Origin of the sequence: Lysinibacillus irui (genome assembly GCF_028877475.1) — a bacterium.
GTDB classification, from domain to species: Bacteria; Bacillota; Bacilli; order Bacillales_A; family Planococcaceae; genus Lysinibacillus; species Lysinibacillus irui.
The window spans coordinates 2882597-2940267 of sequence record NZ_CP113527.1; the positions used below are offsets into that span (position 1 = coordinate 2882597).

Annotated in this window: 61 protein-coding genes (1 of these 61 cut by a window edge); 23 read left to right on the plus strand and 38 right to left on the minus strand. The window is 37.1% G+C overall.

Going from position 1 to position 57671, the window contains the following annotated elements; translation table 11 throughout:
• Positions 1-66 precede the first annotated feature (66 nt).
• The 5 genes from phoU to OU989_RS14600 all read right to left on the minus strand — a co-directional run bounded on the left by phoU (position 67) and on the right by OU989_RS14600 (position 4452).
• Complete coding sequence (gene phoU / locus OU989_RS14580; RefSeq protein WP_274793741.1) at positions 67-726, minus strand: phosphate signaling complex protein PhoU; 660 nt, start codon at positions 724-726, stop codon at positions 67-69.
• 13 nt (positions 727-739) lie between these two features.
• On the minus strand, positions 740-1573 hold the full coding sequence (pstB, locus tag OU989_RS14585) for a phosphate ABC transporter ATP-binding protein PstB (protein ID WP_274793742.1): 834 nt from the start codon (positions 1571-1573) through the stop codon (positions 740-742).
• Positions 1574-1585: 12 nt separating this feature from the next.
• The gene (pstA, locus tag OU989_RS14590; protein WP_274793743.1) at positions 1586-2464 is read right to left on the minus strand and encodes a phosphate ABC transporter permease PstA; all 879 of its coding nucleotides are present in this window, start codon (positions 2462-2464) and stop codon (positions 1586-1588) included.
• 1 nt (position 2465) lies between these two features.
• The gene (gene pstC / locus OU989_RS14595) at positions 2466-3413 is read right to left on the minus strand and encodes a phosphate ABC transporter permease subunit PstC (protein WP_274793744.1); all 948 of its coding nucleotides are present in this window, start codon (positions 3411-3413) and stop codon (positions 2466-2468) included.
• A 64-nt stretch (positions 3414-3477) separates the two neighbouring features.
• The gene (locus OU989_RS14600) at positions 3478-4452 is read right to left on the minus strand and encodes a PstS family phosphate ABC transporter substrate-binding protein (protein WP_274793745.1); all 975 of its coding nucleotides are present in this window, start codon (positions 4450-4452) and stop codon (positions 3478-3480) included.
• A gap of 333 nt (positions 4453-4785) precedes the next feature.
• Between OU989_RS14600 and OU989_RS14605 the strand changes: the two genes are divergently transcribed.
• Entirely contained in the window at positions 4786-4977 is a 192-nt protein-coding gene (locus OU989_RS14605; RefSeq protein WP_274793746.1) for a hypothetical protein, read from the plus strand.
• Positions 4978-5032: 55 nt separating this feature from the next.
• Here OU989_RS14605 and OU989_RS14610 read toward each other — a convergent pair whose 3' ends face one another.
• The 4 genes from OU989_RS14610 to OU989_RS14625 form a co-directional block, all read right to left on the minus strand.
• Positions 5033-7237: a peptidoglycan D,D-transpeptidase FtsI family protein gene (locus OU989_RS14610; protein WP_274793747.1), complete on the minus strand. Its 2205-nt coding sequence runs from the start codon at positions 7235-7237 to the stop codon at positions 5033-5035.
• A gap of 284 nt (positions 7238-7521) precedes the next feature.
• On the minus strand, positions 7522-8127 hold the full coding sequence (locus OU989_RS14615) for a superoxide dismutase (protein ID WP_016995356.1): 606 nt from the start codon (positions 8125-8127) through the stop codon (positions 7522-7524).
• 174 nt (positions 8128-8301) lie between these two features.
• On the minus strand, positions 8302-8781 hold the full coding sequence (locus OU989_RS14620) for a DUF456 domain-containing protein (RefSeq protein ID WP_274793748.1): 480 nt from the start codon (positions 8779-8781) through the stop codon (positions 8302-8304).
• A 67-nt stretch (positions 8782-8848) separates the two neighbouring features.
• Positions 8849-10480 carry a Na/Pi cotransporter family protein gene (locus OU989_RS14625; protein ID WP_274793749.1) on the minus strand — a complete coding sequence of 544 codons (1632 nt, stop codon included), beginning with the start codon at positions 10478-10480 and terminating at the stop codon, positions 8849-8851.
• A gap of 191 nt (positions 10481-10671) precedes the next feature.
• Here OU989_RS14625 and OU989_RS14630 point away from each other — a divergent pair, with 191 nt between their 5' ends.
• The 4 genes from OU989_RS14630 to OU989_RS14645 all read left to right on the plus strand — a co-directional run bounded on the left by OU989_RS14630 (position 10672) and on the right by OU989_RS14645 (position 13384).
• The gene (locus OU989_RS14630; protein WP_274793750.1) at positions 10672-11190 is read left to right on the plus strand and encodes a DUF1189 family protein; all 519 of its coding nucleotides are present in this window, start codon (positions 10672-10674) and stop codon (positions 11188-11190) included.
• Between the two features lie 52 nt (positions 11191-11242).
• On the plus strand, positions 11243-11587 hold the full coding sequence (locus OU989_RS14635; protein ID WP_274793751.1) for a hypothetical protein: 345 nt from the start codon (positions 11243-11245) through the stop codon (positions 11585-11587).
• Between the two features lie 96 nt (positions 11588-11683).
• Positions 11684-12799, plus strand: a complete 1116-nt coding sequence (ispG, locus tag OU989_RS14640) for a flavodoxin-dependent (E)-4-hydroxy-3-methylbut-2-enyl-diphosphate synthase (RefSeq protein ID WP_274793752.1) — start codon at positions 11684-11686, stop codon at positions 12797-12799.
• Between the two features lie 12 nt (positions 12800-12811).
• Positions 12812-13384: a 5' nucleotidase, NT5C type gene (locus OU989_RS14645; protein ID WP_274793753.1), complete on the plus strand. Its 573-nt coding sequence runs from the start codon at positions 12812-12814 to the stop codon at positions 13382-13384.
• 124 nt (positions 13385-13508) lie between these two features.
• Here OU989_RS14645 and OU989_RS14650 read toward each other — a convergent pair whose 3' ends face one another.
• Positions 13509-13637 carry a hypothetical protein gene (locus tag OU989_RS14650; protein WP_274793754.1) on the minus strand — a complete coding sequence of 43 codons (129 nt, stop codon included), beginning with the start codon at positions 13635-13637 and terminating at the stop codon, positions 13509-13511.
• Positions 13638-13836: 199 nt separating this feature from the next.
• Between OU989_RS14650 and OU989_RS14655 the strand changes: the two genes are divergently transcribed.
• The 6 genes from OU989_RS14655 (at position 13837) to OU989_RS14680 (ending at position 18363) form a co-directional block, all read left to right on the plus strand.
• On the plus strand, positions 13837-14322 hold the full coding sequence (locus OU989_RS14655) for a hypothetical protein (protein WP_274797352.1): 486 nt from the start codon (positions 13837-13839) through the stop codon (positions 14320-14322).
• Between the two features lie 218 nt (positions 14323-14540).
• The gene (locus OU989_RS14660) at positions 14541-14882 is read left to right on the plus strand and encodes a MerR family transcriptional regulator (RefSeq protein ID WP_396631790.1); all 342 of its coding nucleotides are present in this window, start codon (positions 14541-14543) and stop codon (positions 14880-14882) included.
• Positions 14883-14914: 32 nt separating this feature from the next.
• Positions 14915-16249 carry a hemolysin family protein gene (locus tag OU989_RS14665; RefSeq protein WP_274793755.1) on the plus strand — a complete coding sequence of 445 codons (1335 nt, stop codon included), beginning with the start codon at positions 14915-14917 and terminating at the stop codon, positions 16247-16249.
• 103 nt (positions 16250-16352) lie between these two features.
• A complete protein-coding gene (locus OU989_RS14670) occupies positions 16353-16757 on the plus strand; it encodes a hypothetical protein (RefSeq protein WP_274793756.1) in 405 nt (134 codons plus the stop codon).
• 141 nt (positions 16758-16898) lie between these two features.
• Positions 16899-17348: a helix-turn-helix domain-containing protein gene (locus tag OU989_RS14675; RefSeq protein WP_274793757.1), complete on the plus strand. Its 450-nt coding sequence runs from the start codon at positions 16899-16901 to the stop codon at positions 17346-17348.
• Between the two features lie 280 nt (positions 17349-17628).
• The gene (locus OU989_RS14680) at positions 17629-18363 is read left to right on the plus strand and encodes a metallophosphoesterase (RefSeq protein ID WP_274793758.1); all 735 of its coding nucleotides are present in this window, start codon (positions 17629-17631) and stop codon (positions 18361-18363) included.
• Between the two features lie 54 nt (positions 18364-18417).
• Here OU989_RS14680 and cyoE read toward each other — a convergent pair whose 3' ends face one another.
• From cyoE to OU989_RS14705, 5 genes are all read right to left on the minus strand, one after another.
• Positions 18418-19359 (minus strand): heme o synthase, encoded by a 942-nt coding sequence (gene cyoE / locus OU989_RS14685; RefSeq protein WP_274793759.1) that lies wholly within the window; start codon positions 19357-19359, stop codon positions 18418-18420.
• Positions 19360-19673: 314 nt separating this feature from the next.
• Positions 19674-20327: an alpha/beta hydrolase gene (locus tag OU989_RS14690; RefSeq protein WP_274793760.1), complete on the minus strand. Its 654-nt coding sequence runs from the start codon at positions 20325-20327 to the stop codon at positions 19674-19676.
• 38 nt (positions 20328-20365) lie between these two features.
• Complete coding sequence (locus OU989_RS14695) at positions 20366-20923, minus strand: hypothetical protein (RefSeq protein WP_274793761.1); 558 nt, start codon at positions 20921-20923, stop codon at positions 20366-20368.
• A 136-nt stretch (positions 20924-21059) separates the two neighbouring features.
• Positions 21060-21761: a tetratricopeptide repeat protein gene (locus OU989_RS14700; protein ID WP_274793762.1), complete on the minus strand. Its 702-nt coding sequence runs from the start codon at positions 21759-21761 to the stop codon at positions 21060-21062.
• A gap of 97 nt (positions 21762-21858) precedes the next feature.
• Positions 21859-22338, minus strand: coding sequence for a thioredoxin family protein (locus tag OU989_RS14705; RefSeq protein WP_274793763.1), 480 nt, complete (start codon positions 22336-22338; stop codon positions 21859-21861).
• A 194-nt stretch (positions 22339-22532) separates the two neighbouring features.
• Here OU989_RS14705 and OU989_RS14710 point away from each other — a divergent pair, with 194 nt between their 5' ends.
• Both OU989_RS14710 and OU989_RS14715 read left to right on the plus strand, forming a co-directional pair.
• The gene (locus OU989_RS14710) at positions 22533-24827 is read left to right on the plus strand and encodes a YhgE/Pip domain-containing protein (protein WP_274793764.1); all 2295 of its coding nucleotides are present in this window, start codon (positions 22533-22535) and stop codon (positions 24825-24827) included.
• 80 nt (positions 24828-24907) lie between these two features.
• A complete protein-coding gene (locus OU989_RS14715; protein WP_274793765.1) occupies positions 24908-25414 on the plus strand; it encodes a PCYCGC motif-containing (lipo)protein in 507 nt (168 codons plus the stop codon).
• A 437-nt stretch (positions 25415-25851) separates the two neighbouring features.
• On the opposite strand, the gene OU989_RS14720 is transcribed toward OU989_RS14715, so the two are convergent.
• On the minus strand, positions 25852-26388 hold the full coding sequence (locus tag OU989_RS14720) for a hydrolase (protein ID WP_274793766.1): 537 nt from the start codon (positions 26386-26388) through the stop codon (positions 25852-25854).
• A gap of 372 nt (positions 26389-26760) precedes the next feature.
• Between OU989_RS14720 and serC the strand changes: the two genes are divergently transcribed.
• Complete coding sequence (gene serC / locus OU989_RS14725) at positions 26761-27849, plus strand: 3-phosphoserine/phosphohydroxythreonine transaminase (RefSeq protein ID WP_274793767.1); 1089 nt, start codon at positions 26761-26763, stop codon at positions 27847-27849.
• A gap of 269 nt (positions 27850-28118) precedes the next feature.
• Entirely contained in the window at positions 28119-28478 is a 360-nt protein-coding gene (locus OU989_RS14730) for a hypothetical protein (protein WP_274793768.1), read from the plus strand.
• 59 nt (positions 28479-28537) lie between these two features.
• On the opposite strand, the gene OU989_RS14735 is transcribed toward OU989_RS14730, so the two are convergent.
• Genes OU989_RS14735 through OU989_RS14745 form a run of 3 tightly spaced genes read right to left on the minus strand, consistent with a single transcriptional unit; the run spans position 28538 to position 30593 of the window.
• Complete coding sequence (locus OU989_RS14735) at positions 28538-28972, minus strand: Fur family transcriptional regulator (protein WP_274793769.1); 435 nt, start codon at positions 28970-28972, stop codon at positions 28538-28540.
• Positions 28972-29832, minus strand: coding sequence for a metal ABC transporter permease (locus tag OU989_RS14740; RefSeq protein WP_274793770.1), 861 nt, complete (start codon positions 29830-29832; stop codon positions 28972-28974). The genes OU989_RS14735 and OU989_RS14740 overlap by 1 nt, the downstream gene beginning before the upstream one ends.
• 14 nt (positions 29833-29846) lie before the next feature.
• Entirely contained in the window at positions 29847-30593 is a 747-nt protein-coding gene (locus OU989_RS14745; RefSeq protein WP_274793771.1) for a metal ABC transporter ATP-binding protein, read from the minus strand.
• Positions 30594-30760: 167 nt separating this feature from the next.
• Here OU989_RS14745 and OU989_RS14750 point away from each other — a divergent pair, with 167 nt between their 5' ends.
• Positions 30761-30997: a Nif11 family protein gene (locus OU989_RS14750; RefSeq protein WP_274793772.1), complete on the plus strand. Its 237-nt coding sequence runs from the start codon at positions 30761-30763 to the stop codon at positions 30995-30997.
• A gap of 51 nt (positions 30998-31048) precedes the next feature.
• On the opposite strand, the gene OU989_RS14755 is transcribed toward OU989_RS14750, so the two are convergent.
• Positions 31049-31942 (minus strand): deoxyribonuclease IV, encoded by an 894-nt coding sequence (locus OU989_RS14755; RefSeq protein ID WP_274793773.1) that lies wholly within the window; start codon positions 31940-31942, stop codon positions 31049-31051.
• Positions 31943-31954: 12 nt separating this feature from the next.
• Entirely contained in the window at positions 31955-33256 is a 1302-nt protein-coding gene (locus tag OU989_RS14760) for a DEAD/DEAH box helicase (RefSeq protein WP_274797354.1), read from the minus strand.
• A 398-nt stretch (positions 33257-33654) separates the two neighbouring features.
• Between OU989_RS14760 and vrrA the strand changes: the two genes are divergently transcribed.
• Positions 33655-34146, plus strand: coding sequence for a VrrA/YqfQ family protein (gene vrrA, locus OU989_RS14765; protein WP_274793774.1), 492 nt, complete (start codon positions 33655-33657; stop codon positions 34144-34146).
• A gap of 73 nt (positions 34147-34219) precedes the next feature.
• Positions 34220-35188: a 4-hydroxy-3-methylbut-2-enyl diphosphate reductase gene (locus OU989_RS14770; protein WP_274793775.1), complete on the plus strand. Its 969-nt coding sequence runs from the start codon at positions 34220-34222 to the stop codon at positions 35186-35188.
• A 46-nt stretch (positions 35189-35234) separates the two neighbouring features.
• On the opposite strand, the gene OU989_RS14775 is transcribed toward OU989_RS14770, so the two are convergent.
• Both OU989_RS14775 and OU989_RS14780 read right to left on the minus strand, forming a co-directional pair.
• Positions 35235-35936 (minus strand): response regulator, encoded by a 702-nt coding sequence (locus OU989_RS14775; protein WP_274793776.1) that lies wholly within the window; start codon positions 35934-35936, stop codon positions 35235-35237.
• Positions 35937-35951: 15 nt separating this feature from the next.
• Positions 35952-37532 (minus strand): ATP-binding protein, encoded by a 1581-nt coding sequence (locus OU989_RS14780; RefSeq protein ID WP_431812197.1) that lies wholly within the window; start codon positions 37530-37532, stop codon positions 35952-35954.
• Positions 37533-37644: 112 nt separating this feature from the next.
• On the opposite strand from OU989_RS14780, the gene OU989_RS14785 reads away from it, so the two are divergent.
• From OU989_RS14785 to OU989_RS14795, 3 genes are all read left to right on the plus strand, one after another.
• Positions 37645-38694 (plus strand): TRAP transporter substrate-binding protein, encoded by a 1050-nt coding sequence (locus OU989_RS14785; protein WP_274793777.1) that lies wholly within the window; start codon positions 37645-37647, stop codon positions 38692-38694.
• A gap of 263 nt (positions 38695-38957) precedes the next feature.
• Positions 38958-40217, plus strand: coding sequence for a dicarboxylate/amino acid:cation symporter (locus OU989_RS14790; RefSeq protein WP_274793778.1), 1260 nt, complete (start codon positions 38958-38960; stop codon positions 40215-40217).
• Between the two features lie 195 nt (positions 40218-40412).
• On the plus strand, positions 40413-40949 hold the full coding sequence (locus OU989_RS14795) for a tubby C-terminal domain-like protein (protein ID WP_274793779.1): 537 nt from the start codon (positions 40413-40415) through the stop codon (positions 40947-40949).
• A gap of 76 nt (positions 40950-41025) precedes the next feature.
• On the opposite strand, the gene OU989_RS14800 is transcribed toward OU989_RS14795, so the two are convergent.
• Positions 41026-41652: a hypothetical protein gene (locus OU989_RS14800; RefSeq protein WP_274793780.1), complete on the minus strand. Its 627-nt coding sequence runs from the start codon at positions 41650-41652 to the stop codon at positions 41026-41028.
• A gap of 259 nt (positions 41653-41911) precedes the next feature.
• On the opposite strand from OU989_RS14800, the gene OU989_RS14805 reads away from it, so the two are divergent.
• A complete protein-coding gene (locus OU989_RS14805) occupies positions 41912-42091 on the plus strand; it encodes a hypothetical protein (protein WP_274793781.1) in 180 nt (59 codons plus the stop codon).
• Positions 42092-42170: 79 nt separating this feature from the next.
• Here the strand turns inward: OU989_RS14805 and OU989_RS14810 are convergent, their stop codons facing one another.
• The 11 genes from OU989_RS14810 to OU989_RS14860 form a co-directional block, all read right to left on the minus strand.
• Positions 42171-42710, minus strand: coding sequence for an NADPH-dependent FMN reductase (locus OU989_RS14810; protein WP_274793782.1), 540 nt, complete (start codon positions 42708-42710; stop codon positions 42171-42173).
• 201 nt (positions 42711-42911) lie between these two features.
• Positions 42912-43160 (minus strand): DUF2164 domain-containing protein, encoded by a 249-nt coding sequence (locus tag OU989_RS14815; protein WP_274793783.1) that lies wholly within the window; start codon positions 43158-43160, stop codon positions 42912-42914.
• A 120-nt stretch (positions 43161-43280) separates the two neighbouring features.
• Positions 43281-43502: a hypothetical protein gene (locus tag OU989_RS14820; RefSeq protein ID WP_274793784.1), complete on the minus strand. Its 222-nt coding sequence runs from the start codon at positions 43500-43502 to the stop codon at positions 43281-43283.
• 14 nt (positions 43503-43516) lie between these two features.
• Complete coding sequence (locus OU989_RS14825; protein ID WP_274793785.1) at positions 43517-44638, minus strand: Nif3-like dinuclear metal center hexameric protein; 1122 nt, start codon at positions 44636-44638, stop codon at positions 43517-43519.
• 1 nt (position 44639) lies between these two features.
• A complete protein-coding gene (locus OU989_RS14830) occupies positions 44640-45332 on the minus strand; it encodes a tRNA (adenine(22)-N(1))-methyltransferase (protein ID WP_274793786.1) in 693 nt (230 codons plus the stop codon).
• Between the two features lie 194 nt (positions 45333-45526).
• Positions 45527-45889: a cytochrome c550 gene (cccA, locus tag OU989_RS14835; RefSeq protein ID WP_274793787.1), complete on the minus strand. Its 363-nt coding sequence runs from the start codon at positions 45887-45889 to the stop codon at positions 45527-45529.
• 423 nt (positions 45890-46312) lie between these two features.
• A complete protein-coding gene (locus OU989_RS14840) occupies positions 46313-46879 on the minus strand; it encodes a hypothetical protein (RefSeq protein ID WP_274793788.1) in 567 nt (188 codons plus the stop codon).
• A 231-nt stretch (positions 46880-47110) separates the two neighbouring features.
• Positions 47111-48238 (minus strand): RNA polymerase sigma factor RpoD, encoded by a 1128-nt coding sequence (gene rpoD, locus OU989_RS14845; protein ID WP_004227165.1) that lies wholly within the window; start codon positions 48236-48238, stop codon positions 47111-47113.
• A 32-nt stretch (positions 48239-48270) separates the two neighbouring features.
• Entirely contained in the window at positions 48271-50103 is a 1833-nt protein-coding gene (gene dnaG, locus OU989_RS14850) for a DNA primase (RefSeq protein WP_274793789.1), read from the minus strand.
• A 206-nt stretch (positions 50104-50309) separates the two neighbouring features.
• Positions 50310-51122 carry a pyruvate, water dikinase regulatory protein gene (locus OU989_RS14855; RefSeq protein WP_274793790.1) on the minus strand — a complete coding sequence of 271 codons (813 nt, stop codon included), beginning with the start codon at positions 51120-51122 and terminating at the stop codon, positions 50310-50312.
• Between the two features lie 17 nt (positions 51123-51139).
• Positions 51140-51772, minus strand: a complete 633-nt coding sequence (locus OU989_RS14860; protein WP_274793791.1) for a transcriptional regulator CcpN — start codon at positions 51770-51772, stop codon at positions 51140-51142.
• Positions 51773-52199: 427 nt separating this feature from the next.
• Between OU989_RS14860 and OU989_RS14865 the strand changes: the two genes are divergently transcribed.
• On the plus strand, positions 52200-53585 hold the full coding sequence (locus OU989_RS14865) for a glycine--tRNA ligase (RefSeq protein ID WP_274793792.1): 1386 nt from the start codon (positions 52200-52202) through the stop codon (positions 53583-53585).
• A gap of 49 nt (positions 53586-53634) precedes the next feature.
• Here OU989_RS14865 and OU989_RS14870 read toward each other — a convergent pair whose 3' ends face one another.
• The 3 genes from OU989_RS14870 to era all read right to left on the minus strand — a co-directional run.
• Positions 53635-55353: an HD-GYP domain-containing protein gene (locus OU989_RS14870; RefSeq protein WP_274793793.1), complete on the minus strand. Its 1719-nt coding sequence runs from the start codon at positions 55351-55353 to the stop codon at positions 53635-53637.
• 877 nt (positions 55354-56230) lie between these two features.
• Entirely contained in the window at positions 56231-57016 is a 786-nt protein-coding gene (gene recO / locus OU989_RS14875; protein WP_274793794.1) for a DNA repair protein RecO, read from the minus strand.
• Positions 57017-57103: 87 nt separating this feature from the next.
• On the minus strand, positions 57104-57671 hold the 3' portion of the coding sequence (era, locus tag OU989_RS14880; RefSeq protein WP_274793795.1) for a GTPase Era. Its footprint extends 350 nt past the window's final position; only the last 568 of its 918 coding nucleotides appear in the window; the start codon falls outside the window, past its right edge; it ends in the stop codon at positions 57104-57106.

Genomic DNA, 57671 nt, shown 5'->3' on the forward strand with positions numbered 1-57671 from the left:
TGGTTGCTCCTACAAGTGAACTTTTGTCCAAATAAAAAGAAGAGCTTTATTAGCAGCTCTTCCCCCTTAATTATTTAATTCATAATGTTTGCCTTTGACTAAGTAAAATAGATGTTCGGCAATATTTGTGGCATGGTCAGCCGAACGTTCTAAATAGCGGCAGATAAATGTGAGATGTGTAATTTGAGAAATATGTGCCGGATTTTCTACACCAGCGCGAAGTAAAAGTGTAACCGTTGCACCATATAAATCATCCACATAGTCATCTAATTCAGCAATTTCTTTAGCACGCACTGTATCTTCTTCTGTAAAGGCCTTCATGATACTCTCTAACATTTCTACTGTTTTATTACACATTGTTTGCAAATTAGTCATCGGAAATACTATAGGTTCTTTGCCAATTCGAATGGCTTCTTTAGCGATGTTGACTGCATAATCGCCCACTCTTTCCATATCGGATGCGGCTTTTACAAGGACCATTAAACGGCGTAAATCTGTTGCCACTGGTTGTTGCTTAGCAATCATTAAAATAACATGATCATTTATCGCTTCTTCAAGACGATTAATCACTAAATCATCTTCTAAAATTTTTAAGGCTTTTTCTAAATCCTGCTCTACTAAAGCTTCAAACGCTGTTTTTAATGCTAGGATACTACTGTTGGCAAGGGCCACAAATTGTCCCTGCACTTCTTTCAGCTCTTGTTCAAAACGCTCACGTACTACCATCTATTGCTCCTCCTTAGCCGAAACGTCCTGAAATATAGTCTTCCGTACGTTGATCTGCTGGTGTTTGGAAGATGATATCCGTTTTATCGTATTCTACTACTTCTCCGCTAAGGAAGAATGCTGTACGATCGGAAATACGTGCAGCTTGTTGCATGTTATGTGTCACGATAACAATTGAATAATCCTGCTTCAGCTCTTGCACAAGCTCTTCTACTTTTAATGTAGAGATTGGGTCTAATGCGGATGTTGGTTCATCCATTAAGATGACATCTGGTTCAATCGCTAAGCAACGAGCAATACAAATACGTTGTTGCTGACCACCTGATAAGCCATAAGCATTTTGATTTAAACGATCTTTTACTTCATCCCAAATTGCTGCGCCACGTAGCGACTTCTCAACAATTTCATCCAGAATTTTTTTATTCTTAATACCGTGGATTCTTGGTCCATACGCAATGTTATCATAAATAGATTTTGGAAACGGATTAGGTTTTTGGAACACCATTCCTACACGTGTTCTTAATTCCTCAACCGTATAATTTTTATCTAAAATATTACGTTCACGATATAAAATTTCACCAGATGTACGAACACTTGGTACAAGCTCGACCATTCTGTTTAACGTTTTCAGATACGTCGATTTACCACAGCCAGAAGGCCCAATAATCGCCGTTACTTCATTTTCATAGATGCTTAAATTAATATCCTTCAAGCCATGATGATCGCCATACCATAAATTTAAATCACGTGTATCATAGACAATATTTTTGGCCACTTCCGCAGCAGGCTTAGTTGTCGCTCGAATCGGTTTAACAATAGTTTTTTCATCTTTTAAATCTAGAACCATAAGGTCACCTCATTAATAACGTTTTTGGAATTTATTTCGAATAAAGATGGCAATTGAATTCATCAATAGCAGGACAGTCATGAGCACTAAAATACCTGCGGCTGCCACATACTGAAAGGCTTCTTGTGGTCTTTTTGCCCAATCATAGATTTGCATTGGTAAGGCTGTAAATTGACTCAATAAACCGTTCGGTAAAAACTGAAGGATAACTGGAATCCCGATAACAACAAGTGGTGCTGTTTCTCCAATGGCACGAGACATTGCTAAAATACTGCCTGTCAGAATACCTGGAATTGCAGCAGGTAGCACAACACGTAAAATCGTTTGCCATTTTGTTGCACCCATACCATATGAAGCTTCTCGTTGCTCATTCGGTACAGCACGAATGGCTTCCTGTGCAGCCACAATGATAACAGGTAAGATTAATAAACTCATTGTTAACCCAGCAGCTAAAATACTTTTACCTAGACCCATCATACGTACAAAAATTGTTAACCCTAGTAAACCAAAAACAATGGAAGGTACACCTGCTAAATTCGATATATTCATTCGAATAAAGTCGTTGATTCTATTTTTCTTTGCATACTCTTCTAAATAAATTGCAGTACCTACACCTAAAATAATCGATACAGGTGCAACAACTGCCATTAACCAAAGCGAACCTATTAAAGCTGCCTTGATCCCTGCCTTATCTGCAAACCTCGATGCAAAATTCGTTAAGAAATCAATATTTAAGTAATCAATTCCTTGTGTCACGATACGATATAACAAAATGGCTAATGTCACAAGCGCAAACGTAGTAGCTAAGAAAAATAATGCTTTCCAAACTTTATTGAATGTAATACGCTTTGACATTCGTTTCATGACGACTGTATCATCCATATAACGCATGCTAGTAAACCTCCCTGAAGCGTTTAGAAATATAGTGAGCAAGTAAATTCATTAATAGCGTAAAGATAAATAATGTAAATCCTACTGAATAAATAGAGTAGTAAATAGTTGTACCATAGCCTGCATCACCAGTTGAAACTTGTACAATATATGCAGTCATCGTTTGAATGGAATCCGTTACATTGAGATCAAATTTCGGTGTAGAACCACCCGCAAGAGATACGATCATCGTTTCTCCAATTGCCCGGGAAATAGCTAATACAACTGAAGCTACAATTCCAGATAGTGCTGCTGGTAATACGACTTTGATTGCTACCTCAAATTTTGTTGCTCCTAGGGCTAAAGCTCCCTCACGCATACTATTTGGTACAGAAGACATCGCATCCTCTGAAAGAGATGTAATCATTGGTAAAATCATGATCCCTACAACAATTCCTGGGCTTAAAGCATTAAATAATTTTAGTCCAGGTACAATTTCCTGTAATAGAGGTGTGACAAACGTTAAAGCAAAGAAACCATATACAATCGTTGGTACACCTGCTAATACTTCTAAAATAGGTTTCACAATTCTTCTCGTTTTCTCACTTGCATATTCACTTAAATAAATAGCTGAAGCAATTCCAAATGGCACGGCTACTACAACTGCAATAAGTGTCACTTTTAATGTTCCTGCGATTAACGGCAAAATCCCAAACAACGGTTCATTCCCTGAAAACGGTAACCATTTTGTACCAAAAAGGAAGTCCGTAATCGACACACGTTTAAAGAATTCAAACGTTTCAAAAATAAGGGTGAAAACAATGCCAAATGTCGTCAAAATAGAGATAATAGCTGCAGAAAATAATAGAGTTGGCATTGCTTTTTCCACTATTTTCTTTGTTTTTTGATTGCGCGAATTTGCAATTAATTGCTGAACAGATGATGTCTTATTTTCCTTTTGAGAAACCATTGGGAACTCCTTTCAAATAAGCGAGGGAAAGAGCATACATCTCTTCCCCTCTATGCATGTCTACTTATTTTAAGCCTTCTAACGTTTTTAGGCCTTCAGTATATTTTTCTTCTGGTAAACGCACATAGCCTACTGCTTCAGCCATATCACCTGCGTTTTCAAGTGTAAATTTAATGAAGTCATATGCTGCTTCATTGTCTTTCATCGCACTATTTTTCACATATGTGAATAATGGGCGTGAAAGTGGTGTATATTCTCCACCTTCAATTGTTTCATTAGTTGGCTCTACGCCATTTACTTTGACAATGTTTAATTTATCTTTGTTTTCTAGATAGTAGGCATAGCCGAAGAAGCCAATTGCGTTTTTGTCACCAGCCACACCTTGCACTAGCATATTATCATCCTCTGATAATGTTGCTGAGCTTACTAGATCTGCTCCATCTAAAATGACTTCATCAAAGTAGTCGTATGTGCCTGAATCAGTTCCTGGTGAATAGTAAACGATTTTTTCATCTGGCCAAGATGGATCAATATCAGACCATTTTTTCTCTTTACCATCTTCAATCCAAATTTTTTGTAGTTGTTCTACCGTTAAATCCTTCGCCCAATCATTCTCTGGATTCACAACTACTGATAAACCGTCATATGCTAAAGCTAGCTCAGTAAAATCAATGCCCGCTTCTTCTAACTTAGCTTTCTCTTCATCTTTTATATTACGAGATGCATTTGAAAAGTCTGTTTCACCCGCGATGAATTTTTCAAAACCACCACCAGTACCAGAAACCCCCACTGATACTTTGACATCTGGTTGTGTACCTGCATACTCTTCAACAACTGCTTCAATAATTGGCGCAACTGTTGATGAGCCATCTCCAGCTACAGAGCCTTGTAGCTTTTCATCAGCAGCTTCTTGTCCTGAACTTGCTGGTGCGTTTGTTTCTGCATTGTTTCCATTTTGTGCAGAATCGCTACCACATGCACCTAGCATTAATGCAGAACCCATTACTGCTGTCATCGTTAAGTACTTCCACTTTTTCATCTCATTTGCCTCCGTCATGAACTGTTTTATAGTTATTTGTCTTACAATCTTTACTATAATGACTGATTGTTGAAGTCGTATAAACTGTTCGTAAAAGAGATGTAAAGGAATGTAATGCTTTGTAAACGATTGTAAAGATACATTTACAATTGAGGAAACTTGCTTCCTATAGGAAAGGTGTTATAATAGAAAATTGTGTCAAGAAGTATAATATATAGATTGAGGAAGACTCCTCTATAAGGGAGACTTTAGTGCAAGCATCTGAGGAATATCACAGAAAAATGATAATCATTATACAGAGCAGTATTGGATAAGGAGAGTTTGACCTTTGTCATGAAACATGCAAAAGTACAAAATGCCGATTATTTTAAAACATATTTGTCATTAATAATGGAACATCGGGAATTTACACTTCAAGAAGCCATTGAATTTATGATAGCTTCTTATTTCTATCACAATATAGAGCTTTATGGGAAAAAGCCTAAAGAGCAGTTTGAATTAGCTATTCAGCAATTATCTGCCTAACTTTTTCTTTCTATAATAGAAAAACCGCCAGGCACTTAAATGCCTAGCGGTTTATTTATTGTTGCTCATCTTCACCAATCTTTTCCTCTGTAATGGCAGGTAAAATTGGCTGTTTTACATTACTATCTGTCACTTTTTCTGCTTGATATTTGGCTTTTAATTCAAAGTATTTATCTAATGAACGTCTAGCAATTACGTTATTTTGATAGTAGTGTGGGGCTAAATTTGTATTAACCCATGGGATAACAACTGCATAGGCAATTTCAGGGTTTTCATATGGTGCAAAACCAACATGTGTTAAGTTGATCGTGTTTGTACCAAAGTATTCACGTAGTGGACCATAGTATACTACCTCTGCAGTACCAGTTTTCCCAGCAGCTGTATATGGAGTATCCGCAAATTGAGCTCTTGCTGTACCTTGATTACCAGTATACACACGACGTAACCCTTGTTTTACATAATCGATTTCCTCTTTTGGATTATCAATTTGATTCAAAATGGTTGGTCCTATTTCTGTTACTAACTGTCCAAATTGTTTACCATCTTGTGATGGATCACGAACCTCTTTCACAACATGTGGCTGAATACGATAGCCACCATTGGCAACTGTTGAAATATATTGTGCTAATTGCAGAGTTGTATAAGTGTCATACTGTCCGATGGCCAAGTCAAGTGTTTTACCCCCCATCGTTGGACCTGATGGACCACGAACCCCACTAAATTCATTTGGTAAGTCAATACCTGTTTTTACACCTAATCCAAATTGCGCATAGTTATTACGCATTTTTGGGAATGTATCATCCTTTAAACGTAAAGGCATGCCATAACTGTACGGTGTTCCATTAATTAACAGCGCAATCTTAAACATAAAAGAGTTGGAAGAACGTTCTAATGCTAACAAGTCATTCATCGGGATATATCCACCCCTGTTAAAAATAGAAGTTTTCGGGTCCGTGCCAGCTAATATAATCGGCTCATCTCCCATAGAAGTACCCATCGAAATAACGCCCTGATTATAGCCAGTAAGAACGGTCGCTGCTTTAACAGCTGAACCTGCCTCATAAGCTGTTGTAAATGATCCATATGCATAGTCAACAACTTCATTTTCCCCTGTCTCGGGATTCTTTTCTATTTTCTTACCAACCATAGATAAGATGTCCCCTGTATTCGGGTCCATCATAATTAAAAAGGCTCGATCTAATAAGTACGATCCAGGAAGTGCCTTTAAATTAAGCAGCTCTTCTTCTACAATCTTATCCGTGGCAGCTTGCAACTCACTATCTAATGATAGGATTAAATCTTTACCAGGCTCCCCTTCATAAGTGGTAACTGTATCGACTACCTGTCCTTTTTTATTGGTAATATTTTTGACGACTGTTTTTTGACCTTGTAGTAATTCTTCATATTGTGCTTCAATATAACTTTCTCCCACACGGTCATTACGTGAATAGTCACGTGCTAAATAATAATTGAGCTTCTCTTTCGGTATCCCTTTTGTTGGAACCGTTGTACGTCCAAGAATAGATAAAGATGATAACTTTACACGTTTCCAGTCTGTTGTTGTGTTAACACCTGGCAGTTCAGTTAAACGCTCAGATACACGTGCAAATTCTTCTGCTGATACATTTTCACTTTTAATAATTTGAGGAGATAAATTATAGCCAGACACCATTTCTCGATAAATAGCTAATACTTCTAAATCTTCCTCTGTTAATTGTAAAAGCTCTTCATTCGTAATACGTTCTCGTACCAGTTTATCAATCTCTGCATTGATTTGACTTGTTGTAATATTTTCTTTTGTTCGGATCTTTGTTTCTTCTGCCTTTGTGACCTTTTCATAGGCAGCATCGTGATTTTTGAGTATCCAGAAATCTTGTTTATCACGCAGTGTGACACGATTTGTTGGTTGTTCAATTAATTGTGCTAACTTTTTCGCGATATCGAGCATTTCCTCTGATGTTGTCGTTTGCATTTTCGTATACGTAATCGCATTTTCTGGGTGATTATCTACTAAAATACGTCCGTAACGATCATACATGCGACCTCTAGGCACACTTGTATTGACAGGAACTTCTTCTGTACGTTCTAAAATACGTACATAATCTTCCCCTTTGACGATTTGCATATAGCCAAGTCTAAATATTAACATTGAAAATACGATAAATATTGCAAAGAAAAGGATATTCATACGAAATGTTAAATTAGAGTGATGTTTTGCTTTAACACTCGCCGCGCGGTTTTTTCCTGGTGCTTTGCGCATATGTATTCCCCTCCTCATCTTCTAATCATTTCAATACACGATACTAAGTATACCATTCGAAGGTATGACAGAAAAGCACGCACTTACGAATTCTTGTGGAAAACATCATTTATTTGACGGTCTTTCTAAAGAAAGGTTGCCTTACTTTCTGCTACCTAACATTTCGATATCCTTTATTCGTCAGATTAACAATTCCAAGCTGCAAACTTGAACATTTTTTTCCAACAAAAAAGGCTATGCCTCAGTGATTGCTCACCGTTGGCATAGCCATTTACTTAACATTATTATTTTGCAGCTTGGAATTTAGCTTCTACTACATCCCAGTTTACTACGTTCCAGAATGCACCGATGTAATCTGGACGACGGTTTTGGTAGTTTAAGTAGTATGCGTGTTCCCAAACATCTAAGCCTAGAACTGGTGTTTTACCTTCCATTACTGGAGAGTCTTGGTTTGGAGTAGACGTAACAGCAACTGAGTCACCATCAACGATTAACCAAGCCCAACCTGAACCAAAGCGAGTTGTAGCAGCTTTAGCAAATTCTTCTTTGAAAGCATCGAAAGAACCGAATTTAGCATCGATTGCTTTTGCTACTTCGCCAACTGGTGTATTTGAGCCGCCTGGTGCGATTACTTCCCAGAATAATGTATGGTTAGCATGTCCGCCACCGTTGTTGCGTACAGCAGTTTGTTTGTCAGCTGGAAGAGCATCAAGATTTGCGATTAAGTCGTTAATATCCTTTTCAGCAAATTCAGTACCTTCTACTGCTGCGTTTAAGTTTGTTACATAAGTATTGTGGTGTTTAGAATGGTGAATTTCCATTGTTTTTGCATCGATATGTGGTTCTAATGCATCATAAGCGTAAGTTAATTGTGGTAATTCGTAAGCCATTGTTAAGTTCCTCCCTAAAATAAGAAATAATTAGTACATCCTTAGATTATCAAAATTGGTCAAACCATTCAACGAAAAATACTTCAATTTGAAGATTTCAGCCTTTTGACTGAAATACCGATACGTTTACTATCTTACCCTTACGTCACAATCATTAAACATCAAAAGTGAAGGCTAAATCGCGATAAAAAATACAATGATCATCACAATTTGAATGACAGCTTTGGCAACTGTAGATGTTAAAAAGCCAATTAAGGAGCCTACACCACTTTTCACTGCCTCACTAAATGTACGTTTTTCAACAATTAATTCTGCGATCACTGCACCTAAAAATGGGCCAATTAAAATCCCTGCCACTGGAATAACAAATGGACCAATTAATAAACCAATGGTACTCCCCCACATGCCAGCATTGGAGCCCCCAAACTTTTTTATACCAAACGCATTTGCCACAGTATCGGCTCCAAATAATAACACTACAAATAGTATTTCTATCACCCAGAACCACCAGTTTAAGTCTGCGAATGAGAAAAATACGCCATATAGCAAAAATCCACCAACCAAAAACAGAACACCCGGGATGATGGGATACACTAAACCAACAAATGAAATAATAAAGCAGGCAATCACTAAGATCCAGCCAACAACTTCCATACAGTTTCTCTCCTTTTATCGTGCGTTGCCTTTCATACGGATTAACAAAGCGAAAAGTTTCATGTCGCTAATGACGAATACCTAAAATAGAATCTGCAATGTTTACCGCATGGTCCCCAATGCGTTCCAAATTGCTGACAATATCCATATAGACAATCCCTGCAGCCCCACTACATTCATTAGTGTTCAATCGTGCAATATGTTTTTGACGGAGTTTATCCTCCATGTCATCAATCAAGCTTTCTAACTCTGTCACTTCTTGGGCTAAACTTAAGCTCGCCGTATCCAGTGCTTCTATGCTTTTCCTTACAGCCTCTATTGCTAAACTAAACATACCAATCAAATCTTGTCTTGCTGATTTACTTAAGCTCACTTCATGGTGATCCTTGTATTGTAAAAGTTCTATTATATTTTCAAAATGATCGCCAATCCGTTCAAAGTCTCGCACATTTGTTAATAGGGTATGGTGTCTTACTGAGTCTGCACGAGAAAGAGGCTGCTTAGACACCATGACTAAATAATCCGTAATCTCGTTATCTAAATGATTAAGTCCAACCTCTAATTGTAAAACCGTAGGAATATGTTCAGATTCACCGGTTTTCATATATAAAAATGTTTCTTCTAATCCACGTAAAGCATGCTCACCCATTCGTAAAACTTCTTCTTTCGCTTGGCCAAGTGCAATGGCTGGAGAGGAATCAATAAATGTTGGATCTAAATGCTTTGTTGTTACATTAATATTGCCATCATGTCCTGGTAGTAACTTTGTAACCAATGCCGCTAGTCCAGCTATAAATGGTAATTGAATCATCATATTAAAGACATTGAAAGAGCCGTGTGCTACAGCAATTTGCATGCGAGGCTCTAAATGAAATACCCCGCTCACCCACTGTACGTATTGCATAAATGGTGTGAAAAATATCATAAAAATAATCGTGCCAATGACATTAAAAAGTACATGTGCTGCAGCTGCACGTTTTGCATAGATAGAGGCACCAAGAGAAGCTAAAACCGCTGTAATGGTCGTGCCAATATTTTCACCAAATAATATCGGTAAAGCACCATCTAAGCCAATTAAATGTTCTGCATATAAACCTTGCAGCACACCAACTGTTGCAGTAGAGCTTTGCACTAGTAATGTAAAAATGGACCCTAAAAATACACCTAATATTGGTTGATTACTTAAATGAAGCGTTAAGGATGCGAAATCTGCTAGTTGATGTAATGACTGCATACTAGCACTCATCAATTCTAGTCCTAAAAATAAACCACCAAAGCCAAATAGTATTTGACCAATATGTTGATACGTTGCTTTTTTTAAGAAAAATAGACAACCCGCACCGATAGCTAGCAAAGGATAAAAATAGATACCAATATTAATCCCAATAATAAAAGCTGTAATGGTAGTACCAATATTTGCCCCCATAATTACGCCGATTGCTTGACGTAATGTTAAAAAACCAGCACTCACTAACCCCACAGTGATTACTGTTGTTGCCGAACTTGATTGAATGCAAATTGTTACAATTATGCCCACTAAGACGCCCATAATCGGGTTAGTGGTAAAGCGATTTAACCATTCACGTAAACGTTCATCCGCTGATTTCTGAAGCCCCTCTCCCATAAATTTAATGGAAAATAAAAATACCCCTAACCCACCTAAAAACTGAAAGAGTATGCTTTGCCAATCGATTGTCAATTATTTTCGCTCCAATTCTTACATCTCTACTCTATTTCTAATCATTAAATGATTACAAACAAAAAGTAAAGAAATCCTTTAACTTCTTTACATAATGTTAACATTTTATCATCTAAACTGACTTCATTTATACTTCTTTCATACCTTGTCCTCTACGAACATGTTAAACTATCACTTGGAGGAGATATAGCATGAAACACTCACAGCTTTTTATCGATAGTCTTATTCATCCTAAAAAACTAGCAGCCTATCGTTTATTACCTATTGGAAAGGTTATTCAATATACTTTTCTACTCATTACCATCGTATCCGTATTCTCTTTAGGTCGCTTTGCGGCTGGTATGTCAGTCGATACGTTTGATATGGATAATTTCAATGGTTTAACCGAATACATAGATGGCATTAAATGGCTCTTATATCCATTCACATTTCTGATGCTTTTTGTCTTTACAACGATGCTCATCTTTGCACAAATTGCTCTTTATGCTTTAGCTGGTTTATTTATCCTTAAAGTGATGAAACGCCGTGGAGAATATCGTCACATCTGGAGAACAACTACTTTTGCTATTACTTGGGCAACTTTACTATCGATGCTAGCAGACTATTTACCAATTAACAGTACCATTATCTCTGTACTCTCTTTATTATTAACTGTTACTCTATTAATTGTGGCCTTTACAAAATATCCGAAACAACCAAATATAAAATAATGTGCATGAATCCCCCCTCTTCTAAATATAGTGTAGAAAAGGAGGGGATTTTTTGCGCGCATTCATCTTAACAGCTATCATCATTGTCATCGCCTTTGTTGTCAAAGTAGATTTAACAGAAGGGTCCATACCGCTGGCTGCTTTAACCACGAAAAACTCAGAAAATGGACTTTGTGAGAAACAGCGTGAGCCCAATTATATTACAGTACAAACGATTGAAGGAGATACCATTCATAGCCTATTTGCCCTACACCCTGCAAAAGTTCCCATGACCTTTCCAGAACGCTTACAACTTTTTTATAACTTAAACCCACACTTACAATTACAAGCACTAATTCCTGGTGAAAATATCAAGCTTCCTCTCTCGTTTGAATTTGAAAACAAATGCCTAAAATGAAAAGTTAGCGTTTCTTCCTTGTCCTTATTTTCTTACACTGCTAAAATAAATGACAGTGACGGCTGAAAATAGTGGCCCGAAAAGGAGAGAAAGTTAATGAGTGAAATTTGTCACCGTTCAAATACACGTCCTGTACGTGTCGGTAACTTAACAATTGGTGGTAGTAATGAATTATTCATTCAAAGTATGTGTACAACCAAAACACATGATGTAGAAGCAACAGTTGCGGAAATTCTTCGTCTTGAGGAAGCAGGCTGTCAGATTGTTCGTGTTGCTGTACCAGATGAACGTGCAGCAGATGCGATTGCTGAAATTAAAAAACGTATCCATATTCCATTAGTAGCTGATATTCATTTTGACTATAGATTAGCATTAAAAGCCATTGAAAATGGTATTGATAAAGTACGTATTAACCCAGGCAATATTGGTCGTAAAGAAAAAGTAGAAGCGGTTGTCAATGCTGCCAAAGCAAAAGGTATACCAATCCGTATTGGTGTAAATGCTGGTTCATTAGAGCGTCATATTTTAGAAAAATACGGCTATCCTACAGCAGATGGTATGGTTGAGTCGGCTCTTCACCATATTAAAATTTTGGAAGACTTGGACTTCCACGATATTATCGTATCGATGAAGGCATCTGACGTAAATCTTGCTATTGAAGCCTATGAAAAAGCCTCTAAGGCCTTTAATTACCCGCTACATTTAGGTATTACTGAATCAGGTACGCTATTTGCTGGTACCGTAAAATCAGCAGCAGGACTTGGAGCCATTCTATCAAAAGGAATTGGGAACACATTGCGTATTTCACTATCTGCTGACCCAGTAGAAGAAGTAAAAGTAGCACGAGAACTATTAAAATCATTTGGTCTAGCTTCAAACATGGCTACCCTAATCTCTTGTCCAACATGTGGACGCATTGAGATTGATTTAATTTCCATTGCCAATGAAGTAGAAGAATATATTTCGAAATTAAATGTACCTTTAAAAGTAGCTGTATTAGGCTGTGCAGTAAACGGCCCTGGTGAAGCACGTGAAGCAGATATCGGTATTGCCGGTGCACGTGGCGAAGGCTTACTATTCATGAAAGGGAAAACGGTCCGTAAAGTCCCTGAAGAAACAATGGTGGAAGAGCTGAAAAAAGAAATTGATAAATTGGCGGCAGAAATGGAAGAAAAGCGCGCCGCAGAAGAAGCTCAAAAAGCGAATGCCTAAGGAGGTACTAGCATGAAAAAGCCCCGCTTTGGTATTGATATTGATGGGACTGTAACATGTCCAAGTACACTCATTCCACATATTAATAAACAATATAACGTAAATATTACGCTTGATGACGTTTGCGAATACGATTTTTTATCTGCCTTTCCACACCCTGTTGACCGAGGTGCCTTTAACACATGGTTTAAGGAAAATGAGCCGTACATGTATGAAGTCTCTGAAGTAGCAAAAGATGCAAAAAATATTCTAACTGCTTGGAAAAACAATTTCGAGCTGTATTATATTTCTGCACGAGGTGAAAATGTAGCAGATATCACTGTTAATTGGTTTAAAACGCAAGCTATCCCTTACGATCATATCGAACTTCTCGGTAGCCATGATAAATTGGCTGCTGCAAAAAAACATCATGTAGAAGCTTTTTTTGAGGATAAGCACGATAATGCGGTGATGCTTGCTGAAGAGCTAAAAATTCCTGTCGTATTATTTGATACACCGTATAACCGTCTGGCTGTCCCTGACAACGTTGTAAGGGTTTATAACTGGCATGAAGCAAATCAATTTATCACAAATTATTTCAAATAAGAACAGAGTCGTGTTCCAACATGGACACGACTCTTTTCATTCTACCGTTATATGTCATAATTTTGAATAAACATGCATTTTTCAAAAAAATTGAGCCCATGATGGCAAGTTCAATTCCTTTTCACTAAACCTCCAGAATTCCTCGTAACCAACGCTCCACAAAGTTTTCAAAGGTAATACCATAAGTATCATAAACAGCATGATAAACAAAATACGTCCCTAATCGATCAAGCATCTCATCATTAATTTTCATCACAAACCGCTCCCTTTCTCCTCAATATTTTACTAAATTTTCAGACTTTTATACTTCCAAAATGCCGAACAATCAAGTGGAGGTCGCATCGTTGCAAAACCGTCACAATCTGCCGCCTTCATGCCCTTTCTTCGTATTTTTCTTTTCGATAAGATAGTAATAACAACTTACTAGACTGGAGGGACTACTTGTGAAATGGATGACAAAAGTTGCTTGTATGTCATGCATCTGTGCACTACTGTCTGGCTGCGGTGATCGAATATCAGAAATAAAGGATGCTGCTTCGGGCATCAATTCAGCGGCCAACTCCGCAGCTAGTGCAGTTAGTCGAGATGTACATGCTATACGCGCTATAGACATTAACTATCAAGACACATCATTTACAGTTAATGACCTATTTAAAACTATTTTACGTGACATACGCTGGGATTATGACCCCGAAAAAAATGAGCTACATGTGAGAGGTACTTGGCAGCCCCCACTATTTTCTGACCAGTCATGGAATAAAGAGATGAAAGAAATGCTTGCTGAAGCTGGTGTTGTGACCGTTTCATGTAAAATAATCGATGACAAAATTGATAGCTCTCAAACAAAAGTAACTCTTACATATAACGGGGAAATTCTCTTAGAACAAAATGGTGAAGATGCACTCCATCACCTATATGATACCTATTTACTTCCATAAACATAGTAACGTTTCTGGCATTCAACTGTGTCAGAAACGTTATTTTTTCCATCGAAGAAATCTTACAATTTTGAAATATCGATACCAATCATTTGAATTAATAAAAACCATCACGTTATAATTAAAGCATCACGTGATGGTTTGGAGGTGTTTGCATTGGGACAGATAAATTAAAAATTGGCGAGCTTGCAGAAAAAACTGGCATAACGAAACGAACAATTGATTACTATACAAATATTGGTTTGTTGGATGCAGAGCGTTCTGCAACGAATTATCGCTACTATGACTCTACTATGATTGAACGGCTTCATTTTATTGAACGACGCAAACAACAGGGGCTTACACTTGTGGAAATCCAACATGAAATGAACATCACACCATATGAAGAAATTGACGTACAAATGCTTCGTTTAAAAATGCAAGACTTAGAGCATGATGTCACTTCTCTGCTAGAACAACTAGATAAGCAAGATCATAAAAAAATTGAACATATAAAGAAAAACGTTTCCCCTGAAAGTATTGCCTTAATGCAATCTTTACTATTACTCATTCATAATTAGGAGGTGACGTTCTGTTTCTACAGAACGACTATTTGGAGACCATAATAAACTTATCGATTTTTACCATTTTATTAGCATTAACAGGCTTTTTCGTGGCAACAGAATTTGCCATTGTAAAGGTACGTTCCTCAAGATTGGATCAGCTAATTGCAGAGGGCAATAAAAAAGCGATTGCTGCAAAACATGTTGTTAGTCATTTAGATGAATACTTATCTGCCTGCCAATTAGGTATTACAGTAACAGCCCTTGGTATCGGGATGGTTGGAGAAAAAACGTTTGAATTTATGCTTCATCCTCTATTTGAAGTGGTCGGCATTTCAGATAAGTATATGACGATCTTTACGATTGGTACGGCCTTTGCCATTGCCACATTTTTACATGTAGTAGTTGGTGAGTTAGCTCCAAAAACTGCAGCCATTCAAAAGGCAGAAACGATTACCCTTCTATTTGCAAAGCCCATTATGTTTTTCTATAAAATAATGTATCCGTTCATTTGGTTCTTAAATGGCTCTGCACGCGTTTTGGTTGGTTTATTTGGCATGAAGCCTGCTAGTGAACATGAGCTTTCACATACAGAGGAAGAATTGCGTTTATTGCTATCTGAAAGCTTTAAAAGTGGTGAAATTAATAAATCCGAGCTGAAATATGTGAATAATGTCTTTGAATTTGATGAACGTATTGCTCGTGAAATCATGGTTCCCAGAACAGAAATTGTCGGGATTGAACAAAATGAATCCTTTACAACGATCATTCATACTATTGCCGCTGAAAAATATACGCGCTACCCTATTTTTGATGGTGACCGCGATAATATTTTAGGCTTTATCAATGCAAAGGAACTTTTTACACACGGCTTACTCGAACAACTTACAGACGAGACATTAGTACTGGAAGATTTCATTAACCCAGTTATTCGAGTCATTGAAACAATTCCTATTCAGGAACTACTCGTACGCATGCAAAAAGAGCGCATCCATATGGCCATTTTAATGGATGAATATGGAGGTACATCTGGACTAGTGACTGTTGAAGACATCTTAGAAGAAATTGTTGGTGAAATCCGAGATGAATTTGATGATGATGAAATTGCAGATATTCGAAAAATTACAGATCATCACTATATATTAAATGCAAAAATGCTTATAGAGGATGTTGAAAATCTATTAAACATTACGCTAGATGCAGAGGAAGTAGAAACTTTAGGTGGTTGGTTCTTAACTGTCAATAATGGCATAAAAGCATCAAAAAACATTGAGCTCGACTCCTTTGTTTTTAGCATCTATGAGCAGCAAGGACATCAAATTCACTATATCGAGGTTCGACCTCTCAGAAAAACAGCCTCCGTCATAACAGAAGTACAAATGTAATGGTATAGCAAGGCTCCCAAAAAATTATTCCTTATTCCATTAATAGCCATCGCACTATATAATGAGTATAGCAATAGGATTCTAGTTTCAGGAGGCAATATTCATGACATTATTTAAGCTATATCATTCAGACGGTATTCATATTATTTCTGATGTAAAAAAACACAAAACAAATATTGAACTAAAAACAATTACAGGCGAAGTCCTATATATTATCGTAGTGACAGATGAAAACTACACAGTGTACGACGATCGTTTTGCGGGTGCTTCTAAGCAATTAAACTCAGTAGAAGCTTTCGATATTGATGGCAGTTTTCGCAGTCTAGATTTCGATAATATGCGTTCTTTATTTAAAGAAGCCTTTACAAAGCTTTTACAGGAGATTGCTGAATGTGTTCAAAATAAAGAGGAGCTAGTCGATATTGATACGCTTCGCCATAAAGTGAGCGCACAAATTAAAGGCATCCACTTCCGTGTCATCTCCGATACGAAAAAATATGAGATTTAACATTCAACAGACTGTTCTATAATGAACAGTCTGTTTCCTTTTACCTCGTTTCTCTTCCCAACCCACTATTGAAACAGAAACACGTCATCTTACTTTCATGTATAATGGAACATAACAATCTGAAAATAAGGGGTGTTTAGGATGAATCGTGAACAATTAATCACACTCATTTCAGAAAAACTGAAATTAATCCGCACAGAAAAAACTTTTACACAGGATCAAATGAGTGATTTACTAGGACTTTCCAAGAAAACACTAGTCCAAATTGAAAAAGGTCGTATTCTAGCAGGATGGACAACCACTGTTGCCGTTTGCACGCTATGTCGTGACAGCACCATTTTACAGCATGAGCTTGGTGGCGATCCTTTAGAGGTTGTAGATTTAATTGCGAATAATGGCACATTACAGCCAAAAGAAAAAACAATGGGTGGATACATATGGTGGAAAAATATAAGTGAGCATGATGGTTTTCGTTTACAGCAAAATGTCATTAGCCAGCATTTCCGCATTTTAGACAACAATAACTTTCGTCTTATTTCAACCTTTGATGAACAAATAGCTACGAAGGCATGGGAAAAATTGAAGCTTTAATCTTATAGCAAGCTACTTTTCTTTGCTCGAACAGTAGAAGCTTTACTAGTTGCTTCTACTGTTATGCGTGGTCTTCTCCCCTCTCTTCCCCTCATCCCACTAGACAAATGAATAAAGAAATAAAATCACCTATCATATGATAAAGTAAAAAATAGTAGTAAGAGAATTGTTTCTTTGAAAGTTCTATGAAATAAGTCCAAGAGAAGCTGGAACAGTCGAAATTTGTAGAATAATTCTCTATACTGAATAGTAGTGGTACTATTAGAAAGGATGCTCGTAAATGAATCGAATACTAGCAATTAGTGATATACATGGAGAACTAGGGCTGTTAGAAGAATTGCTTTTAAAAGCAAACTACGATCCACAAAGCGACCAGCTTTTTTTACTTGGTGATTACATCGACAGAGGTCCCTCTTCTAGTGGTGTATTAAATTTAGTTGGTGAACTACAAGCATTGGGTGCAAGGGTGTTGCTAGGAAACCACGAGGCCATCATGCTGAATGCCTGCCGTTCTGGCCTTGCTAAGCCATGGAACCATTGGGTGGGGCTATGTGGTGGAGAGGCCACACTGGCAAGCTATGGCTACCAATTAGAAGACTTTGAGGAAGCGATCCAAAGCAATACTTTGCCTAGCTTTATTAAAACATTGCCAAAACTTGAAGAACATTTACAATTAATCGAAACCTTTGACATCTATATTGAATTAGAGGATGCTATTTTTGTCCATGGTGGTGTTGTACCCGAAGTCGCTATAGCTGACACCGATCCTATGAGATTGCTTTGGATTCGTGAGGAATTCCATGCAGGCTATCATGGGGATAAAACGGTTATCTTTGGCCATACCCCTACTTATAATCTACATCAAAATCCAACCGATTATCGGGTGTATTTTGGGGAAAATAATATCATTGGCATTGATGGTGGCGCTGTTTTTGGCGGACAATTGCATGCATTTGAGTGGCCAAGTCGCCGAATTTTTTCAGTGGATAATAAAAAACCAACAAGTGAAGAGTAACTTGTTGGTTTTTTTGTTTTTGTAAGCTCAACATGCAGAGGCGTAATAGGGTTATTAATATAGTTTAAAGATAACCCCTACTAGGGAGTACACAATGACTGTTGAGAATAGTATTGTCATATGGAATAGTGAAAAGACAAACATTTTTGTAGCCCATTTCACTTGATCTGTATTACTGTGATAACCATAAATACTCATCGCGAGCCAAGCAATACTTAATATTAAAGCCACAAGCATAATGCCTACACTTAACGAGCCAAATAAAAAGCTTGATAAAATCAATAAGATTAAATAAAAATTAGTTTGATAATACGTACGGCGCATTCCTTTTACAACAGGTAGCATTGGCACACTAGCTGCTTCATAGTCTATACGTTTGCGAATCGCAATGGCATAAAAGTGAGGCATTTGCCAAATCACCATCACAAAAAATAAGCCTAGTATTGCAGGGTGCGTAACGTCTGAAGAGACAGCAGACCATCCAATTAATGGTGGTACTGCACCACTAATACTGCCAATTTCCGTATTATATATCGTACGACGTTTTGTCCACATTGTGTATGGGACAACATATAGGAATACACCTAATAACCCAAATGCAGCAGCTAATGGTGAAGCAAGTGCTAACACAGCTACTCCAATAATTAACATGACGACAGCTAATGATAAAGTCGATTTCGCTGACATTTCCCCTGTTACAGTTGGTCGATTTTGTGTACGGGGCATAATTGCATCAATATCACGGTCATAGACATTATTAAATGCCCCTGCTGCTCCAATTACAAGGGCGGAACCGATTGTTGAAAAAATGATTTCAGGTATATTGTCTATAAACGCCATTTTATTTTTGTACATGCCTAGCGTTAAACCAGCCCACATAGGAATTAAATTGGATTTAATAATCCCTGTTTTGACTGTTTGCGCTAAAATAGTAGAGCGTGATGAATTCCCACGTGAGGATTGCGGTTTATGCTCCGTTTTCAGATTTTGTTCCATTCATTTTAATTCCTTTTCTCCATAATTTCTAAACGCTTCCCTCGATACGAAGCGACAAAATTTGCATCTAGCACATCAAATTATTATTTTACCCCTTTTAGATGGGTTCTGTCTCTATGTTCACATAAAGTACATGTTTTCATCTAATAAAGCACGCTCATTCACAACATCTTCTATGATACCACCGACTGACATGAATTTGAACCTTCTTGACTCGATTCTTCCAATCACTATTGGAGAAAAATAATTTAATACAATGTTTCATGTTGAAGCAACTAAAAAAACCGAGACAATATTTTGCCTCGGATTTCTACTTATTGAATTTCTTCCTGTAGTTGCTGTGCTAAAAACGTCACAAGGTCACGCATATTTTCTGGCGTTACACCATGTCCATCTGGATATTGTTTAAATGTCACCGTAGCACCAAATTGTTCAAAGATCTCTTTGCTTTCCATGCCCCATTGAGAAGGTATTACATAATCATAATCTCCGTGTGAAATAAAAGCATGCAAATGGTCTACAGAGCGGATGGCATATTCCTCAGTAACAAATTTTGGTGTATAGCCACTTAATGCGATGATCCCAGTCACTAAATTCCCCATAACAAAGGCAAGTGATTGAGCTAATACTGCACCTTGGCTAAAGCCTAATACAAATACTTTATGAGGATCAATTTGATATTCATCAATGGCCTCTAATATAAATCGTTGTAATGCCACTAACACTTTATCGAAGATAGCACGATCTGGTTGCCCTACCTCTTGAATGGTGAAAAATGCATAGCCAGGATGTTGGGTAATTGGCCCTCGTAAACTAAAAATATGACATTGCTCTTTGAATTCCTGCACTAACTGTGGTAAATCATCCTCATGACTGCCCATACCATGCAGTAAAAAAATAGCTGGGTATTTTTTAGTAGGGTCCATATTTGTTGGTTGTGTATGTTTAAAAGTAAATGGTGTATTCATTCAATCAATTTCCTTTCACGTAAACCTTTGTAACAAAGTTAGCATAATTTCGTTTTATTAATCAATCCATCTGTATGGTAAGCAATATAACCATTAACAATACGGATAGTCTCTTGTGGATCTGCGTCAAAGAGAATTGTTGATTGCTCTGGCGTTGATACAAGAACAGTTAATAAATCCATGCGCATGGAATGACCAGCAGAGCTATACGCATAGTCATAAATAATCGCTTCTTCCGTCATGCCTTCCGTCTCATACTGCTTGTGGAATAAGTCCTTTGCTGCATCTAGTTGCTCTGCCACTTGTTGACGAATTCTCATCTGATGCATTAATAATTCCTCTTCCAAAGCTGCAGGCTCTAGCCACTTTTTCGCTTTAAGCATTTTTAAAAATTCTTGCTCCCACGCCTGTTCATTTTCAGTAAAATAAAGCATATTAACCATTAGCATATCCCAAAAGTCCGTTGACGTTTTAGCTGATTGTCGCTGCATGGCAATTGTTTCTTTAAAATGCTCTTCTACTTTTGTGATATTCATATTGCGAACTAAATGATTACAAACGTTTTCAATAAACTTATTTGCCACTTCTTGTGCCATAAAAATCCGTCCTTTATATCTACAAATCATTTTCTTTCTTATCATACCATGATTGTGAAATATGGCAACGAACCCAGCTCACTTGATTTCTAAGTAAAAAGGATGTCTCCGTAGCTATTGGAAACATCCGATTATCTTATGAGAAAACATAGCTATCCATATTGTTGATTGTATTTTGAATGGCATCTTTCAATGATTTTTGCTCTTCGCCACAAGAAGCCAGCGCATCCTCCAAAGTGAGTGCCGCATTCGCCATAAATGGAGCCATTTGCAGATCCTTGGCTAATTGAATAAGTACAAGAGCTCTATTCCATTTCCAACGAGGATTTGTGGGATCTAGCTGAATCGCTTGCTCCAAATAACCAAGCGCATCGAAAGGTATCCAGCCAAAGCGGTGCATCGTCTGCCCTGTGATCCCCCAATAGACAGCTTTATCTGGATTTTCCTTCACTGCTTGTTGGAAGCAGTGAACACTCTCATTGTAATGATGTGCAAATAAGAACAGCTCCCCTTGTGTAAAAAAGGATTGTGCTTTATCTGATGGTGTTCCTGTTTTCGCCACTTCCTCCAATTGCTGAATACGCTTTGCAAATGCCGCTTCATCTTTTATTGCACGTATTTCAGCTACTAGATCAGATTCTGGATAGCTTTCGTCAGCTCGTTCTATATGCTGAACTTCTAAATGAGCAGTTGGCTTTGGATAGTGATCCAATTCATACTGTTCTAATAAATTGATATATTTTTGTGCCAGTGCTTTTTCCTCTTCATTTGTTACCTTCTTCGCTAATTCATAGCATTTCATTAGCTCGCCATTATAAAAATATTCATCCATTGACATTGACATTTCCTCCAGTGTACAACTTTTCAGTATTTTTAGTATACACTACAAAAACAAAAAGAGATTGTATCAAAATTTGACACAATCTCGCTTTTCTCTATTTTTTTAACACTACAGTATTTAAGAATGTTCTTAAATCTTCTTCTTTAAGAGCTCCTACAAAGCGATTTACTTCTTTACCATCTTCGAAACGAATAAATGTTGGCGTTGCTTCAATATTATATTTCTCCCATAAATCTTCATATTCATAGACATTCAATTGTGCAATATCAACACCTAATTCATCAGCAATTGGCATTAACTCTGGTGTAAATGCTTGACAGTGTACACAAATTGGACTGAAGAAGTAAGCATTGACCGGTTCACCCGCTTTAATTTTAGCTTCTAGTTCATCTGGTAACATAATGTTTTGATAGTTTTCATCATCTAATTGATCAATTGTTTCTTGTTTTAGCTTTTTATCGCCATAGGGGTTGTTTGCACTTTCTAACTTACTTTTGTTTGAGACATTGGTAAGCACAATAATTGCTGCAAATAAGACAACAATAACGGAACCAATAATTAATAATTTTTTCACTAAAGTAGTGACCTCCTTTTTCACACTAAAAGCCTAGTTTTAGTGTATTCGCGATTGATTATAAAGTTTTTCAAAAACCTAGTAAACTAATTTGCCTTTAAATGAAGATATTTCACATTTATAACATAATTTTAAGTGAATTTGGGAACATACATAATGAGAGTTCATGCAAAATTTGAATGTGGGGTGATTAAATGAAAAACTCGTTTCAGCATGTGTTTCAAATTTATTCAAAGGATATTCGCAACATTGTTACAAACTGGGTTGTAGCTGTCATTATAGGAGGGCTCATCTTCCTTCCATCTCTTTATGCCTGGCTTAATATTTATGCCTCCATGGACCCATACGCCCACACATCTAATATGAAGATTGCTATTGTAAATGAAGATACTGGAACAAATGTCCGAGGGGATACAATCAATGTCGGAAAGGAAGTTATAGAAAATTTACGGACAAATAAAAGTTTTACTTGGGAGTTAGAAACGGAGAAAAAAGCGATTGATCATTTAAAAAATGGCGATTACTTTGCCGCCATAGTCATTCCCAAAGATTTTTCCGAAAAGCTAACGTCGATTCTTACAGATCAACCAACGAAAGCCCATATCGACTATTATGTAAACGAAAAAAAGAATCCTATTGCCCCTAAAATAACAAGTAAAGGAGCAAGTGTTCTTACTCAGCAGGTTTCGAATGAATTTGTATCGACTGTTAATGGCACTCTTTTTTCTATTTTTAATACAATTGGCGTTGAAATGGAACGTGATATTCCTGATTTCCGCAAATTTGAAAACTATGTCTTTACCATAGAACAGCATTTACCTGATATCAACTCATTTTTAACACAAGCATCTAAGCAAGGAAAAGATGCCAATCAATTATTGAATCAAGCTCTTACACAAATACCCCAAGTGGAACAATTGACAACGGACGGTTTAACGACCATTCAGAAGGGTTTACATTTAGTAAATGAAGCGGATGCTCTATTTAATGAGCTATCTCCAGTTATTAAAAAGGATGTCGCAACTGTCCAACAGATTGCACAACATTTTTCAGATATCATTACTAAATTAAATAATATTAACGTCGATCCAACTTCTATTGCAGAAAAGAAAGAGGCAATTAAAAATCAATTGACAAAGTCCAAAGATAACATAAGCAATAGCATTCAAACGCTGGAAGCATTGCAAAAATTAATTCAAGCAGATGCTACCACTCGTAAGCAATTGGTTGATTCCTTAACTGCTGTCATCACTTCTTTACAGGAAAGTAATGCCGAAGACAACCAACAACTCATTGAACAGCTTACAACGATTCGAGAAGCCTTACAGCGTAATCCAAGCTTTAATGATTCAACTACAGGCGCACTTAACGCATTACAACAATTGCACACTTTACATGATGATGTTCTAAATAAAATAGAACAAATAAAGCCTATTGATAAAGAAGTCATCAAACAAGATGTCGCTGCCATACAACAAATCGCACAAAACGCAACGGCCAATTTGCAAAAATTTCTATCGTACTATAACGATAGTTTAGAACCGCAACTTCGATCGACGTTATCTAGTGCTCAACAGACATTAACGAATGCTTCGACGATGCTGACCAATGTAAAACAATTCATTCCTCAGGCAAAAGATAAATTAACACAGGCCAAAAATACACTAGGAACAGCCAATAATGCCATTCAAAAAATACAAACGGAATTTCCAACTTTAAGTTCAAAAATTAAAGAATTAGCAAATAAACTACGTACACTTGAAGAGGAAGCAGACATTGCTGAGATTGTGCAATTATTAAAAAATGATGTCAATGCTGAACGTGACTTTTTTGAGGAACCCATTAAACTAAAGGAACATCGCGTATTCCCAATTGCAAACTATGGCACGGCCATGACACCGTTTTACACTGTACTATCTATTTGGGTTGGATGTTTATTATTAATTTCCTTATTATCTGTGAATCTTCATGGAGATACGTCTTACAGTATTCGAGAAATTTACTTTGGCCGACTATTAACATTTGCAACATTTTCTTTTATTCAAACACTTATTATTACCATCGGAGATATTTTCTTACTTGATGGGTCTATTCAAGCACCCGCCTATTTTGTATTATTTGGTCTTTTCATCAGTCTCGTATTTATAACCGTAGTCTACACACTCGTATCTGTCTTTGGGAATGTAGGTAAAGCATTAGCTATTGTGATGCTCGTTCTGCAAATTGCTGGCTCTGGTGGAACTTATCCGATCGAATTACTACCAAGGTTTTTCCAACTAATCAATCCTTTTTTACCTTTTACCTATGCCATTGAAATGATGCGTGAGGCAGTTGGAGGGATTATTTGGACATCTGTCTGGACAGATCTCATCTTCTTAATTGGTTTCTGGTTTATTTTTATCCTGTTTGGCTTTTTCTTAAAAAAGTTATTGAGCGAGAAAATGGAACATTTCATGAACAAAACACGTGGATTAGATATATTTCATTGATTTGCAACAAGGCTGCCTGTAAATGTTTAAGAGAACAATGTTATAATGGAAGTATTGTAAACATGTAGGAGGCGCTATATTTGAAGAAAACACTTTCTATTTTTGTTATATTGGCTTTACTGTTATTAAGTGCATGTGGGGAAGATAAAAAAGAGGCTGAAGCCAACCAAAAAACTCAGGAAGCTTCACATGAAGGTCACTCACATGCTACAGGTGATATTCAGGAGGAAACCGCTTCTGCAGACATCCTTCCATCCTTTTTAGAAGATAAACAAGAAAAGATTCGCTTAGTTTATCAAATCGCTGGTCAATCAACTGAGATCCTAGAATGGATGCCATGTTATTGCGGCTGTGGCGAATCAGCTGGCCACAAAAATAATTTAAATTGCTTTATTCAGGAAAAACGCGAGGATGGTTCCATCGTCTGGGATGATCATGGAACAAGGTGTTTAGTTTGCTTGGAGATTGCTGTCCAGTCAGCACAACTGCATAAAGAAGGAAAGAGCCTAAAAGAAATTCGTCAGTACATTGATGATACTTATAAAGAGGGCTATGCTAAACCAACACCAACTGAGATGCCTGCATAAAAAAGGATCACTTTTGTGTATTGTAGTGGAAGGTTTCTTGTCCATGAAATAATAGATATGAGTAAAATAAATATGAAATTGAAAGGCAGAAACGCTGAACAACGTTTCTGCCCTTTACTTTTTATTATATGAAAGTATATTTTGGAAAAGCCTCTATATTGTTTCAAGTGGTTTTTCTTCCCTATTCGAAGGATGATATATAAAAAACACTTTCGATAGAAATGTGCAACAATATTATGGTTTTATTCACATCCAATTGCTGGGATTGAATTGAAATATGGACAATTTGGTCATAGCAGTGGTTCTTAGTGAAGTTCATCGTAATATGAAAGTGAATAAAATGGGTAAAATATTATCTTAATTGCAAAATATATAGGGCCGATCGTTGTTATTACAATGATTGTATGATAAAGCCAATAGTTTATTTTTGATGAACTCTACTTTACAAGCTGTAAAATGGTTTTAAATTGTGGATGGTCAGCACGTTGTAAAAGCTCATATAAAATCATTTCAGTACTAGTTGAATGTATTCCGAGTGCATTCAGCTTGCTCAGTCCGATTTCTTTATTTGCCTTAGTACGAGAAGAAACGGCATCTACTACAACCTCTACTTCAAACCCCTGTTCCTTTAATTGTCTTGCTGTTTGGTACACACAAATATGTGTTTCAATGCCTGTTACAATAAATTGTGTACGTCCCGTTTCTTTCAATTCCTTTACAAATGACTCTTCTTGCCATGCGCTAAAGGCCATTTTAGCAATAGGTTGTCCTTGTAAATGCTGGGCTATATCTAGTGCTGTTCCTCCTAAACGACTAGGGTTTTGTTCTAGCCATAATGTAGGTACTTCAAGGGCTTGCATGGCTTGTACTAACTTTGCTACATTTTCAATCATCACTTCACTATCATCTACAATTGTCGCTAACTTTCCTTGTACGTCCACAACTACTAAACAAGCTTTCTCTACTGTAAACATTATGAACACCTCGTTTTCTATTCTCTAAATTATTATACAAAAAACTTGCATTACCTGTCGTAAAGAAAGGTAATTCTTTTATCAAACATCAAATTTCAGGGCATCTAGATCGAAGCATTTACCCAACTAGAAACACGAACATTAAAAACGAATATTTCAACAAAAATATTTTAAACACGAAAAATATCATTTCATTTCAAAAAATAACTTCGTTTCGTTCGTGTTTACTCCGAAAAACATGCTCAATTGTGTACATTTTGTTGCGAGCCTGTCGCTATTCTGCTCAAATATTAAGAATTTTATTTTTTCTCTTGAAAATTACGGTATAATCCAGTAAAGTTCTGTTATTAACCAAACAAGGAGTGTACCACTTTGACACAACGTGCATACAATTTCAACGCAGGTCCATCTGCACTTCCACAAGAAGTATTAGAAAGAGCTCAACAGCAATTAGTAAACTTCCGTGATTCAGGTATGTCCATAATGGAAATGAGTCACCGCAGTGCTATTTTTGACGACGTACATAACGAAGCTATTGCTTTATTAAAAAAACTATATGCCATTCCAGAAAACTATGAGGTACTATTCCTACAAGGTGGAGCAAGCCTTCAATTTACAATGGTTCCTATGAACTTTTTGACAGCTGATCAAAAAGCTAGCTATGTACTATCTGGTTCATGGTCTGAGAAAGCCTTCAAGGAAGCTAAATTGTTTGGTACACCTGTTGAAGCGGCCAGTACAAAAGACAATCAATACCGTAATATTCCTGCCTTAGAAGACATTCAATTCAATGATGATGATGCTTATGTTCACATTACATCCAACAATACAATTTACGGTACACAGTGGAGAAATTATCCGGATACAGGAAATGTGCCATTAGTTGCTGACATGTCTAGTGATATTTTGTCAAAGCCAGTGGATATTGAAAAGTTCGGAATCATCTATGCAGGAGCTCAAAAAAACCTTGGGCCTTCAGGTGTAACGGTTGTCATCATTCGCAAAGATTTACTAGAAAAAGCGAATAAAAATATTCCAACTATGCTGAAATACACAACACATGCCGATAGTAATTCGCTTTATAACACACCACCGACATTTGGAATCTACATGCTAGGAGAAGTATTGAAATGGGTAGAATCTAAAGGTGGCGTAGCTGAAATTGAAAAACACAATGAATTAAAGGCAAAAGTAATTTATGATGCCATTGATCATAGTAATGGCTTTTATAAAGGCCATGCTACAACTGATAGCCGTTCATTAATGAACATTACATTCCGTGTGGCAGATGAGGAGCTTGAAAAACAATTCCTTGCTGAAGCAAAAGCTGCCGGCTTTGTTGGACTAAATGGGCATCGATCTGTAGGTGGCTGTCGTGCTTCTACTTACAATGCGGTACCTCTTGAGGCTTGTGAAGCTTTACGAGACTTTATGGTAGATTTCCAACAAAAACATCAATAATCATAGGGTAGACGACGAAGATTTACGTTTCTGTAATGACTCGTCGTTTTTTTGTGGGTGTAACAGCAAATCTATCCCGATATGAATATCTTGCTTTAGCATTTATAGCATTTTTTTTACTTAGGGCTTTCCTCACTACGCAAGATTTTGAGAAAAATATAGATTATTGAGTAGCCTATCGGACATATTGCCAACCTCTCTTTCCTCACCAAACATAGATTATTACTGTAAGGGTACCCTTACGAAACTAGAAGAAGGGAGGTATTACAATGGAAGATAGACGATATATGACTCATATGAACTGGCAAGGCTGTAAATGTCAGAAAAAAGAGGAAAAATGTCATTGTCGCAAAGAAAAAGAAGAAAAATGTTCTTGCGAAAAAGAAGAAAAATGTACACCAAAAATGAGCAGTAATTGTAGAGGTTGTATTTGCCAACAATTAAGAAAATTAGAGCTTGCAACTACACTAGATATCTTCTTATCTGGCGGTATTAGCTTCTTAGGTGTGACTTTCATTTCCTTTGATCCACGAAATTGCTGTGCATACTTCTTTGAGCCAGGTGCAGCTGCTTCTCCTTTAATTGTAGATTGTAATAAAATTGTTGCGATTCGTAGAACAGCAGCTTAATAAGTTGAGAGGGTAGCCCTATACAGGAACTACCCTCTTTTTACACAGAAAAAACTCTGTCAGTATTCATTTGACAGAGTTTCATGCTTACAATCCGGGCATTTGCCATAGATTTCAAACTTATGATTTTCAATCTCATAGTCAGGCAATTTTTCTCCCAGCATTTCCATCGGACAAAGATTAAGCTCTTTAACATTCCCACAATCCATGCAGATGAAATGATGGTGATGATGAGCAGATTCACAGTGCATTCGAAAATTTCGTTCACCAGAAAGCTCCGTTTCTTCTAATATTCCAAGCTTCACAAAAGTAGCAAGGTTGCGATAGATCGTATCAAAGCTCATCCCTGGAAAATCCTTTTTTAAAACATCCAATAAATCTCGGGCTGTTAGATATTTATCTGTTGCAGCAAACATATCTAATATTAATTCCCGTTTATCTGTTTTTTTATAGCCATTTTCTTTTAATATTTCCCACGCTCTTGAAATATTCATTACGCTACCTCCCCCTGCTTTGCAGCCATTTTAAATGCCACTTTCTTTCCTAGGATGACAAGTAACAAGATTAAAATCGAAGTGACAACAATCGTACCTCCAGGCGCTAAATCCATATAAAATGCACTGATTAAACCAATTAATACAGCAGTTTCTCCAAAAATAATTGCATAGATGATGGTTTGCTTAAAGCCTTTTGCTAAGCGCATCGCAGCCGCGACAGGTAACGTCATCAGCGAGGATACTAATAAGATACCTACTATACGCATACTCGCCGCAATAACAAGCGCCGTCACAATCATAAATAAAAGATGAACCCATCTTGCAGGCAGTCCACTTGCCTTCGCATATTCCTCATCAAACGATAAAACAAACAGTTCCTTAAAAAATAAAAACAAAAAGAGAATGACAACAGCAGCAATTCCAATAACGACCCATAAATCTTGACGAGACACAGCAGATACCGAGCCAAATAAATAGCTCATTAAATCTGTGCTAAAGCCACTGGCAAGGGAGATAAAGATCGCACTAATCCCAATGCCTCCTGACATAATGATAGGAATGGCAAGCTCCTCATAATGCTTATACAAGCGTCTTAGTCGCTCAATTAAAATAGAGCCACTAACAGATGCTAGTATTCCTAGATAGATAGGATTGAGCAAGGCTAATGCTGTTACCGATTGACTGATATATAAGCTCCCGGCTATTCCAGCAAGTGTGACATGTGATAAAGCATCCGCAATCAAGGATAACCTACGTACAACAATAAACACACCTAAAAGTGGCGCTAGAATGCCTATTAATAACCCAGAGAAAAAGGCATTTTGTAAAAATTCATAATGTAAAATTGCTTCAATCATAGTGCCTTCCCCTTCTAATGAATCTTTCTTACAGAATGACCATACCAAGCGTCTAGTGCATCCTGTGAAATAGTATCAAATTCATTTTTATAGCCGTGAAAATGAATTGTTTGATTTAAGCATGCCACATGGCTAATGCGATTCGATACCGTATCGACATCGTGTGTGACAAGAATCATCGTAATTCCTTGTTCCCGATTTAATTTCGCCAGCATATCATAAAATGACTGCACATTCTCATGATCAATACCGACAGTTGGCTCATCTAAAATGAGCAATTTGGGATCACTAACTAAAGCTCTCGCAATAAAAACTCGTTGTTGTTGTCCACCTGATAGTTCACCAATATTCCGATGCATAAAAGCATCCATACCAACAGCCTTTAATGCTTCTTGGACCTTCCCTTTGGCATCTCGTCCTGGTCTTTTAAAAAGCCCTAATTTTTTCGTTAATCCACTTTTCACGACCTCTTGAACGGTTGCTGGGAATCCAGAATTAAAGGCATTTGATTTTTGCGAGACATACCCAATCCATTCGCGATGTTTAAAGGTTGCGCTTGGTTCGCCAAATAATTTGATCTCCCCTGATAGAGGCTTTAATAAACCTAAAATGATTTTTAATAATGTTGATTTGCCCGAACCATTCGGACCTAGAAGTGCTAAAAAATCACCCTCTTCTACACGAAAAGAAATGTTTTTTAAAACTTGCGTATAGTCATATTGAAATGACACATTTTCGATGTCAATAAGTGTTGTCTTCATGCATGATCGCTTCTTTCTAATTCAAAATCATTACGATTTACAAGTTGTAAGTATATAGGAAAGTGCAGTTTTTGTAAAGAAAAGAAGATGGATGTTTAACAAATGGCTAAATCGCAAGTGTGTACATGATTTCGTGAAAAATAACATGTGATAAAGGAGGATTGACTTTGAGTATTCAATTTTTACAGCAACTAGCACAAAGCTCTGATAAGGAAATTGTCGCGATTGCTCGTGAAGAAGGCTTCGACATTACGACTTCTGAGGTAAAAAAATTGCGCCCTTATTTGGAGCAATTCACATTCTCTTGGCTATTTTTAGGTATTCCTAAAGACATCCTTGTAGAAGTGGAGGCAGTATTAGGTAGAAAGCGCTCACGTCAACTTATTGCATTATTTACAAAATAACAAAATAGTGCCCGAAATCAGCATCATCAACTGATTTCGGGCACTTGTTCGTTACCCTTTTAACGCTTCAATTAGCTCAGGCTTAAATGTGCCGTTACGCAACATCTCAATTTCAACTTTATAAGGTGCTGCCTTCGATTTACTATCACTGTTTGAAGGCACAAATGGCGTTTCTAAAATTTTAGGAATATCCATTAATTGCGGATGATGCACTACATAGTTTAATGCGTCAAAACCGATATGGCCAAAGCCAATATTTTCATGGCGGTCTTTACGGGCGCCTCGCACATTTTTTGAATCATTAATGTGTAGAACTTTGATGCGATCTACGCCTATTATTTTATCAAATTCTTCTAGCACGCCATCAAAATCTTCAACAATATTATAGCCAGCATCATGTGTGTGACATGTATCAAAGCATACAGAAAGACGTTCATTATGTGTGACACCATCAATGATTTTAGCAAGCTCTTCAAAGGAACGACCACATTCGGTCCCCTTCCCCGCCATTGTTTCTAATGCAATTTGAACAGGGAAATCCTGCGATAATACCTCATTCAAGCCTTCAACAATTTTCGCAATTCCAGCTTCAGCACCCGCACCTACATGCGCACCAGGGTGCAAGACAATTTGCGTTGCCTCTAGTGCTGCTGTGCGTTCAATTTCTGATTGTAGAAAATCGACTCCAAGACGGAATGTTTCTGGTTTTTCCGTATTCGCAATATTGATAATGTAAGGAGCATGCACAACAATATTTGTCATACCATGCTCTTTCATATGAAGTAGACCATTCATAATGTTCAGATCGGCAATCGCTTTACGACGTGTGTTTTGCGGTGCTCCTGTATAAATCATGAATGTATTTGCTCCATATGACAGTGCTTCTTTACTTGAGCCAAGCAACATCTCTTTCCCACTCATTGAAACATGTGAGCCAAGTAGCATGTAAAAAACCCCCTATTTTTTACCTCGCGCTTTTAAACGACGTTCACGTTTTTTAATTTTTTCCATTTCCCATTTCATATTACGCTTATAGCCTGGTTTAACCTTTTTAGGCTTACGCACCAATGCCTTCGCTTTCACATCGATTTCATTCTCTTGTTTCACGCGATTTTTACGCGCATGACGCTCTTTTAACTCAGACCATTCTCCATTTTTAACGTCTTTTTGCACAAAAGGAATACCCATTTTCTCTACACGAACTACTGCATCTTCATCAGATGGCTCAAATAAAGTAATGGCAGTTCCTTTATTACCTGCACGGGCTGTACGTCCAACACGGTGAATAAAGAATTCTAGGTCCTCTGGAATTTCGTAATTGATAACATGGGAAATTCCTTGAATATCGATACCACGTGCTGCTAAATCAGTCGCAACAATGTATTGATATTCTAGATCGCGGATTTGTTTCATCATCTTTTTACGATCACGTGGACTTAAATCACCATGGATTTGTCCACAACGGATACCATGTTCATTTAAATAACCGGCAACTTGCTCAGCTGTTTTACGTGTATTAGTAAAAATAACAGCTAAAAACGGATTAATACCTTCAATTACTTCTAATAAACGTTTATTACGCGATTTAGAGCGTACTGGCACAAGCACAAAATCAATACCCTCTGCCACTGGTCGCTTATCGTTCATTTGGATATGCACTGGGGCATCCATATATTTTTTTAAGAAAGGCTGAAGTTTTTCAGGAATCGTTGCAGAGAATACAAACATTTCAAGCTTCTCTGGCATTTGAGAAGCAAATCCATCAATATCCTCGATAAAGCCCATATCAAAAGCTAAATCAGCTTCATCAACAACTAGGATTGGTGCCGTATGCACAAATAACGCTTGTGCTGAAACAAGATCACGAATACGTCCAGGTGTCCCAACAACTATTTGTGGTTGTGTTTTTAATTTATCAATGGAGCGTTGCTTGTCCGTACCCCCAATAAATAGCTTTGCTTGAATAGCTGTTCCTTCTATTAACTGATTTAACGCATCAAATATTTGTTGTGCTAGTTCGCGTGTAGGAGAAGTAATAACAGCCTGAACTTCCTGTCTCTCTACATCAATACGTTGAACTATCGGAATTAAAAAACTATGTGTTTTCCCCGTTCCTGTATGTGCCTGTCCAATAGCACTTTTCCCTTTTAATAAAAGTGGAATAATTTCTTTTTGAATTGGTGTCGGTTCTGTAAAGCCTAGTTTTGCAATGGCGTCCTGCAAAAATGGCTGAAAATTGTAATCAGTATATTTTGACATCATTCGTTCCTCCTAACATCTTTCTCATTGTACCATGATTCGAACTTTAAGGTATATTTACATCCTATATATTACAAGCATAAACATAATTTAAACGTTTTATGATTACCGTAACAAAAGCCCTTATCAAAGGTACTTGAAATAAGAAGAATATGCAATCAAAAATACGAATACCACAATGCCAGAAACCCTGGGTACTGTAATTTTTAGCATCATGAAAAACGCCGAGAAGTTGTCACTCGCCGTTTTTGTTGGTTAGAAACGACCATTTTCTTTAGACAGTGATCCTATGTCATCATTGTTTTCTGTTTCTATATCGAACCCTCCCACTAGCCTTTGCATATCATAGCTATAGTCAGGTATGTCATCAATGAAAAACAAGTAGAAAGGAGATCATTATGGTATTTCGACCACCTTATCAATATCCTATGTATCCCGGTGGCATGAGAATGCCCATGCAAACACCACCACAAATGTCACCGCAGTCCTTTTACCAGCCTGGAGGCTTTCCTGTTCAACCACGAATTCCAGGCGGCTTTCCGATGGCTAATGGAATAGGTACCTTCGGAGGGCAAATGCCAACGCCACCTGTGCAGGAACCTTCTAAAATCGGTTCGTTCTTACAACAAGCAAATAGCTTATTCAATACAGCTAAGACCTATACACCTTATATTCAACAAGCAATGCCGATGGTAAAAAATATACCCTCGCTATTAAAGTTATACAAAGGATTCCAAGGCCTTCCATCCGCTGGGTCAGCTAGCGCTGATACTGCAGGAAGTGATAAAAAAGCTTCAACTGGAAGTAGACGATCATCAAGGCAAAGTGCATCATATACGCCTCCTGAACCACTTCCATCTAAACCACGTATCTTCCAACCACCTATGTAAATGAACGTTTCTTTGTATTCGCCGTCCCTGTCCGTTATAATGTAGATAGGTAAGCTTGAAAGGAGTCACAACCATGCAAGTATTAAAAATTAATCCACGTGGCTATTGCTACGGTGTTGTTGATGCGATGGTCATCGCTCGGAATGCCGCACTTGATAAAACATTACCAAGACCTATCTACATTTTAGGGATGATTGTGCATAATAAACATGTCACAGATGCGTTTGAAAAGGACGGAATCATCACATTAGATGGTGAAAACCGCCTAGAAATTATTGAACAAGTTGAAACCGGTACTGTCATTTTCACAGCACATGGTGTTTCACCTGAAATTCGTGAGATTGCAAAGCGAAAAGGCTTAGTGTCCATTGATGCCACATGTCCTGATGTAACAGTTACCCACGATTTAATTCGTGAAAAATCGGCTGAAGGCTATGATATTATTTATATCGGAAAAAAAGGACATCCCGAACCAGAGGGGGCCATTGGGGTTGCGCCTGATCATGTCCACTTAGTACAGTCCTCAAACGATATTGATGCGTTAAATTTAACGAATGATAAATTACTGGTGACAAATCAAACAACAATGAGCCAATGGGATGTTGCCCATTTAATGGATAGTTTAAAAGAAAAATTCCCTCATATCGAGGTACACAAAGAGATTTGTTTAGCGACACAGGTTCGTCAAGAAGCTGTCGCTCAGCAAGCTGGAGAAGCGGATTTACTCATCGTTGTGGGAGATCCTAAATCCAATAACTCAAACCGCTTAACACAAGTTTCCGTTGAAATTGCAGGAACACCATCCTATCGAATTGCGGATGTTTCGGAGCTTAAAATCGAATGGTTAAAAGGCATTAATAAAGTGGCAGTTACAGCAGGTGCCTCAACGCCAACTCCAATTGTCAAAGAGGTTATTACTTTCCTTGAGCAATTCGATGAACATGATGCCGCTACACATATAATCAATCGTACGGTGACATTAGAGAAAATCTTACCAAAGATTAAAACACCGACACCAGTTGATAAAATTATGCCTTATTAATAAAAACAAAAAATCCTGATTGCTTTTTGGCCAATCAGGATTTTCTTTATTTACTAAAATAATAGTTTATAGGTCGCCCAATACCTCCATAATGGACATCCATTGTAATTTCTTCTTGTTTCTCTAAATAGTCTAAATATCTTCTTGCGGTGACACGAGCAATTCCTACACCACTTGCTACGTCTTCTGCAGATGCACCATCGACCGAATGTAAAAAGTGCACAACCTTTTCAAGCGTTGTACGATTAAAGCCTTTCGGAAGATTATTTTCCGACCCTAGCGGAGCTGATTGTTCCACGTTAGTTTGCCCATCACGATAATGAAATAATTGATCCAATTCCCGCTGTGTGAGTTCCTGATCTGATTGTGTTTGCTTCTTAAAACGTAAATAATTATCAAGCGTACCTTTGACCCGTTCAAATGAAAAGGGCTTCATAATATAATCAAAGACACCTAGATGCAGTACTTGTTTCACTGTCTCCATATCATTCGCAGCCGTGACGGTAATAACATCCACTGGTAGGTCTAGTTCACGTATTTTTCGTAAGCTCGTAATGCCATCTTGCTCTGGCATAAAAATATCCATAAAGATTAAATCAGGCTGATGGTGACGTATTTGCGTAATGCCTTCAAGACCGTTAGATGCTTGTCCAATCACTTGAAAATGTTCAACCTTTTCAATAAATTGACGATTAACCTCTCGTACCATCGGATCATCCTCAATTAATAATACTTTGATCTGCAACACTGTCCGTCCTCCCTGTTATGCATAATAAAAGGTTATTAAAAAACTCGTTCCTTTGTTAGGTTCACTGATGACTTCGATATCACCCTGTCCTTTTTCAATGATTTCCTTTATTAAAAATAACCCTATTCCTCGGTCTTTTTGCTCTTTTGTAGAATAACCATTATCAAATATGTGCTGCTTGATTTCCTCCGTCATGCCTATACCATTATCGGTTACTAAAATAGCTAAGACATCATCGTCTTCATCCACTGAAACATGAATCACTTTCTCTTCAACTTGTGCATCCTTTAAAGCATCAAAAGCATTTTCTATTAAATTACCAAATAGAATAACAAAATCATGATGATCCAAGTTAGGTGGGAATGACGTTAAGCGACTTTCACGATCAACTTCCAGACGAATTCCTTGTTCCTTTGCATAGGAAATTTTACTAAGCAAAAGCCCTGAAATATTTTCATTTTTTATACGTTCATTTAAAAAGTTGGTGATTTCATCGTGTTCTTCTTTTACTTGCGTTAAGTATGACAAAGCCTGTTCATGATGTCCAAGCTGTAAAAGACCAGCTATAGTATGCAGTTTATTTTTATGCTCATGTGTTTGCACACGAAGTGCTTGTACAAATGCCCTGACACCTGTTAATTCTTCAGCAAGCTTTTTCACTTCCGTACGATCTTTAAACATTGCCACTGCCCCGACGGTTTTTCCGTTGACTTGAATCGGAATACGATTACTCATAATACTATGATTATTAATATAGAGTTCACGGTTAAATAATGGTTGATCTAGCTCCAAAATTTCAGGAAGTCGAGTATCAGGAAGGACATGAAAAATTTTCTGACCAATTAGTGCAGATGGTTTTTCATGTACACCTAATATGTCACATGCTTTTTCATTAAAAATCGTTATCGTCAAATCATTGTCGATGGCAATGATTCCTTCATGCATGGCATTAAACGTTTCTGTCCGTTCTACATACATTTTGGCAATTTCATGAGGCTCTAATCCAAACATTTGTTTTTTCATATGAAGCCCTAATGTACGCGCACCCCACGCACTAAAGATTAATGATAAGATGACAGTAATGATAAGCTCTGTTTGCATTGATTGCAGCAATTCTACAACGGTAAGAACACTGTAACCAACTATCGTAACACCAATTTGTTGTCCCTTATTATTCATAATCGGTACAAATGCTCGAACCATATCACCATGTCCCCCATGAGCGATTGACGTATAATAATGCTCTGAAAAAGCAGCGTTTAAATCACCAGATTGGGATATTCGTCCAAGCTCCTCGCTATTTGGATGAGAGTATTTGCGTCTTTGCATATCTAAAACAACAATATACTTCGCCCCATTTATATCACGGATTTCTTCAACTATTGGGTTAATATGTTGTATCGCCTCATTAAAATTTTTATCGGTTATATAGGTTTTTATTTCGGGAAGCTGTGAGACGGTTTTTGCCACAAGTAATGCTTGATCACTAAGTTGGGTCTTTTGTTCATTCATCACAAACCCCAACAAAAAAGTGCCACCAATACTAAAGGAAAGCATCAGAATAAAAAAAGTCAGCGACATAATTTTTCTCTGCATAGATAACTTTTGAAATATCAAAATGATTGCCTCCCTCCTACTATATTTTAGCTTACTCCATATGTTAGAATAACAAAAACATCAGAAAATACGAATTAATTGGGTGTATTCAATGAAAAAATTTATTATTGGAACGATTGTAACCGTCTTTGTTTTAATCGTAGCAATCAGTGTTCAGCAAGGATTACTCTTTGCTAAACCGCTTCCCTATGATGATGAGCAAAAGGGCTTAGACTCACAAATTACTATTCATTTAAGTCATGTGGTAGCCGAAAATACCCCAAAAGGACAGGCAGCCAATAAATTTGCTGAGTTAGTAGAAGAGAAAACAAACGGGAAAGTCAAAGTCCATGTGTACTCAAATTCCTCTTTATTTAATGATGAAAATGAGTTTCAGGCCTTACAAAAGGGTGACGTGGAAATGATTATCCCCACTTTTTCGAAGATGACCGCATATGTGCCTAATTGGCAGGTGCTTGATTTACCGTATCTGTTTAATACAGATGAGGAAGTACAGGAAGTCCTGACAGGTTCTATTGGGGAACAATTAGTAAACGAGCTAGAACCGTTTCATATTAAGGGATTGGGCTTTTGGTACAATGGCTTTAAGCATTTAACGTCTGTCGACCAACCCATTCATACATTTGAAGATTTACAGGGCTTACGTATACGAACAATGCCAAGTAAAATTTTAGAAAAACAATTCGAAGTAATGAAAGCAACACCAATTCCCCTTTCTTTTAGTGAGGTTTTTACAGATTTAGAAAAAAACGCAATTGATGCACAAGAAAATACAGCCTCTAATATTTACTCTAAAGGGTTTTACAAAGTACAAAAGCATATGACGATCACTCAGCATGGAATTTTAGGCTATGCTGTCTTAATGAACGAAACATTTTGGAACTCTCTACCTGTAAAAATCCAACATCAATTGATTTCTGCAATGAAAGAGACAACAGAATGGCAATTTGATCAGGCAATACTTATGAATGAAAAAGATATGGAAAAGCTCAAACAGCAAGCTGATTTTACTGTTTATACGATGAGCCCTTCAGAAAGACAGCGTTTTAAAGAGCAGCTAGCCCCTGTCTACGATTTTTATAAAACTCATATACAAAATGATCATGTTTTATCCAAGATAGAAAAGATTGTTACTCCCTAATACTTTTGGTCATTAATGATTAATCCTTACAAATAGTAAGGATTTTTTCTTTTGTATTATAATAGATTACCTATTTCCAAAACTACTATAAAACAGCTACAAACCCTTGCTATTCTTGCCTTTATCTCCCCGTCACTCAAAAATGAACAAAATGAACAATAGAAACTTTACGGTCATAAAAACTATTGTCGGAAAATTTCAGCTATGATAACCACATGAAAGCGTTCACACAATAGCCATAGTTGTTATAGGGGGAAAACTATATGCGTATAAATTTTAAAAACTTAACGGTGCAAGTATTGATTGCCATTGTGCTAGGTATCCTAGTCGGAGCAATATTCCCAGAATTCGGTGCGAAGCTAAAAATACTTGCAGATATCTTTATCAAATTAATCAAAATGTTAATTGCACCTATTATCTTCCTAACTGTTGTAATAGGTATTGGTAGTATGGGTGATGTAAAAAAGGTTGGAAAAATTGGGGGAAAAGCTTTAATTTATTTTGAAATTGTTTCAACCTTCGCTCTTGCAATCGGCCTAATCGTCGTAAATATCGTTCAGCCAGGTAAAGGTTTTAATACAGAGGCTGCCAATGGGGCTGATGTCTCTCAATATACAGAGGCTGCCGCAGCAGAGCATGGCTTAGGGGCTTTTATTATGCAAATTATTCCTGAGAATGTCGTTGGGGCATTAGCGAATGGTGAATTATTACCTGTTTTATTCTCTGCCGTTTTATTTGGACTAGCTGCTGCAGCTATTGGGGAGCCTGCTAAGCCTGTTATTAAATTTTTTGAGCAAGTAGCAGATATCTTCTTTAAAATCGTTAACATGGTCATGAAAATTTCTCCTATTGGTGCATTCGGTGCCATGAGCTATACAATCGGTAACTTTGGTATTAAATCACTCGGAAACTTAGGATTTTTAATGCTATCTGTTTATATTACGATGTTTATTTTTATCGTTGTGATTATTGGCTTGATTACACATTACTTTGGCTTTAGTATTTTTAAATTTATTAAATACATTAAAGAGGAAATTTTTATCGTTATTGGGACTTCTTCATCAGAATCGGCCTTACCTTCTATGATGCGTAAACTGGAAAATTACGGTTGTTCTAAGCAAGTAGTCGGACTTGTTGTACCAACAGGCTATTCATTTAACTTAGATGGAACTTCCATTTACTTATCAATGGCTGCCATCTTTATTGCACAAGCGTACGGTGTGGATTTAGATATTTGGCATCAGATTACGTTATTAGCCATCTTAATGCTCACTTCTAAAGGAGCAGCGGGTGTAACAGGCTCTGGCTTTATTACACTAGCCGCAACATTGGCAGCATTTCCGATGATCCCAGTAGAAGGGATTGCCCTATTGATCGGAGTAGATCGTTTTATGTCAGAGGCACGTGCTGTCACAAACCTAATTGGTAATGGCGTAGCTACGGTAGTTGTTTCAAAAATGGAAAAAGAATTTGATACAGAGCAAGAAAAGCGTGCTCTTTCTGGGCACACTCAAATGCCATAAATTTAAACAGGCTGCTGAAAGCGAAATAAAAATTCGCTATTTCAGCAGCCTGTTCATTTTTAGATGATTCAACTTTTCACGAGGTAAGCTGATAAAAGATAAAGTAATTTTATCTGTTCGGCTTCTAAAAGATAGCTCTTTTCATGAAACCTCCTCAACTGCTTACTCGTATAGATAATGACTGGAGGTTTCTTTATGGCAATATTTACACTTACGTATCCTAAAGCTTTGAAAAGCTTTACCCATATTCCAATCGTGAATGAACAAAATGAAACAATATGTGTGCTTCAAAAAGTAGAGCGTTCCTCTGCCGGCAAAGTACTGAATGCTGTTTTGCTAGTAGCAGCACAGCAAACATTGCCTTATCGTTATGAAACGCGATCTACATTAGGTGCACCCCTTTTTCAAGTACAATCTACCCTATTAACAAAAGGAGTCAGCCATCAAATTGTGATGCCTGATGGTAGTTTGATACCGATTCAACGGAAAACAGTCCAATTATTGGAATCCTCTTATTCATTTACAATGGACGATTTAGACTTTCGGTTTGAAAAGGATTTTACTTCTACCGCTTATCTATATTGCAATAATGAAAAGATTGCTAGTGCTAGTCCTATTGAAACGGAGTTAGTACGAACAGGTATACAGTTTAAGCTTTTCCAGGCAGATGATATGCACTTTGTTGCACTCCTTGCAACTCTTTATCAAGCACTTTTTGCCATTACTACATAGTTTGCAGATGTAAATATGACAAAGGTATCGACGAATAGACTCTCGATGCCTTTGTCATAGATCCTCTTTTACATGATTAATTTATTTTTTGACGTTGCGCATTTAATATATTAATGACATAAGAATTATTTTGTGAAGCATTCGCTTGTACAATTTTTTTAATGGCTTCTTCTATCCCTATTGCTAACTGAATTCCTTCATGACTGGCGCCTTTTATCGTAGTTTGAATCGTAATAGTCGTTCGATTTTCAATGACTAAGTATTCGTATACATCAAAGTCTTCTAAACCTGCGATTAGCTCTTCCATCAACAGGTTGATATCATCCCCTATTTTCTTGTTGTCATCGCGCAACGAGGTAAACTCCCATCTTTCAAAAACGATGGGATAGTTTTTTAAAGGAGACGATTTAATTGCATTTTTGGCAATAGACTCCATATCTTTTTTGACCGTCTGCAAATAATCTTCTGTGCCGACTACTTGGATTACCAATTCCTTCTCTTCAGTCGTTTTAACATCAATCCCGACATACTTTTCAAGTAGCTTCTCCTTTAATCGAGAAAGGCTTAACTCTTCATTCGTAATAGGTGGTTGCTCCCCTTTATTTGCTACTGACTTATCATCTACTACTAATTTATCAAACAGGATTAGTATAGCTATTATCACCACTAACAACCCTATAACAAGCCCAAACCTTCTAACCATTGAATCCCTCCTGATAGGAAGGTATGACCCTTACTACTTCAATATTCACTTTTTTATAGGGATTCAGCAGATGCAGTGCGAGGTGTTGTAAAGAGAAATGTCTCCCTCAACGACTAGCTAGTCATTGTATTGCTTACTTTTCCTGATATATTCCGGGACGCGAAATAAATTCGCTTAATTTTGTCCATTTTATGTCAAGCTTTTCAAAAAGGAGTACACTAAAAAGGTAGTAATTCTAATATTTTGGAGGGTGTTTTATATGGACACAAAAGCAGCGGATATTAAAAATATACTGACATTAAATCTACTCGTACAAATTTTAGAGGAACGTGGCATTATGACAGATAAAGAATTAAAAGAACGCCTTACCAATACAGTTAAACTATCTTCTATGGAAAATGATTTAAAAGAAAAAGTTATTGAAGAAATTAAGCATTAATGTGTGTTATCACATCAAAAAACGACCGCTTCCATAATGATACCATCTTTGAAAGGGGTCGTTTTTTTCATAATAATACTTAAGATCGAATTGTTTTTAAAGCTGTTGACCAAGGAATGAGCTGATCTAACATTTGGTGAACAGAATCTGCTTGCACCTCTTTTGGTTTAAAGACAGAGCCATTTTCAAAATCAGTAAATAATGATAATGCCGGATGAACTCGAACATCTGCCACTAGTAGTTCTCCAAGAATGCCTCGTAAATGTTCAGCAGCACGTGCACCTCCAACAGAACCATAGGAGACAATACCAGCAGCTTTATTATTCCATTCTACTCGTAAATAATCTAATGCATTTTTTAATGCACCCGTAATGGAATGATTGTATTCCGCAACGATAAAGACAAAGCCGTCACATGCTGCTACTTTTTCTGACCATGCAGCTACACCTGAAGTATCTCCACCTGGTTCTCCTAAAAATGGTAATTTAAAATCTGCAATATCAATGATTTCATACTCTGCATCACGGCGTTTTTCGGCAACTTCCTTCACCCATGTGCCAACCTGTGGGCTTACACGCCCCTCTCGCGTACTTCCTAAAATAATACCAATTTTCAACATATAAATTCTCCCCACTTCATCCTTTATTGTGACTATTCTCGCTTCCTGTACGCGATTGCCACTCATAACCATTTTGGTCAAGAAAATAGTCCATTAATCATCACTACTCTAGGAATTGCAAGTATTATCTTCAATTCAAGATTAAATTAACATAATTCTTTATTTTCTGTCAATTATTTATATTAGAGGGGTAGAGAGCATTTATTTCAATTTTATCGGTTGCTCCAATGCATCGAGTTCCTCCTCAATTGCAGCATATTGTCTTTCTACAACATATTTAGCATCAGATAGAGCTGCATTATAAATATGGGGAGCAATCTGCTCCTTAATAAAATCTAACACACGCTCTGCTTCAAATTCACTAATGTCCTCATCACGCTGATTATAGAAAAATCGTTGAATATCAGCAAGTATCATTTCTTGCTGGTCTTTTGATAAACGGATAAACACGACAACTTCCCCATTTCTTTTAATAAATTATAAATTTATACCAATCTTATCATTATCAATAGATTGTTTGCATAAAAAAGGCTGAAACACTAGTACTACTAGAGCTCAGCCGCAATATTATTATTGACACTCAAAGGAATAACTAGTGGATAAAAAGTTTTTTTCCTTTGAAACTATCGCTTGTCCACCATCATCCTCACATTGTTGGGTCATAGCATCTATTTTCTTATCATTGATGGTATTCGTCATGACCGTCATACCAATGCCAAAAACAACGATGAATACACCTATTATAATCCATAACTTACCGGCTTTATTGCCTGCTGGTCTTTCACTAGCCACAATGTTCCCCTCACTTATACAAATAAAAATGGTTCAGTATGAATGGTTGATTGTACAAATTCAACTTGATATTTTTTATCTTCGCATAGTGTAGCCATTTTTTGGGCAACACCTGCAATCATCACTTTTTCTACATGATGACCAGGATCGACAATTTGTAAGCCAATAGCCTGTGCGTCTTGTGCCGTATGGAAGTACATATCACCTGTTAAAAAGACATCTGCACCTGCACGCTTCGCCGCATAAATATACTTATTACCGTCTCCCCCTACAAGCGCCACTTTGCTGATCTTTGACTGTAAATTACCTACGACACGAACTGCTGGGACTTTTAGTTGCTGCTTTACGAACTCAGCAAATTGCTGTAGCGTCATTTCCTGTGATAAGTAACCTACACGCCCTAACCCCATAACATTTGTTTGTTGCTCGAGACGTATAACATCATAGGCAGGCTCCTCATAAGGATGACTTGTGAGCATTGCCTTTAACACTCTGTTTTTAATGGATTCAGGAAATACGACCTCCACTTTTACTTCTTCCTCTACATGTAACTCTCCAACAGAGCCAACAAACGGTGTTGCCCCTGCTAATGCACGAAATCGCCCTTCACCAGTCGTCGTATAGCTGCATGCTTCATAGTCCCCAATACGACCTGCACCAGCCTTTTCAAGCGCCTCACGTAAGGCTTCTGCATTGGCAGTTGGTATAAAGACGGCTAGCTTCAACAGATTTTCAGCATACGTTTCTTCTAATATAGAACGATTTTCTAGCTTTAGGGCATCTGCAAGTAAATCATTGACCCCACCTTCAGCCACATCTAAATTTGTGTGTGCCGCATATACAGCAATATCATGTTTAATAAGCTTTTCATATAAGCGCCCTGCCGGATTATCTGTGCGGATATTCGCTAAACGTCTAAAAATTGGAGGATGATGAGCGATGATCAGCTCACAACCTTTTTCAATTGCCTCGTCCGCCACCTCTTCATTGACATCTAACGTGACTAATACTTTATGAACAGGCTTGTTGAGCGTCCCAATGGCTAAACCAATTGGATCATTTTCCATGCAAGCTAGTTTCTTGGGCGACCATGATTCAAATACTTGAATGATTTCTTGACCATTTACCGCTTTCATCTTACAAAACTCCTTCCACTAAACGTATTAAAGCCATTAGCTCTGCACGTTTTTCTTCAATTTCAGGTGTCTGTTCTGCTCCTTTAATAGATTGAAGGACACGTTGCCAGTTGTCTTTTTCACGTTGCCATTTTTTTATAAATGCTGGTGATTTGCGTTGGCTTAGTTTAGGGCCAACTAAAATCTCTGCTGTTGATAGCTCCATTTGCCCTCTTTGTAATACAAGGATTTCATAGATTTTATCATCTTCTTCTAAAATCTCTTCATCAAGGATCGCCCATTCATGTGCTAGAGCCCACTCCCGAATGACCTTGGCATGTATATTGGGTTGTAAGATAAGACGTGTGACACCTTGAAGCTTTTCGGGATGCTTCTCTAGAATGGAGACAATTAAAGGTCCTCCCATTCCAGCTATTGTCACCGTATCTACATGGTCTGCCTCTTCAATCGCTGCTAATCCATCAGCAAGACGTACTGTAATTTTTTCTACTAAGTTTTCCTTCTGAACTTGTCCTACAGCTGATTCATAAGGTCCTTTGACAACTTCCCCTGCTATGGCACGAGAGGCTGTTCCTTGGTGAATCAAATAACATGGTAGATAAGCATGATCACTACCAATATCCGCCATGACAGCTCCTGTTGGAACAAATTTTGCTACTGTTTCTAATCGCTTTGAAAGTTTTTGTGCGTTCATTTTATACCGCCTATCTTCAATAGAGTCATTAATAGTATGGATGATGTCGTGAAAAAAAACAAATGGAGTTGTCCATATTTCTATGTGGACAACCCCATTTTATTATGTACCTAAAAGTCCCAAGACGACCTCGGTGCATTCTTTTAAAGATAAAAGTAGCTGTACTTTAGCAGTACAGCTACTTGTCAGTCATACTATTCTAAAGTAGAAATGTATTCAGCGATTGCTTTTGCTTCCTCTTCAGTTTTCATGTTAGGTTGCATAGGAGTACCTTCGATACCCTTTGTTAAAACTTCTACGATATGTGCTTCATCTAAGCCATGTAGATTTGGACCCATACTACCAGTTAAATCACCACCGTGACAACCGATACAAGATTGTACTAGTGCTGAACCATCAGCATTCGCGTCTGTAGTTTCTGTAGTAGTTTCGCCACCACCCTCATGTTCAGCAGCAATTTCTTTCTTGTTATCTGCACCTTGTAAAGACATGAAGAAAATAAGACCAATACCAAATGCCAGAATTAAGATGTAAGGAACGACTGGATTGTTTTTCATAAGTTTCCCCTCCTCATTTTAAGTCTACTTCTATTATAATATAGAATCAGTCAACATCTAATATTGTACTTCATTAACAAAGAAACGAAAAGCCCTATTCGCTAAGTTTTCCTTTGTTTGTAACAAATTCGACATTTCTGTATCTATTGGATAAAATATGTCTTGCAAACACCAAAATTTGGTCAAATTGATCCCCCTATCCAACTCTTTTTCCTTATACTCTTGCTGTTATCATACCCTTTGCAGACATTCATATACCAAAAAATAAAAAAATCTGTATGCTATGTTTCAGCATACAGACTTTATTAATCCAAAAGATGAGAACTTTATTTACATGTTGATCAAATTGTAGATTCATTGTTGTAGAATAACATTTTTTAATGGTAAAGCTTATTTCGATGGAAATATTGTATGCGTACTGAGTTAAGATAAATTTATGATATAATACCCAATCAGTGCTAGTAATCCTAAAGCACCTGAGACTGTGAAATATAACAGTTTCATTTTAATACCCGACCAAAGCCATATTAGACAATTCGCTGCAATCAAGCAAAATAAAACCATATTATTTCCACTAAAATATGTAGTGCAAATGCGGATAGACATACTAAACAGCAGAATTGCCGCTAATACATGAAAAATAGGGGCTAGTAGTTGTTTTTTTCGTGCCATTTGCCATGCAACAATGAATAATATGCACGCGCCTATCCCCACAAGAACAGTTAAGATCAAAGTCAAAGATTTTATTGTAAAATAGATAGCCAATACAGCCATAATGGCGATACATAGACCTACAACTAACAGGATCATTTTTCTTTTTTCTGATGGTAAGATCGCTTGTTTAGGATGTTGCACTGGTTCTATTTCCTCTATATCTGCTCCTTCCGTATAAAGAGCTGCTAGAAAGTCGCAATAGTGCTCTGGCAAAAGTTTATTTTGCTTCCAAAACAAAATTTCATTCAGAATTATTTTTTTTCGAGGATTTGTCATAGTGTTAGCTCCAAACATTGCTTAATAATGGTTGTATTACAATTTTATCTCACACTATTTAAAAATACATCTGTACAAAGTAGCAAATCCATCATTCCCTTCATTCTAATTATCTATTATTGGAGATAACTAGATAGGTGAATAGAGGGGCACTTTTCATTTTCACTGTATAAAAAAGAGCTATCCAACTAGGTATTTTCACACTAATGGGATAGCTCCATCTATTTAAATTTACTCTAAGAAGTCTTTTAAACGTTTACTACGAGATGGGTGGCGTAATTTTCTTAATGCCTTTGCTTCAATTTGGCGAATACGCTCACGTGTTACGCCAAAGACTTTCCCTACCTCTTCTAAAGTTCGTGTGCGACCATCATCTAAACCAAAACGTAGACGAAGTACATTTTCTTCACGATCTGTTAAAGTATCTAATACATCTTCTAACTGCTCTTTTAACAATTCATAGGCTGCATGATCAGATGGAGATTGTGCTTCGGAGTCCTCAATAAAGTCTCCTAAATGTGAATCATCTTCTTCTCCAATTGGTGTTTCAAGAGATACTGGTTCTTGTGCAATTTTTAAAATTTCACGTACTTTTTCAGGTGTTAAATCCATTTCTTCACCAATTTCTTCTGGAGAAGGTTCACGGCCTAGATCCTGTAAAAGTTGACGTTGTACACGTATTAATTTATTAATGGTTTCGACCATATGAACAGGAATACGGATTGTACGAGCTTGGTCAGCGATTGCACGTGTAATAGCCTGACGAATCCACCATGTAGCATAAGTAGAGAATTTAAAGCCTTTACGGTAATCGAATTTTTCTACCGCTTTAATAAGACCCATATTTCCTTCTTGAATTAAATCAAGGAATAGCATGCCACGACCAACATAACGCTTCGCAATCGATACAACAAGACGTAAGTTAGCTTCTGCAAGACGTTTACGTGCTTCCTCGTCCCCTTGCTCAATACGCTCTGCAAGAGCAATTTCTTGTTCAGCTGACAGTAAATCTACTCGGCCGATTTCCTTTAAATACATACGTACAGGGTCATTAATTTTAACACCTGGTGGTACACTCAAATCATTTAAGTCGAAAGTTTCTTCATTCGCTTCTTCTTTCATGAGACTTTCTTCTTCAAATTCTTCTTTACCAATGATTTGAATATCTTTATGCTTTTCAAGATCCTCAGCAAAATGGAAAATTTCTTCGTTTTCCAATTCATAAGGCGTTAGTTTCTCTGAAATTTCTTTCATAGAAATTTCACCTTCTGTTTTTGCTTTTTCTTGTAGGAATTTTTTTGCATCATCTAATGTAATTTCTACTTCTATCTCTTTTGAACGTTCTGACTTGTCCGCCATAAACCTTCCTCCTTCTAAACAACCGAATCGGGTTAAATCGCCGATAACGATTTTCTTAAATGAATAATCTGTTGGGCGATTTCAAGTGCACGTGCATACTCATGCATCTTCTCCGCTTCCTTTGACTCATGCATCTTTTGATAAATTTCTTGCTCAATTCTATATTTTTGAAGCTGACGGATGGAGTCCATAACCTCTGCCTCTGCTTGATCAGGATCTCGCTCGACTAAAGCTGCTTCCATAACAATCTTCCGTAATTCAGCGTCATCTAAGATTTCCACAAAGCGTTGATAATCTGGATGACCATATTCCTCATAAAATCCTACTAAGCGAACAAAAACTGCCATATAAGCATCTCGTACAAATGGCTCTTTCTGGTCACTTCGTAATACCCTGTCTACTACATCTATATTATGAAGCATATGAGCCAGTAATAAACGTTCGGCACGTTCGGCTGCGTCCATAGGCTTTTGTTGCTGTGTGACTGGCATTGAAGGCATCTGTGTAGGTATTTCTGCTTTTGTAGAACGTACCTGATTAGCCTCCAGCTTTCGGAATTGGGCATAAATAGCTTCTTCCGAGATATTTGTTTCATTTGATAGCTGCCGTATATACAAATCTCGTTCCACTGGTGATGATCTACCTACCAGCTGTTCTAGGACTTCTTGAATATATTGAAGCGTATCATTTTCAAATTGAAAGTTCTTATTGCGTCTAGCATGCATCATCATAAAAGCAATATACGCATGAGGGTTTTCCAAAATTTGTTCCTTAAATGCTTGTCCACCTAAAGTGCGAATATATTCATCAGGATCTAATTTTTCTGGTAACACAGCAATATTAACTTTCATCCGCTCCGTATGCAGTAATTGCGCCGCTCGTTTTGCTGCATCAAATCCAGCATTATCACCATCATAGCAAATCGTAATCTGCTCTACTAAGCGCTTTAGCTTTGTGATATGCTGATTTGTTAGCGAGGTACCCATAGTCGCAACGGCATTCATTACACCTACAGAGTTAGCTGCTAGTACATCCATAAAACCTTCCATCAATACTACTTGACGATTTTTTCTGATAGAAGTTCGTGCTTTATCTAGGTTATATAGCACTTCACTTTTTTGAAATATTGGTGATTCTGGACTATTTAAATATTTCGCTTCCTCACCAGTTGATGAAATTATTCGACCAGAGAAGGCAATGATTTTACCATTTTCATCACGAATAGGAAACATGATTCGTCCTCTAAAACGATCAAAATAACGTTCTTCTCCCTCTCGCTTAATGATTAAGCCACTTTCCGCAATTTCTTGTAAGTTATAACCTTTTCTTTCAAGCAATATTGTTAATGCATCAAAGCTTGGGAGAGACCAACCAATGTTATTAGATTCGATAAGTTCCCTTGTAAATCCTCTTTCTAGTAAATAATTTAAAGGTTCTTCGCCATCCTCTGTATTTAATAGTAGATGGTGAAAAAAATCTGCCGCAAAAGCGTGTGCTTCCTTCATCCTTTCTTCTGCTTTAGATACTTTTTTCGTTCCCCCTGGAAAACTTGGCTCAACATCTAATTGTATGCCAACACGTTCTCCAAGTTTCACAACTGCATCAGGAAAAGAAATACCTTCCATATCCATTACAAAAGTAATAGCATTTCCCCCTGCACCACAACCAAAGCAATGAAAAATTTGCTTATCAGTTGATACAGAAAAAGATGGTGTTTGCTCTCCATGAAATGGACAGAGGCCAAACCAATTTCGCCCACGCTTGGTCAGCTGCATGTATTCACTAATTACATCAACGATATCCGATTGTGTACGAATCTGTTCAATTACTTCTTCTGGAATTTTCCCTGCCAAATCCATCACCATCTTTTATATTTGCGTTATAGAAACACAATTCGCTATTCGTTTTAAAATTCCTTTATTTCTCGACAAAAAATTAGGATTTTTCTCTTATAAATATTTTTACCACAATTTTATTATTATAAAACAAAAATTAGTTTTTATCTATACCATTTTCAAAATCCACTCAAAAAAACCGCCTCTACTAACCGAGGTGGTTTCAAATTACTTTCTTATTTACAGGTCAAAATATGTTCTATGATTGTATTTGCTGTCTCTTCTACCGCTTTGTTCGTCACATCTATAACTTTACAGCCTATTTTATCGACAATTTTTTCAAAATGTTGGATTTCTTCTAAAATTCGTTCATGCTGTGCGTATATGGCATCATCATTCAATCCAAGTGACATTAATCGTTCTTTTCTTATAGAGTTTAACTTTTCAGGTGAAATGATTAAGCCAAAGCATTTTTTTGGATCTAGCTGTAAAAGCTCTTCAGGTGGTTCTACCTCTGGAACTAAAGGAACATTTGCCACCTTATATTTTTTATGGGCTAAATATTGTGAAAGTGGCGTTTTGGACGTTCTTGATACACCCACAAGGACAATATCCGCCTGTAGTAACCCACGTGGATCTCTACCATCATCATATTTTACCGCAAATTCAATCGCTTCTATTTTTTTAAAATAATCATCATCAAGCATATGAACAATACCTGGTGTTTCTAAAGGATTCTCTTCCATAAAGGTCGCCATGGATTGTAAAGCTGGTCCTAAAATATCCACGGCATGAATTTTTTCTTGTTCACATAGATCATGTAATAATTTACGCATTTCTTGACGAACTAGTGTATAGACGATAAATGCTCGCTGTTGTGCTGCAAGAAAAACAATTTTACGAATAAGCTCCTCGGATTGAATATGTGGAAATCGACGAATAACAGTATTTTCAAGACCCGGTCGGAACTGGCTAATAACTGCTTTTGCAACTTGATCACCAGTTTCACCGACTGAATCAGATACAACAAATACGCGTAGTCTTTTCATGCAGTCTCCTTCTAACTTTAGACATTTTGTGCAAGAGATAAGAAAGCTCGTGTAATCGTTGTTTTTGTAAGACGACCTACTATGGTCAAACCACCCTCTTGGGGTTCAACCACTGGTAGCGAATCAACTTCTCGTTCAATAAGTTTGTTCGCCGCGACAACTAAAGAATCGGATCTTTCACAGTACGAAATATTTGGCATACGTGTCATAATAATATGTACTGGAATTTTATTTAAATCCTGCGTGCCAATACTAGTACGCAGTAAATCTTTGCGAGATAGTACGCCTGTCAAAAACTCATTCTTATCTACGACAAAGAGTGTACCAACATCTTCAGAAAACATAAAGCAAATTGCATCATAAACCGTCATAGTTTCTGGTACTACTACAGGACCCGAATGGAAATCCTTCACTTTTAAATTATGAATACTATCCATTAGGTTGACAGATGCCTTTTTACCTGAATAAAAATAACCAACTCTTGGTCTTGCATCTAAAAATCCTGCCATTGTTAGAATGGCTAAATCTGGTCTTAAAGTTGCTCTTGTCAGATTGAGACGTTCGGCAATATGTTCACCAGTAATAGGGCCGTTTTCTTTTACAATTTGTAATATGTCTTCCTGACGTTTATTGAGTTCGATTGGACTCACCGCCTCAAATCTAATAGTGTTATACTTATGCTCAATTATTATATACTATTTTAATAATTATTGCGAATTAAAGAACTACATGCTACAATATTGACACATACGCTTGCTCTATTTGTATTTTCGAGCAAAATTGCGTTATACAGGCGATGATGGGAAAAAAGTATCTGTTCCATTCAATAGCGAGTAGAAGATGGTGAAAGTCTACATAGCAACAGAGAAAAGGCACTCCCTGAGCTAACTTTTTAAAAAGAGGTTTTAAACATTTGTTTAAAACAATCAGGGTGGAACCGCGGGTATTAGCACTCGTCCCTGGGCATACATTGTGCCCGGAGACGGGTGCTATTTTCATTTAGTCCAACTAAATGAACAAACTTTAGCGATTTACCGCTAAAAGAATAATCTGTAAAACTAAGAAGGAGGCTATTTTATGGCTAACAAATCAATGGAAACCATCGTATCATTAGCAAAACACCGAGGTTTTGTCTTCCCAGGCTCAGAAATCTACGGTGGTCTAGCAAACACTTGGGATTATGGTCCACTAGGTGTTGAATTAAAAAACAATATTAAAAAAGCATGGTGGCAAAAATTCGTTCAAGAATCAGAATACAATGTAGGTATTGACGCGGCTATCTTAATGAATCCAAAAGCTTGGGTTGCTTCTGGTCACGTGGGTAATTTCAATGACCCAATGATTGACTGTAAATCTTGTAAAGCTCGCCATCGTGCAGATAAAATTATTGAAGATGCTGCGCTAGCAAAAGGTGATGAAATCATTGTCGATGGTATGACATTCGATCAAATGAAAGAAACAATGATTAAATATGACGTTGTATGTCCTGATTGCGGAAAAGCTGATTTCACAGATATTCGCCAATTCAACCTTATGTTTAAAACTTTCCAAGGTGTAACGGAATCGTCTACTAATGAAATTTACTTACGTCCTGAAACGGCACAAGGTATATTCGTAAACTTCAAAAACGTTCAACGCTCTATGCGTAAACGTACACCTTTTGGTATTGCACAAATCGGTAAGTCTTTCCGTAATGAAATCACACCAGGTAACTTCACATTCCGTACTCGTGAATTCGAACAAATGGAGCTAGAATTCTTCTGCAAACCAGGTGAAGACCTTGAATGGCATGCATATTGGAAAGAATTCTGTAAAAATTGGTTACTAAACTTAGGCATGAAGGAAGATTCTATGCGTCTTCGTGATCACGAGGATGATGAGCTATCTCACTACTCAAATGCGACAACAGATATCGAATTCAAATTCCCATTTGGTTGGGGAGAGCTTTGGGGCGTTGCTGATCGTACAGATTACGATTTAAAACAACATATGGAACATTCTGGTGAAGATTTCACTTATATCGATCCAGTTTCAAATGAACGCTATGTTCCTTATTGTATTGAACCATCTTTAGGAGCAGATCGTGTAACATTAGCATTCCTATGTGATGCTTATGATGAAGAGGAGCTAGAAGGCGACGATAAACGTACAGTGTTACGCTTCCATCCTGCTTTAGCACCATTCAAAGCTGCTGTTCTACCACTTTCTAAAAAATTATCTGATGAAGCGGCTAATGTTTGGGCTGAGCTTCGTAAAGCGTTCCCTGTTGATTTCGATGAATCACAATCTATTGGTAAACGTTACCGCCGACAAGATGAAATTGGTACACCATTCTGTATCACTTACGATTTTGACTCAAAAGAGGATGGCCAAGTAACAGTTCGACACCGCGACTCTATGTCACAAGTTCGTATGCCAATTGCAGAAGTAAAAGCATATATTGAAAAACATCTTCAATTCTAATGTTTAAATTACCAAAAGAGGGAGTAGCCGATAAGGCACTCCCTCTTTCTTATACTTGGGATGTTGAAAATAAGCGCTCTTGCATCTTTTCCTCAAAAGAAAACTTTTTCATACTCATCCCAATTAAACTAACAAGTACCTCTTCAATATCATCTAATGAGTAATATAGAAACGTTCCTTCTCGCATAGGACGTACTCGCTTATCAACAGTTCGCTCATCTTCAATAAAATAAGCGACATTCACATCGCAATGTCCCATTAATTGTGTAATTCGCTGATCATCACCAGGATTGATGAAAAATGGTACAATTTTATCAATATACAAAATACTTTGTACAAGCTTAATGAAAAAATTTTCTCGTAATGATGTTTCTACTACTAAAATGGCCGTTTTCTCATGCTGATAATCCATGTATAAAACATTTAATTGCTCTTCTAATAGTTTTTTTAAGATGCTTATAGCGTTTTTGTATTTCGTCATATCTGTTTGAATTTCTCTTGTTAACACACGTAAAATACGAAAGGCTGGTAAGAAAATTTTCAAAACAATTTCTTTAGGATGTAAATGGTCAATTAATTTATTAAAATGAATTCTCAGATTATTTTCATCACAGCGAATCAATTGCTCCACAAATAAGTTAAAAATCTCTTCAAAGCTATTGGAACGATAGTCAATCATCTTCGCAATTTTCACACTATAATTCAAAGGCAGGTTCATCAATTTCTGTTCATCTAGCAATCTCACCTTCGGTAATGTAGGAAATAAATCATACACTAACTCAACTTGTGCACTGCGATTATCTGACAACATTACAACCGAGTTGACTGGGTAAATTCCTAAACATTCTACAAACTTATGCATAAAATTCTCATTATATAAATGGCGATCTCTATATAAAACAGCTAAAGCATCTGTAGCACCGTAGCCCATATGATAGACTCTCTTTGATGTCATGGCTGAATAAACATCAATAATTTGTAATAATTGCACACCTTCACTCATATTATCTGCACAAAGTTGATTCGGATAGCCCTTCCCGGCAAAGCGTTCGTGGTGATCTCGCGCTAAATAGGCGATGTCCTCTTCATTTTGTTCTACTAGTAGCTCATAACCCCTTGTTGTGTGTGTTTTAACGATTTCAAATTCATCTTCTGAGAGCTTTCTCTTTAAATTTAGTATTTCTTGAGGGATAAACACCTTCCCAATATCATGGAACAAATAACCCCTTGCTAACGTTTCGATATCCATTAAACCTAGGTATCTAGCAAAGATGGTACCTAATACAAATACATCAAATGAATGGACAAAGGAATATTCATCCCATTCCTTTAAACGTATAAGCAGTTCATAACGATGTTTTTTTTCTAAAATTTTTTCGAAAATCTCTCGTACATAGGCTGTATCCTGCATACTTTTAAGTATTTGCCCATAGCGCAATTCATGTACGACATTCTCCAGGGTGGTCATAAAAAGCTGACTCACTTTTTCCTTATAATCATCAACTGGCTCGCTTTTTTCAATTAATGGGGCAAAGAGATCTTCATATTCTCTTGTTCGTTGCGCACTTAAATCATGGACAACTCGAACTGAATCAGATGGTAAATAGACAGACAATTCATCTACTTTACGAAGTTTAAGTAAGGCAATAATTCGTTCCGTTAAAACTAGATCCTTTTTAGCTAGTAAGCGATACTCTGAAAAAATATCTTCTGCTAAGATATCATTTGCTTCAACTTCATGAATACTTAAGGTTACTTTTCGTAGCATATTTTCTGCCACATACGCATGTACTAAGCACTATGTGACTCCCTCCTTCTTCCGTAAGACTGCGTTATTCTGATAAACGTATAAGCATACGTTTTTGCTGATAGAGGCTTTTCATAGGCAAATCTAAATTTATCTAACGTACATTTACGGGGATGAAACGACTAATTATACTCATAAAAATATAAATACGATTATCTACATCATTTACAATATCATAGGTTAAAATACCTTTTCAACTAGTATATGGGACTCCTATGAATAGTTTCTACTATTTATATATTGAAAACTAAATGAAAATACAAATCTATTTAACTATAAAATAATTAATCATTATAATTTCAATGTTATTAATGAATTCAATAGACATATAAATGATGATTTTAAAACAAGTATTTATTAAATAAGAATAAATTTTTACGTTAATTTTATTTTGTAAAATTTTAAATTTTATCCATCCACTTTCCTTATTAAAGGAAAGGTTTCATACGTAAAGTTTCCATTTTTTCACCTTTATAGAAGGAGATAAGTACTAAAGCTTTTTAATACATGTGAAAAACGTTAATGGAAAGCTAAAAGCAACGCTAGAAGAAGTAAAAGAAGAGGATTGTACAGAAATCTACCCATTAAGTGAACGGATAGCAAATTACCATTCGTACCAACACAGGTAACGGATGAATTAACACTAGCCGCTTCTGAGCTCCTTTCGCCCTTGTTTATGTAGTTATCGATTTTTGCAGACACTGCCATTCTCTATTTAACGGGGAAAAAACGGGGAAAGAGCTAAGCTGATCTTTATATTGAAAGTATTGCTGGTAAACGGGCTATTTTATTCGTATTAGACGATGAAATTTAAAGAATGCAAAATGCCAGAAGAACATTATTGATCTTCTGGCATTTCCTCTTTAGACCGTATTTGCAATTCAGGTGTTCTCTCTAGCTGCTCAATAAATTTTCTCGTCTTAAAGCGAATACCCGTTTGCTCTTCATAAATCGTTGTAATAATTTTTTTGATAAAATATTTTGTTTCCTTTTTCAAATCTATTTTTCCAATTTGATCAATTGGAACTGTATAAAACATACGTATTAGCTTAAGCTGGGTTGGGGTTAAGCGGATGATGTAGGGATCATGCTGATAACAGCGATGACATAAAAAACCTCCTTGTGCAAAGGAAAAAGCAAACTCTCCATCTACAGCTCCACATGAGGCACAAGCATGTAATATGGGTTGCACACCTGTATAGGGCAGCATTTTCCATTCTACAAAAAGGGTAATGGCTTCAGGATCATAGCCTTCCTCTATTGCTTGTAAAGCATGGAGTAAAACATCAAATGCAAAGGGCTCCGGCTTTCCTTCTTCTACCACACGCTCCACTAATTCCATTATGTAGCTAGCATAAGCTGTAGCCATTATATCCTCACGAATATGGCGCATAGAATTCAAATGCTCCCCTTGTTGCAATGTACCCATGCCTGTATGGTGTTGTACCATAAACATACCATACGTAAAGGGTTGTGTGACAGATGCTAATCGACTAGAAGGCTTTTTAGCTCCTCGTGCCATAGTGGCAACCTTCCCTGCCTCACGCGTCAATAAGGTCACAATTTTATTGGATTCACCATAAGCACGCACCTTTAAAACAATTCCTTCCCATTTATGAAGCATAGTCCCCCTCCTTTCTAAAAGCTGTCCATGAAAATAGAGCTCTCCAAAATTTTTTGGACAGCTCAACGTAAAAACTATAAAAGCATCTTAATATTCATCATCACGGAAACCGAAATCACGTAAATGCGTTGATTTATTGCGCCAATCTTTTTGTACCTTTACCCATAGCTCTAAATAAACTTTAGAACCTAGCAGCATTTCGATATCCTTACGCGCCCGTGTCCCTACTTCTTTCAATAAGGCACCACGTTTACCAATGACAATGCCTTTTTGAGAATCGCGCTCCACAATGATTGTGGCTGCAACATGAATTTTATCTTCATTTTCTTCATCTCGACGAATTTTATCTATGACAACAGCTATAGAATGCGGAATTTCTTCACGTGTTAAATGTAACACTTTTTCACGAATAAGCTCTGAAATAATAAATCGCTCTGGATGATCTGTTACTTGATCCGCTGGGTAGTATTGTGGCCCTTCTGGTAAATATTTCGATAGTGTTGCTAATAAATTTTCTACGTTATTGCCTTGTAGAGCCGAAATCGGTACAATCTCTGCAAAGTTATAGCGTTCTTTATAACTGTCAATAATCCCTATTAGCTCATCAGGATGAATGGCATCGATTTTATTGATAACTAGGAAGACAGGGGTTGGG

Excerpts from the sequence above, each read along its gene's own strand:
- OU989_RS14710 (WP_274793764.1), top strand. The coding sequence starts at position 22,533 with ATGAAAAACTCGTTTCAGCATGTGTTTCAAATTTATTCAAAGGATATT.
- OU989_RS14780 (WP_431812197.1), bottom strand. The coding sequence starts at position 37,532 with ATGCAGAGAAAAATTATGTCGCTGACTTTTTTTATTCTGATGCTTTCC.
- OU989_RS14730 (WP_274793768.1), top strand. The coding sequence starts at position 28,119 with ATGGAAGATAGACGATATATGACTCATATGAACTGGCAAGGCTGTAAA.
- OU989_RS14620 (WP_274793748.1), bottom strand. The coding sequence starts at position 8,781 with ATGGAAGTTGTTGGCTGGATCTTAGTGATTGCCTGCTTTATTATTTCA.
- rpoD (WP_004227165.1), bottom strand. The coding sequence starts at position 48,238 with ATGGCGGACAAGTCAGAACGTTCAAAAGAGATAGAAGTAGAAATTACA.
- cyoE (WP_274793759.1), bottom strand. The coding sequence starts at position 19,359 with ATGGAACAAAATCTGAAAACGGAGCATAAACCGCAATCCTCACGTGGG.
- OU989_RS14790 (WP_274793778.1), top strand. The coding sequence starts at position 38,958 with ATGCGTATAAATTTTAAAAACTTAACGGTGCAAGTATTGATTGCCATT.
- ispG (WP_274793752.1), top strand. The coding sequence starts at position 11,684 with ATGAGTGAAATTTGTCACCGTTCAAATACACGTCCTGTACGTGTCGGT.
- pstA (WP_274793743.1), bottom strand. The coding sequence starts at position 2,464 with ATGCGTTATATGGATGATACAGTCGTCATGAAACGAATGTCAAAGCGT.
- OU989_RS14650 (WP_274793754.1), bottom strand. The coding sequence starts at position 13,637 with ATGAAAATTAATGATGAGATGCTTGATCGATTAGGGACGTATTTTGTT.
- vrrA (WP_274793774.1), top strand. The coding sequence starts at position 33,655 with ATGGTATTTCGACCACCTTATCAATATCCTATGTATCCCGGTGGCATG.
- cccA (WP_274793787.1), bottom strand. The coding sequence starts at position 45,889 with ATGAAAAACAATCCAGTCGTTCCTTACATCTTAATTCTGGCATTTGGT.
- OU989_RS14680 (WP_274793758.1), top strand. The coding sequence starts at position 17,629 with ATGAATCGAATACTAGCAATTAGTGATATACATGGAGAACTAGGGCTG.
- OU989_RS14805 (WP_274793781.1), top strand. The coding sequence starts at position 41,912 with ATGGACACAAAAGCAGCGGATATTAAAAATATACTGACATTAAATCTA.
- OU989_RS14830 (WP_274793786.1), bottom strand. The coding sequence starts at position 45,332 with ATGAACGCACAAAAACTTTCAAAGCGATTAGAAACAGTAGCAAAATTT.
- phoU (WP_274793741.1), bottom strand. The coding sequence starts at position 726 with ATGGTAGTACGTGAGCGTTTTGAACAAGAGCTGAAAGAAGTGCAGGGA.
- OU989_RS14795 (WP_274793779.1), top strand. The coding sequence starts at position 40,413 with ATGGCAATATTTACACTTACGTATCCTAAAGCTTTGAAAAGCTTTACC.
- OU989_RS14690 (WP_274793760.1), bottom strand. The coding sequence starts at position 20,327 with ATGAATACACCATTTACTTTTAAACATACACAACCAACAAATATGGAC.
- OU989_RS14785 (WP_274793777.1), top strand. The coding sequence starts at position 37,645 with ATGAAAAAATTTATTATTGGAACGATTGTAACCGTCTTTGTTTTAATC.
- OU989_RS14800 (WP_274793780.1), bottom strand. The coding sequence starts at position 41,652 with ATGGTTAGAAGGTTTGGGCTTGTTATAGGGTTGTTAGTGGTGATAATA.
- OU989_RS14825 (WP_274793785.1), bottom strand. The coding sequence starts at position 44,638 with ATGAAAGCGGTAAATGGTCAAGAAATCATTCAAGTATTTGAATCATGG.
- OU989_RS14855 (WP_274793790.1), bottom strand. The coding sequence starts at position 51,122 with ATGAAAAGACTACGCGTATTTGTTGTATCTGATTCAGTCGGTGAAACT.
- OU989_RS14615 (WP_016995356.1), bottom strand. The coding sequence starts at position 8,127 with ATGGCTTACGAATTACCACAATTAACTTACGCTTATGATGCATTAGAA.
- recO (WP_274793794.1), bottom strand. The coding sequence starts at position 57,016 with ATGCTTCATAAATGGGAAGGAATTGTTTTAAAGGTGCGTGCTTATGGT.
- OU989_RS14670 (WP_274793756.1), top strand. The coding sequence starts at position 16,353 with ATGACATTATTTAAGCTATATCATTCAGACGGTATTCATATTATTTCT.
- OU989_RS14745 (WP_274793771.1), bottom strand. The coding sequence starts at position 30,593 with ATGAAGACAACACTTATTGACATCGAAAATGTGTCATTTCAATATGAC.
- OU989_RS14645 (WP_274793753.1), top strand. The coding sequence starts at position 12,812 with ATGAAAAAGCCCCGCTTTGGTATTGATATTGATGGGACTGTAACATGT.
- OU989_RS14695 (WP_274793761.1), bottom strand. The coding sequence starts at position 20,923 with ATGGCACAAGAAGTGGCAAATAAGTTTATTGAAAACGTTTGTAATCAT.
- pstC (WP_274793744.1), bottom strand. The coding sequence starts at position 3,413 with ATGGTTTCTCAAAAGGAAAATAAGACATCATCTGTTCAGCAATTAATT.
- OU989_RS14870 (WP_274793793.1), bottom strand. The coding sequence starts at position 55,353 with ATGCTACGAAAAGTAACCTTAAGTATTCATGAAGTTGAAGCAAATGAT.
- dnaG (WP_274793789.1), bottom strand. The coding sequence starts at position 50,103 with ATGGTGATGGATTTGGCAGGGAAAATTCCAGAAGAAGTAATTGAACAG.
- OU989_RS14605 (WP_274793746.1), top strand. The coding sequence starts at position 4,786 with ATGAAACATGCAAAAGTACAAAATGCCGATTATTTTAAAACATATTTG.
- OU989_RS14610 (WP_274793747.1), bottom strand. The coding sequence starts at position 7,237 with ATGCGCAAAGCACCAGGAAAAAACCGCGCGGCGAGTGTTAAAGCAAAA.
- OU989_RS14630 (WP_274793750.1), top strand. The coding sequence starts at position 10,672 with ATGAAACACTCACAGCTTTTTATCGATAGTCTTATTCATCCTAAAAAA.
- OU989_RS14865 (WP_274793792.1), top strand. The coding sequence starts at position 52,200 with ATGGCTAACAAATCAATGGAAACCATCGTATCATTAGCAAAACACCGA.
- OU989_RS14755 (WP_274793773.1), bottom strand. The coding sequence starts at position 31,942 with ATGCTACTTGGCTCACATGTTTCAATGAGTGGGAAAGAGATGTTGCTT.
- OU989_RS14600 (WP_274793745.1), bottom strand. The coding sequence starts at position 4,452 with ATGAAAAAGTGGAAGTACTTAACGATGACAGCAGTAATGGGTTCTGCA.
- OU989_RS14720 (WP_274793766.1), bottom strand. The coding sequence starts at position 26,388 with ATGTTTACAGTAGAGAAAGCTTGTTTAGTAGTTGTGGACGTACAAGGA.
- OU989_RS14675 (WP_274793757.1), top strand. The coding sequence starts at position 16,899 with ATGAATCGTGAACAATTAATCACACTCATTTCAGAAAAACTGAAATTA.
- OU989_RS14810 (WP_274793782.1), bottom strand. The coding sequence starts at position 42,710 with ATGTTGAAAATTGGTATTATTTTAGGAAGTACGCGAGAGGGGCGTGTA.
- OU989_RS14700 (WP_274793762.1), bottom strand. The coding sequence starts at position 21,761 with ATGTCAATGGATGAATATTTTTATAATGGCGAGCTAATGAAATGCTAT.
- OU989_RS14735 (WP_274793769.1), bottom strand. The coding sequence starts at position 28,972 with ATGAATATTTCAAGAGCGTGGGAAATATTAAAAGAAAATGGCTATAAA.
- OU989_RS14840 (WP_274793788.1), bottom strand. The coding sequence starts at position 46,879 with ATGACAAATCCTCGAAAAAAAATAATTCTGAATGAAATTTTGTTTTGG.
- OU989_RS14760 (WP_274797354.1), bottom strand. The coding sequence starts at position 33,256 with ATGTCAAAATATACTGATTACAATTTTCAGCCATTTTTGCAGGACGCC.
- OU989_RS14655 (WP_274797352.1), top strand. The coding sequence starts at position 13,837 with ATGACAAAAGTTGCTTGTATGTCATGCATCTGTGCACTACTGTCTGGC.
- OU989_RS14770 (WP_274793775.1), top strand. The coding sequence starts at position 34,220 with ATGCAAGTATTAAAAATTAATCCACGTGGCTATTGCTACGGTGTTGTT.
- OU989_RS14740 (WP_274793770.1), bottom strand. The coding sequence starts at position 29,832 with ATGATTGAAGCAATTTTACATTATGAATTTTTACAAAATGCCTTTTTC.
- pstB (WP_274793742.1), bottom strand. The coding sequence starts at position 1,573 with ATGGTTCTAGATTTAAAAGATGAAAAAACTATTGTTAAACCGATTCGA.